Annotated in this window: 51 protein-coding genes and 5 pseudogenes; 34 read left to right on the forward strand and 22 right to left on the reverse strand. The window is 60.7% G+C overall.

Annotated elements, in window-relative coordinates:
• Positions 1–271 precede the first annotated feature (271 nt).
• The 3 genes from rpsT to mutM all read right to left on the reverse strand — a co-directional run bounded on the left by rpsT (position 272) and on the right by mutM (position 2,419).
• Entirely contained in the window at positions 272–550 is a 279-nt protein-coding gene (rpsT, locus tag BN1800_RS10545) for a 30S ribosomal protein S20 (RefSeq protein WP_027510846.1), read from the reverse strand.
• 193 nt (positions 551–743) lie between these two features.
• Complete coding sequence (locus BN1800_RS10550; RefSeq protein WP_027510847.1) at positions 744–1,517, reverse strand: enoyl-CoA hydratase; 774 nt, start codon at positions 1,515–1,517, stop codon at positions 744–746.
• A gap of 11 nt (positions 1,518–1,528) precedes the next feature.
• On the reverse strand, positions 1,529–2,419 hold the full coding sequence (gene mutM, locus BN1800_RS10555) for a bifunctional DNA-formamidopyrimidine glycosylase/DNA-(apurinic or apyrimidinic site) lyase (protein ID WP_086997092.1): 891 nt from the start codon (positions 2,417–2,419) through the stop codon (positions 1,529–1,531).
• Between the two features lie 150 nt (positions 2,420–2,569).
• Between mutM and ubiE the strand changes: the two genes are divergently transcribed.
• The 8 genes from ubiE (at position 2,570) to BN1800_RS10595 (ending at position 12,388) form a co-directional block, all read left to right on the forward strand.
• A complete protein-coding gene (gene ubiE / locus BN1800_RS10560; RefSeq protein ID WP_027510849.1) occupies positions 2,570–3,346 on the forward strand; it encodes a bifunctional demethylmenaquinone methyltransferase/2-methoxy-6-polyprenyl-1,4-benzoquinol methylase UbiE in 777 nt (258 codons plus the stop codon).
• 5 nt (positions 3,347–3,351) lie between these two features.
• Entirely contained in the window at positions 3,352–4,926 is a 1,575-nt protein-coding gene (gene ubiB, locus BN1800_RS10565; protein ID WP_027510850.1) for a 2-polyprenylphenol 6-hydroxylase, read from the forward strand.
• A gap of 95 nt (positions 4,927–5,021) precedes the next feature.
• Entirely contained in the window at positions 5,022–6,581 is a 1,560-nt protein-coding gene (locus BN1800_RS10570; protein ID WP_027510851.1) for an aromatic amino acid lyase, read from the forward strand.
• A 46-nt stretch (positions 6,582–6,627) separates the two neighbouring features.
• Positions 6,628–8,010 (forward strand): dihydroorotase, encoded by a 1,383-nt coding sequence (locus tag BN1800_RS10575; RefSeq protein ID WP_086997095.1) that lies wholly within the window; start codon positions 6,628–6,630, stop codon positions 8,008–8,010.
• A complete protein-coding gene (locus BN1800_RS10580) occupies positions 8,007–9,287 on the forward strand; it encodes a Zn-dependent hydrolase (protein WP_086997098.1) in 1,281 nt (426 codons plus the stop codon). Before BN1800_RS10575 ends, BN1800_RS10580 begins: the two co-directional genes overlap by 4 nt.
• Positions 9,268–10,365 (forward strand): thiohydantoin desulfurase, encoded by a 1,098-nt coding sequence (locus tag BN1800_RS10585; protein WP_086997100.1) that lies wholly within the window; start codon positions 9,268–9,270, stop codon positions 10,363–10,365. The genes BN1800_RS10580 and BN1800_RS10585 overlap by 20 nt, the downstream gene beginning before the upstream one ends.
• Positions 10,366–10,368: 3 nt before the next feature.
• On the forward strand, positions 10,369–10,698 hold the full coding sequence (locus BN1800_RS10590) for a TfoX/Sxy family protein (protein WP_086997103.1): 330 nt from the start codon (positions 10,369–10,371) through the stop codon (positions 10,696–10,698).
• Between the two features lie 28 nt (positions 10,699–10,726).
• Entirely contained in the window at positions 10,727–12,388 is a 1,662-nt protein-coding gene (locus tag BN1800_RS10595) for a thiourocanate hydratase (RefSeq protein ID WP_086997107.1), read from the forward strand.
• Between the two features lie 15 nt (positions 12,389–12,403).
• Here the strand turns inward: BN1800_RS10595 and BN1800_RS10600 are convergent, their stop codons facing one another.
• From BN1800_RS10600 to BN1800_RS10620, 5 genes and pseudogenes are all read right to left on the reverse strand, one after another.
• Positions 12,404–12,805, reverse strand: a complete 402-nt coding sequence (locus BN1800_RS10600) for a GFA family protein (RefSeq protein ID WP_086997110.1) — start codon at positions 12,803–12,805, stop codon at positions 12,404–12,406.
• Positions 12,805–13,293: an SRPBCC family protein gene (locus BN1800_RS10605; protein ID WP_037142269.1), complete on the reverse strand. Its 489-nt coding sequence runs from the start codon at positions 13,291–13,293 to the stop codon at positions 12,805–12,807. Before BN1800_RS10605 ends, BN1800_RS10600 begins: the two co-directional genes overlap by 1 nt.
• Positions 13,277–13,606, reverse strand: coding sequence for an ArsR/SmtB family transcription factor (locus BN1800_RS10610; protein ID WP_086997113.1), 330 nt, complete (start codon positions 13,604–13,606; stop codon positions 13,277–13,279). Before BN1800_RS10610 ends, BN1800_RS10605 begins: the two co-directional genes overlap by 17 nt.
• A 100-nt stretch (positions 13,607–13,706) precedes the next feature.
• A pseudogene (locus tag BN1800_RS42310) lies at positions 13,707–13,980 on the reverse strand (VOC family protein); the annotation flags it as partial.
• Positions 13,981–13,998: 18 nt separating this feature from the next.
• Entirely contained in the window at positions 13,999–15,237 is a 1,239-nt protein-coding gene (locus BN1800_RS10620; protein WP_086997233.1) for an MFS transporter, read from the reverse strand.
• 112 nt (positions 15,238–15,349) lie between these two features.
• Between BN1800_RS10620 and BN1800_RS10625 the strand changes: the two genes are divergently transcribed.
• A complete protein-coding gene (locus BN1800_RS10625) occupies positions 15,350–16,222 on the forward strand; it encodes a LysR family transcriptional regulator (protein WP_086997116.1) in 873 nt (290 codons plus the stop codon).
• 1 nt (position 16,223) lies between these two features.
• On the opposite strand, the gene BN1800_RS10630 is transcribed toward BN1800_RS10625, so the two are convergent.
• A complete protein-coding gene (locus BN1800_RS10630; protein ID WP_086997236.1) occupies positions 16,224–17,096 on the reverse strand; it encodes a LysR substrate-binding domain-containing protein in 873 nt (290 codons plus the stop codon).
• Here BN1800_RS10630 and BN1800_RS10635 point away from each other — a divergent pair.
• The 3 genes and pseudogenes from BN1800_RS10635 to coaBC all read left to right on the forward strand — a co-directional run.
• A pseudogene (locus tag BN1800_RS10635) lies at positions 17,037–17,462 on the forward strand (SDR family oxidoreductase); the annotation flags it as partial. The gene BN1800_RS10630 and the pseudogene BN1800_RS10635 overlap by 60 nt on opposite strands.
• Before the next feature lie 256 nt (positions 17,463–17,718).
• Entirely contained in the window at positions 17,719–18,636 is a 918-nt protein-coding gene (locus tag BN1800_RS10640; RefSeq protein ID WP_086997119.1) for a DMT family transporter, read from the forward strand.
• Between the two features lie 77 nt (positions 18,637–18,713).
• A complete protein-coding gene (coaBC, locus tag BN1800_RS10645; RefSeq protein ID WP_086997122.1) occupies positions 18,714–19,925 on the forward strand; it encodes a bifunctional phosphopantothenoylcysteine decarboxylase/phosphopantothenate--cysteine ligase CoaBC in 1,212 nt (403 codons plus the stop codon).
• Here coaBC and BN1800_RS10650 read toward each other — a convergent pair.
• Complete coding sequence (locus BN1800_RS10650) at positions 19,912–20,721, reverse strand: class II glutamine amidotransferase (RefSeq protein WP_086997125.1); 810 nt, start codon at positions 20,719–20,721, stop codon at positions 19,912–19,914. The two genes, coaBC and BN1800_RS10650, sit on opposite strands and share 14 nt — an antisense overlap.
• A 518-nt stretch (positions 20,722–21,239) precedes the next feature.
• Between BN1800_RS10650 and BN1800_RS10655 the strand changes: the two genes are divergently transcribed.
• The 6 genes from BN1800_RS10655 to otsA all read left to right on the forward strand — a co-directional run bounded on the left by BN1800_RS10655 (position 21,240) and on the right by otsA (position 27,457).
• A complete protein-coding gene (locus tag BN1800_RS10655) occupies positions 21,240–21,917 on the forward strand; it encodes a FadR/GntR family transcriptional regulator (RefSeq protein ID WP_086997239.1) in 678 nt (225 codons plus the stop codon).
• Positions 21,914–23,203 (forward strand): CynX/NimT family MFS transporter, encoded by a 1,290-nt coding sequence (locus tag BN1800_RS10660; RefSeq protein WP_086997126.1) that lies wholly within the window; start codon positions 21,914–21,916, stop codon positions 23,201–23,203. Before BN1800_RS10655 ends, BN1800_RS10660 begins: the two co-directional genes overlap by 4 nt.
• Before the next feature lie 98 nt (positions 23,204–23,301).
• A complete protein-coding gene (locus BN1800_RS10665) occupies positions 23,302–24,795 on the forward strand; it encodes a S10 family peptidase (protein WP_086997129.1) in 1,494 nt (497 codons plus the stop codon).
• A 7-nt stretch (positions 24,796–24,802) separates the two neighbouring features.
• Positions 24,803–25,204, forward strand: a complete 402-nt coding sequence (locus BN1800_RS10670; protein WP_086997131.1) for a GFA family protein — start codon at positions 24,803–24,805, stop codon at positions 25,202–25,204.
• Positions 25,205–25,241: 37 nt separating this feature from the next.
• Positions 25,242–26,039: a trehalose-phosphatase gene (otsB, locus tag BN1800_RS10675; RefSeq protein ID WP_086997134.1), complete on the forward strand. Its 798-nt coding sequence runs from the start codon at positions 25,242–25,244 to the stop codon at positions 26,037–26,039.
• 44 nt (positions 26,040–26,083) lie between these two features.
• The gene (gene otsA, locus BN1800_RS10680) at positions 26,084–27,457 is read left to right on the forward strand and encodes an alpha,alpha-trehalose-phosphate synthase (UDP-forming) (protein WP_027510872.1); all 1,374 of its coding nucleotides are present in this window, start codon (positions 26,084–26,086) and stop codon (positions 27,455–27,457) included.
• Here otsA and BN1800_RS10685 read toward each other — a convergent pair.
• The gene (locus tag BN1800_RS10685) at positions 27,438–28,358 is read right to left on the reverse strand and encodes a choline sulfate utilization transcriptional regulator (RefSeq protein WP_086997241.1); all 921 of its coding nucleotides are present in this window, start codon (positions 28,356–28,358) and stop codon (positions 27,438–27,440) included. The genes otsA and BN1800_RS10685 overlap by 20 nt on opposite strands.
• Positions 28,359–28,593: 235 nt before the next feature.
• Between BN1800_RS10685 and betC the strand changes: the two genes are divergently transcribed.
• The gene (gene betC / locus BN1800_RS10690) at positions 28,594–30,108 is read left to right on the forward strand and encodes a choline-sulfatase (RefSeq protein ID WP_086997137.1); all 1,515 of its coding nucleotides are present in this window, start codon (positions 28,594–28,596) and stop codon (positions 30,106–30,108) included.
• Positions 30,109–30,133: 25 nt separating this feature from the next.
• Here betC and BN1800_RS10695 read toward each other — a convergent pair whose 3' ends face one another.
• Complete coding sequence (locus BN1800_RS10695; protein ID WP_086997139.1) at positions 30,134–30,841, reverse strand: glutathione S-transferase family protein; 708 nt, start codon at positions 30,839–30,841, stop codon at positions 30,134–30,136.
• 112 nt (positions 30,842–30,953) lie between these two features.
• On the opposite strand from BN1800_RS10695, the gene BN1800_RS10700 reads away from it, so the two are divergent.
• Positions 30,954–31,850 (forward strand): LysR substrate-binding domain-containing protein, encoded by an 897-nt coding sequence (locus BN1800_RS10700; protein WP_086997143.1) that lies wholly within the window; start codon positions 30,954–30,956, stop codon positions 31,848–31,850.
• Positions 31,851–31,858: 8 nt separating this feature from the next.
• On the opposite strand, the gene BN1800_RS10705 is transcribed toward BN1800_RS10700, so the two are convergent.
• The gene (locus BN1800_RS10705) at positions 31,859–32,161 is read right to left on the reverse strand and encodes an ArsR/SmtB family transcription factor (RefSeq protein WP_086997146.1); all 303 of its coding nucleotides are present in this window, start codon (positions 32,159–32,161) and stop codon (positions 31,859–31,861) included.
• A 51-nt stretch (positions 32,162–32,212) separates the two neighbouring features.
• Here BN1800_RS10705 and BN1800_RS10710 point away from each other — a divergent pair, with 51 nt between their 5' ends.
• Positions 32,213–33,157: a threonine/serine dehydratase gene (locus tag BN1800_RS10710; RefSeq protein WP_086997148.1), complete on the forward strand. Its 945-nt coding sequence runs from the start codon at positions 32,213–32,215 to the stop codon at positions 33,155–33,157.
• On the opposite strand, the gene BN1800_RS10715 is transcribed toward BN1800_RS10710, so the two are convergent.
• Complete coding sequence (locus tag BN1800_RS10715; protein WP_086997151.1) at positions 33,158–33,685, reverse strand: Lrp/AsnC family transcriptional regulator; 528 nt, start codon at positions 33,683–33,685, stop codon at positions 33,158–33,160.
• 81 nt (positions 33,686–33,766) lie between these two features.
• On the opposite strand from BN1800_RS10715, the gene BN1800_RS10720 reads away from it, so the two are divergent.
• A complete protein-coding gene (locus BN1800_RS10720; RefSeq protein WP_086997154.1) occupies positions 33,767–34,153 on the forward strand; it encodes a RidA family protein in 387 nt (128 codons plus the stop codon).
• A 7-nt stretch (positions 34,154–34,160) separates the two neighbouring features.
• On the opposite strand, the gene BN1800_RS10725 is transcribed toward BN1800_RS10720, so the two are convergent.
• Entirely contained in the window at positions 34,161–35,744 is a 1,584-nt protein-coding gene (locus tag BN1800_RS10725) for a peptide chain release factor 3 (protein ID WP_086997157.1), read from the reverse strand.
• 90 nt (positions 35,745–35,834) lie between these two features.
• Between BN1800_RS10725 and dut the strand changes: the two genes are divergently transcribed.
• Positions 35,835–36,305: a dUTP diphosphatase gene (gene dut, locus BN1800_RS10730; RefSeq protein ID WP_027510882.1), complete on the forward strand. Its 471-nt coding sequence runs from the start codon at positions 35,835–35,837 to the stop codon at positions 36,303–36,305.
• Positions 36,302–37,201 carry a GNAT family N-acetyltransferase gene (locus BN1800_RS10735; protein ID WP_086997160.1) on the forward strand — a complete coding sequence of 300 codons (900 nt, stop codon included), beginning with the start codon at positions 36,302–36,304 and terminating at the stop codon, positions 37,199–37,201. Before dut ends, BN1800_RS10735 begins: the two co-directional genes overlap by 4 nt.
• A 25-nt stretch (positions 37,202–37,226) precedes the next feature.
• Here BN1800_RS10735 and BN1800_RS10740 read toward each other — a convergent pair whose 3' ends face one another.
• Positions 37,227–37,709, reverse strand: a complete 483-nt coding sequence (locus tag BN1800_RS10740; protein WP_086997244.1) for an Lrp/AsnC family transcriptional regulator — start codon at positions 37,707–37,709, stop codon at positions 37,227–37,229.
• 88 nt (positions 37,710–37,797) lie between these two features.
• Between BN1800_RS10740 and BN1800_RS10745 the strand changes: the two genes are divergently transcribed.
• On the forward strand, positions 37,798–38,694 hold the full coding sequence (locus BN1800_RS10745; protein WP_086997163.1) for a DMT family transporter: 897 nt from the start codon (positions 37,798–37,800) through the stop codon (positions 38,692–38,694).
• Here BN1800_RS10745 and BN1800_RS10750 read toward each other — a convergent pair.
• A complete protein-coding gene (locus BN1800_RS10750; protein WP_086997166.1) occupies positions 38,681–39,241 on the reverse strand; it encodes a cysteine hydrolase family protein in 561 nt (186 codons plus the stop codon). The two genes, BN1800_RS10745 and BN1800_RS10750, sit on opposite strands and share 14 nt — an antisense overlap.
• Positions 39,242–39,345: 104 nt before the next feature.
• On the opposite strand from BN1800_RS10750, the gene BN1800_RS10755 reads away from it, so the two are divergent.
• A complete protein-coding gene (locus BN1800_RS10755) occupies positions 39,346–39,963 on the forward strand; it encodes a LysE family translocator (RefSeq protein ID WP_086997169.1) in 618 nt (205 codons plus the stop codon).
• Positions 39,964–40,097: 134 nt separating this feature from the next.
• Positions 40,098–41,060: a cysteine synthase A gene (gene cysK / locus BN1800_RS10760; protein ID WP_086997172.1), complete on the forward strand. Its 963-nt coding sequence runs from the start codon at positions 40,098–40,100 to the stop codon at positions 41,058–41,060.
• A gap of 44 nt (positions 41,061–41,104) precedes the next feature.
• On the opposite strand, the pseudogene BN1800_RS10765 reads toward cysK, so the two are convergent.
• Positions 41,105–41,592 (reverse strand): annotated as a pseudogene (locus BN1800_RS10765) (magnesium chelatase subunit ChlI family protein); the annotation flags it as partial.
• Positions 41,593–41,766: 174 nt separating this feature from the next.
• On the reverse strand, positions 41,767–42,705 hold the full coding sequence (locus tag BN1800_RS10775; protein ID WP_179213777.1) for a helix-turn-helix domain-containing protein: 939 nt from the start codon (positions 42,703–42,705) through the stop codon (positions 41,767–41,769).
• 270 nt (positions 42,706–42,975) lie between these two features.
• Between BN1800_RS10775 and BN1800_RS10780 the strand changes: the two genes are divergently transcribed.
• From BN1800_RS10780 to BN1800_RS10800, 5 genes are all read left to right on the forward strand, one after another.
• Entirely contained in the window at positions 42,976–43,824 is an 849-nt protein-coding gene (locus tag BN1800_RS10780; RefSeq protein WP_086997177.1) for a VOC family protein, read from the forward strand.
• 14 nt (positions 43,825–43,838) lie between these two features.
• Complete coding sequence (locus tag BN1800_RS10785) at positions 43,839–44,057, forward strand: hypothetical protein (RefSeq protein ID WP_086997180.1); 219 nt, start codon at positions 43,839–43,841, stop codon at positions 44,055–44,057.
• A 3-nt stretch (positions 44,058–44,060) separates the two neighbouring features.
• Complete coding sequence (locus tag BN1800_RS10790) at positions 44,061–44,486, forward strand: putative quinol monooxygenase (RefSeq protein WP_086997183.1); 426 nt, start codon at positions 44,061–44,063, stop codon at positions 44,484–44,486.
• 866 nt (positions 44,487–45,352) lie between these two features.
• Positions 45,353–46,096 carry an SDR family NAD(P)-dependent oxidoreductase gene (locus BN1800_RS10795; RefSeq protein ID WP_086997186.1) on the forward strand — a complete coding sequence of 248 codons (744 nt, stop codon included), beginning with the start codon at positions 45,353–45,355 and terminating at the stop codon, positions 46,094–46,096.
• Positions 46,093–47,010 carry an RNA polymerase sigma factor gene (locus BN1800_RS10800; protein ID WP_086997189.1) on the forward strand — a complete coding sequence of 306 codons (918 nt, stop codon included), beginning with the start codon at positions 46,093–46,095 and terminating at the stop codon, positions 47,008–47,010. The genes BN1800_RS10795 and BN1800_RS10800 overlap by 4 nt, the downstream gene beginning before the upstream one ends.
• 246 nt (positions 47,011–47,256) lie before the next feature.
• On the opposite strand, the gene BN1800_RS10805 is transcribed toward BN1800_RS10800, so the two are convergent.
• Positions 47,257–47,769: a hypothetical protein gene (locus BN1800_RS10805; RefSeq protein ID WP_179213778.1), complete on the reverse strand. Its 513-nt coding sequence runs from the start codon at positions 47,767–47,769 to the stop codon at positions 47,257–47,259.
• Between the two features lie 550 nt (positions 47,770–48,319).
• Here BN1800_RS10805 and BN1800_RS10810 point away from each other — a divergent pair.
• A complete protein-coding gene (locus tag BN1800_RS10810) occupies positions 48,320–49,144 on the forward strand; it encodes an alpha/beta hydrolase (RefSeq protein ID WP_179213779.1) in 825 nt (274 codons plus the stop codon).
• 48 nt (positions 49,145–49,192) lie between these two features.
• Here BN1800_RS10810 and BN1800_RS10815 read toward each other — a convergent pair.
• Positions 49,193–49,498 (reverse strand): annotated as a pseudogene (locus BN1800_RS10815) (NAD-dependent formate dehydrogenase); the annotation flags it as partial.
• 6 nt (positions 49,499–49,504) lie between these two features.
• Positions 49,505–50,449 carry a complex I NDUFA9 subunit family protein gene (locus tag BN1800_RS10820; protein ID WP_086997249.1) on the reverse strand — a complete coding sequence of 315 codons (945 nt, stop codon included), beginning with the start codon at positions 50,447–50,449 and terminating at the stop codon, positions 49,505–49,507.
• A 584-nt stretch (positions 50,450–51,033) separates the two neighbouring features.
• Between BN1800_RS10820 and BN1800_RS42320 the strand changes: the two are divergent.
• Positions 51,034–51,230: pseudogene (locus tag BN1800_RS42320) on the forward strand (hypothetical protein); the annotation flags it as partial.

Here is a 51,230-nt window from a genome sequence, read left to right on the forward strand (position 1 = left end):
CAAGGAGATTCCTTAAGTGGGTATTTTGGACACGCATTGAAAGAAAAAAAATAAAAATCCGCTTGACTCACAACTAAGCCCGCCGGAAGGCAGGAGAGTCGCCCAAGCTGGAAACATCCTTGCGCAACTATTTGATTTTAAACATTTTTTCATGTCACCTCAGTGACACGAAACAGTCGCTAAATTAACCAATCCGGCGGAGATCGTTAGAATCGAAAAAGCCCGGCTTGATTACCGGGCTAATCATAACGATCAATTTGTTAACGAAAGATTATGCGGCCGAAGCTGCCGACAGCGCCTTCACGCGAGCAGCGAGGCGCGAAACCTTGCGGGATGCCGTGTTGGCGTGAAGCACGCCCTTGCTTGCAGCGCGCGCCAGTTCCGGCTGAGCTGCGAGGAAGGCTTCCTTTGCCTTTGCAGCATCACCTGCCGCGAGTGCCTCTTCGACTTGGCGAACGAAAGTGCGAACGCGCGAGCGACGAGCCTTGTTGACGTCGGTACGGCGGGCGATCTTGCGGGTCGCTTTTTTCGCCGAAGTTGTATTGGCCATGGATGCCTCTCTCAAGAATTCGAACAAACTCCGTCATTACCGCGGGCCTTGCGGCCACAATATCCAGCAATGCGGGAGCATAAACGGAAAACCTGATCGGCTTCCCGAACCGTGGGCGGGCATATAGCTCTAAAGCCGACCCGCGTCAACGCGCATTTTCAAGGAAACGCCGCCTTTCTCCGTGGAATGAAGATCAGCGGTGTTTAAAGGCCGGTTTGCGCTTCTCGATGAAGGCAGCCATGCCCTCCTTCTGATCTTCCGTTGCAAAAAGGCTGTGGAATAGACGGCGCTCGAAACGCAGGCCCTCCTCCAGCGTGGTTTCCAGCGCGCGATTGACCGCCTCTTTGGCCATCAGCACCGAGGGCTGCGACAGCGACGCGATCTTGGCCGCTGCCTCCAGCGCTTCGTCGAGAAGCCGTTCCGGTGCGACCACACGAGAAACAAGCCCTGCACGTTCCGCTTCCGCCGCGTCCATCATCCGGCCGGTCAGCACCATATCCATCGCCTTCGACTTGCCGACCATACGCGTCAAGCGCTGCGAGCCGCCCATGCCGGGGATGACGCCGAGCGTGATTTCAGGCTGACCGAATTTCGCGGTCTCCGATGCGATAATAAAGTCGCACATCATCGCCAGCTCGCAGCCGCCACCGAGCGCGAAGCCGCTGACGGCAGCGATGACCGGCTTGCGGGCCTTGGCAATCTCATCCCAACCGCTGATGTATTCGGCCTTATAGATATCTGCAAACTGCAGCGGCTGCATTTCCTTGATATCGGCGCCGGCTGCGAAAGCACGTTCCGAGCCCGTCAGAACGATTGCGCCGATCGCCTCGTCTGCGTGGAAGTCCGCATAGGCGTGCTTCAATTCCTTGAGTACCGTGGAGTTCAGCGCGTTCAGCGCCTGCGGCCGGTTCAGCGTAATCAGACCGACATTGCCGCGGGTTTCGACGATCAGCGTTTCATAGGCCATGTTTCTCTCCCCTATTTCTGGCAGTCCGGGCAATAGAAGGTGGAACGCCCTGCCTGCACGATGCGCGAGACCGTACCGCCGCAGCCGGGTGTGCGGCAAGGCAGACCTTCGCGGTCATAGACCGAGAAGGAATGCTGGAAATAGCCGAGCGAGCCGTCGGTCTGGATATGGTCGCGAAGTGACGAGCCGCCGGCCTTGATCGCATCGGCGACGACATCGCGGACCGATGCGACGAGAAGGTTTAGCTGCTCCTTCGGCTTTCCGGTTTTGCTGACCAGCGTTCCAGCAGCACGTGTCGGCATCAAATGCGCGCGCCAAAGCGCTTCGCAGACATATATATTGCCAAGCCCGGCGATGTTTCTCTGGTCGAGAAGCGCACCCTTCAGCGGTTGTGCCTTTCCGGCAAACCGCTCCGCAAGATAAGTGGCGCTCAGCTCGTTGCCGGTTGGCTCCGGCCCGAGGCCGAAGAGGAAAGGACTGTTCTGAAGCTCAGACCGATCGGCGATATCCATGAAGCCGAAGCGGCGCGGGTCATTATAGATGACGCGGCGCTCACCACCCTTGCCTTCCAGATGGAAGATCGCATGGTCATGCTTCTCGTCCTTCGACCGCTCGTGGCGAAAATCGCCGGGCGTTTCGCTGACTGGCCCCTGCTCGATGCGGAAGGAGCCGGACATACCGAGATGGGAGATGATGGTCTTGCCGCTGTCGAGATCGATCAGCAGATACTTGGCGCGGCGGCCAAGTCCGATAATGGTGCGGCCTGAAACCTGGTCTTCGAAATTTTCCGGAAAAGGAAAGCGCAGATCGCCGCGGCGAAGCTCCAGCCTCTCGATGCGTGCACCCTCCATGACGGGTGAAAGACCGCGCTTCACCGTTTCGACTTCTGGCAATTCCGGCATCTTAACCCATCTGTATTTAAACGTGTTTCAACTGCGGACGATGTGGGTTATAGCGCCAGTAAGCCGCGGGTATTACCCGCCCCCACAGATAGCGTCTTAAGCGACGTTTCGCTATGGTCGCGTACCGATTTCGAGTAACGGAGTAGTCCGATGCCAGAAAGCCGCACTTCCGCCGATGGCGGCATGGAAACGTCCTACGGCTTCCGCGAGGTGCCGAGCGGCGAGAAGCAGGGTCTCGTCAACGACGTCTTCCACAAGGTCGCCAGACGCTACGATATCATGAACGATGTGATGTCGATGGGTATGCACCGCGCCTGGAAGGATGCGATGGTTGCGGCGCTCAATCCGCGCAAGGAACCGGGCTACAAGGTGCTGGATGTAGCGGGCGGCACAGGCGACATCGCCTTCCGTATCGTCGAGGCGTCGAACCGCATGGCACACGCGACCGTGCTCGACATCAACGGCTCCATGCTGGGCGTCGGCTCAGAGCGGGCAGAGAAGAAGAAACTCTCCGACAATCTTACCTTCATTGAGGCCAATGCCGAGGACCTGCCCTTCGAGGCCGGCAGCTTCGATGCCTACACGATCGCCTTCGGCATCCGCAACGTGCCGCGCATAGACGTCGCGCTCGCGGAAGCCTTTCGCGTGCTGAAGCGCGGCGGCCGGCTGCTCGTGCTGGAATTTTCGGAAGTGGACATGCCTCTTCTGGACAAGGTCTACGAGGCCTGGTCTTTCAACGCCATTCCGAGGTTCGGCAAGGCGATTACCGGCGACGCCGAGCCCTATCAGTATCTCGTCGAATCCATCCGCAAGTTCCCGAACCAGGAAAACTTCGCGGAAATGATCCGAAAGGCCGGCTTTTCGCGCGTGACCTACACCAGCTATACCGGCGGGATCGCGGCCTTGCACTCGGGCTGGAAACTTTGATCTAAATGAGTGCTTTCGGAGCATATTTCCGGCTCGTGCGGGTCGGCTGGGTTCTAGTGCGCGAGGGCGTTGTTTCGGCCTTGCCCTCCGAGGAATTGCCGCCGTCTGTCAGCCTTGCGAAATCGTTTGTCGGCCTGTTTGCGCGCAGCCAGGCGAAAGCCAAGAAACGCAGCGATCGGCTGGCCCAGGCAGTCGAGCGGCTCGGACCTTCCTATGTGAAGATTGGGCAGTTCCTGGCGACCAGACCGGATGTCGTAGGCGTGGAGTTCGCTGACGACCTTTCGCAACTTCAGGACCGGATGGCCTTCTTCCCGATTGCGGCGGCAAAGGCGAGTATCGAAGGTTCGCTCGGCCGCCCGATCGAAGAGCTTTATGCGAGTTTCGACGATCCGATTGCCGCAGCCTCTATTGCGCAGGTGCATCCTGCAGAGGTAAATACCCCCAATGGCCGCAGGAAGGTCGCGGTCAAGGTCGTGCGTCCCGGTGTGCGGCAGCGCTTCGCCCATGACATCGAGGCGATGTATCTCGTCGCCGGTATGCAGGAACGCTTCATGCCTTCGAGCCGGCGGCTGAGGCCGGTCGAAGTGACGAAGACGCTCGAGCAGTCGACCAAAGTCGAGATGGATCTCCGGCTTGAAGCGGCGGCCCTTTCGGAGATTGCCGAAAACACGGGGCAGGATCCGGGCTTCCGCGTTCCGAAGGTGGATTGGGAGCGCACAGGCCGCGACGTCATCACCATGGAGTGGATCGACGGCGTGAAGATGTCCGATGTCGAGGGGCTCCGCAGCGCCGGGCACGATCTTAACACGCTTGCCGATAGGCTGATCCAATCGTTCCTGCGCCACACGCTGCGCGATGGCTTCTTCCATGCCGACATGCATCCCGGCAATCTCTTCGTCGATTCGGGCGGCATGATCGTCGCCGTCGACATGGGGATTGTCGGTCGGCTTGGAAAGAAGGAACGGCGCTTCCTCGCCGAAATTCTCTATGGCTTCATTACGCGTGACTATGTGCGTGTTGCGGAGGTCCATTTCGAGGCGGGCTATGTGCCAGGCCATCACAATGTCGAAAGCTTCGCGCAAGCAATCCGGGCGATCGGCGAGCCGATCCATGGCCAGCCGGCCGAAACGATCTCGATGGGCAAGCTGTTAACGCTGCTGTTCGAGGTGACGGAACTTTTCGACATGCAGACCCGGCCCGAGCTGGTCATGCTGCAGAAAACCATGGTGGTCGTCGAAGGCGTCTCGCGCATGCTGAACCCGCGTTTCAACATGTGGAAGGCATCGGAGCCAGTCGTCGGAGATTGGATTCGCAATAATCTCGGCCCGAAGCGGATCGTCACCGACCTCAAGGATGGGCTGAAGGCTGCCGTGAAGCTTGCGGAAGCCGTTCCGGAAATCGCCGCGCAGACCGAGAAATTCCATCACCAGCTGCTGCATATGAGCGAGCATGGACTGCGCTTCGATCCGCAGACAGCGGAAGCGATCGGCAAATCCGAGGCACGATACAGCCGATCCGGCCGCCTCGCGCTCTGGATTATCGCGTTGACGCTTCTCTATATTGCCTGGATGTTGAGCTGAGGTTCAGACACAAACAATCACATGCTGTGTTCGGCATTTGGGATATCCCACAATGCGCAGTGCTCGCTTAGTCTCGCATTCAAGGAGACCTGCAGATGAAGCATGAACGCCCTGGCATCGAACTTTCCGGCCAACCATTCGGCTTTGGCGACATGGTGAGGATAGGGTCCGGCAGGGTGGCGCTATCAGCTTCGCCGACGGGCATGGCACGGGTGGAGATCGCGCGTTCCGTCGTCGAAGAAGCGATCCAGGCTGGCATTCCCGTTTACGGTTCCACTACCGGCGTCGGCGCGATGAAGGACGTCGAATGGTCGGCGGAGGAACTCGATACCTTCAACCTCGGCCTCGTGCGCGCCCATCACTTCGGCACCGGCACGCCCTTTTCCAGCGCTGTCGTGCGGAACGCCATGGCGATCCGCGTCAATACCGCGCTGACGGGCCAGGTCGGGTGTACGCCGGAACTCATAGAAACCTATCTGCGGCTGCTCAGGGCTGACCTCATCCCGCTCGTGCGGCGCACGGGCTCGATCGGTTGTGCCGATATCGGCCTCATGGGACAGATCGGAGCGGTTCTGACCGGCGTCGGCGAAGCCGTCTATCGCGGCAAGCGCATGCAGGCGGCCGACGCCTTCCGGGCGGCGGGGCTCGAACCGGTCACCATGGCGCCGCGCGACAGCCTTGCTTCGCTCAGCATCAACGCGGTGAGTTTTGCATCTGCCGCCGAGGCGACGCGCAATGCGGCGGCTTCGATTCGCGTTCTGCTCGCAACCGGCATGATGGCGGCCGGCGCTCTTGGCGCGTCACGCGACCCCTGGCGGGCAGTACGCCATGTCGGCACCCCGCGGGAAGCGCTGATCGGCTCGTGGCTGTGCAATGCGTCAGAGGCTTGGGAATGGCCGGTGGCCACCCACGTGCAGGACCCGCTCAGCCTTCGCATGATCGCCCAGGTCTTCGGCGCGGTGATCGAGAACCTACTTTCGACCGGTCACAAGATCCTTGCTGCCACCGGCCGTTCGGACGACAATCCGGTCGTCGTCGAGGGCCGCGTAATGACGTCCGGCGGTTCGCTACCTCTCGATGTAACGATCCTGCTCGAATCGGCAGCACTCTGCATGGCGCATGCGGCACGCAATTCATTCAACCGCTGCGTCCTGCTCGGCAACGGACAGCGGCGCGACCTGCCCGTGAACCTCGTGCCGCCCGGCCGGATTGCGACCGGTTTCGGGCCGATCATCAAGCTCGCCGGCGAGATCTTTTCACGCGTGCTTTCCATGTCCAACCCAGTGTCCGCCCAGTCGCTGGTGGTTGCGGCGGGGCTTGAGGACGAAGCCGCTTTCCTGCCGCTGGTGATCGAGCGCTTCGAGCGGCAGATGCGGGCGCTGAAGCGTCTTGCCGCTCTCGAGGCTCTGCTGGCATCACAGGCGGCCGACATTCTCGGCGACCGGCCCGAGGGCGTTGCGGGCATGATTTACGATGTCGTCCGCAAGCACGCCGATTTCTACACCGTCGATCGCCCCCTTTCGGCGGAGGTCGAAGCGATCGAGGAAGAACTCGGGTCCGATGAGTTCGTCTCGAAGCTGATCGAGCCTGTGCCGATCGCCGCCTTCGACGATTTCTTCGCCCTCGGCTCGGTGGAGTACATCGACGGAGACTGACGCAGGAAGCGGTCGTCATCTAAGCTTTTAACCGGAGGAAAACAGCGTGGCTGATTTCGATCTCGTTTTGCAAGGTACCGTCGTGCTGCCGGAGCGCATCCTCGATGAGGGTTATGTTGCAGTCCGCAACGGCAAGATCGCCGAGGTCGGCGTCGGCGTGCCGCCCGCGGCCAAGGAGCGGCACTTGCTCGGCAAGGCGCTGATCCTGCCCGGTGCGATCGATGCGCAAGTGCATTCGTTGAGCCAGATGGATCAGGAGGACTTCATCTGGTCGACGCGTTCGGCGGCTGCTGGCGGCGTCACGACGATCGTTGACATGCCTTATGACGAAGCCAATCTCGTCTGCTCGGCGGAAGCGGTAAAGAAAAAGACCAACCATGCGAGCCCGCAGACGCGTGTCGATTTCGCTCTCTATGGCACGGTCAGACCTGAAGAAGGTGCGGCCCGAATACGCGAAATGGTGGATGCCGGGGTCGCCGCCTTCAAATTCTCGACTTTCGGGACCGATGCGAAGCGTTTCCCGCGCATTCCCCCTGCCCTCCTTGCCGAATGCTTTGCCGCAATCGCCCCGACCGGGCTGACGGCCGGTGTTCACAATGAAGACGATGAAGCCGTTCGAACTTACATGGAGAAGGTCAAGGCAAGCGGCGTGACCGACTGGCGTGCCCACGGTCTTTCACGCCCGCCGATCACCGAACTTCTCGCCATGCACACGATCTTCGAGACTGGCGCTCATACCGGCTGCCCGGCGCATGTCGTGCATTGTTCGCTCGGTCGCGGCTACGATATTGCCCGTGCCTATCGCCGCGGCGGCTTCGAGGCGACGGTCGAATGCTGCATTCATTACCTGACGCTTGACGAGGAAAACGACGTGAGGCGCCTCGGCGGCAAAGCCAAGATCAATCCGCCGATCCGGCCGCGCGCCGAGGTGGAAACGTTGTGGCGCAAGATAGCGGAAGGCAATGTCTGGCTGGTGTCGACCGACCATGTGAGCTGGTCAGAAAACCGCAAGACCAATCCGGACATGTTGGCGAATGCCTCGGGCGTGCCGGGGCTCGAGGTCATGGTGCCGCTTTTCGTCAAGGGAGCGTTGGAGCGGGGCATTCCACTCACATGGGCCGCGAAGCTGATGGCCGAAAATCCGGCGAAGCATTTCCGCCTCGACCACATCAAGGGCGCACTGACGCCCGGCAAGGACGCCGACATCGTCGTGCTGGAGCCGCGAGAGAGTGTCTACGACGCTGCCGTGAGCGGTAACAATCTCGTCGGCTGGAGCCCTTATAACGGTATCCGTTTGCCATGGACAATTTCGGCGGCATATCTGCGCGGCAGCCAGATAGCCGATGGCGCGAACGTGCTTGCAGAGCCTGGCACGGGACAATTCGTCCGTCCGCTGCCGCGCCAGATCATTTCCGGAGAAGCCGCATGAGCCGCAACCTGCGTGTCAACGCCGATCGCATCGCCGAGGATATCGACGCACTGGCAAAGATCACCGAGCCCGATCATCCATGGACACGCCGGGCCTTCTCGCCGCTGTTTCTCGATGGCCGCGCCTATATCGAAGCGCGCATGAAGGCGGCCGGGCTGGAGACACGGATCGATGCGGCCGGCAATCTGATCGGACGCCGGGTGGGGACGAAACCGGGTCTTGGCACGATCATGGTCGGTTCGCATTCCGATACTGTACCAGATGGCGGGCGCTTTGATGGCATTGCGGGCGTGATCTCGGCGTTGGAAGTCGCCCGGGCGCTGAACGATCGGGGAATCGTGCTAGAGCACGATCTGGAGGTCGTCGACTTCCTCGCGGAAGAAGTCAGCATCTTTGGCGTTTCGTGCGTCGGCAGCCGCGGCATGACCGGGCAGCTTCCGGAGGCATGGCTTTCGCGCACTAGCGGCGACCGCGACCTGGCTGAGGGGATTGCGCAAGTCGGCGGCCGTCCAAGCGTGCTGCTGCAGCAGAACCGGCCCGATATTGCCGGCTTCCTCGAACTGCATATCGAACAGGGGCCTGTGCTCGAGGACGAGAAGAAAGACGTCGGCATCGTGACGGCGATCGCTGGCATCACCCGGATTGAAATTACAGTCGAAGGCCGAGCGGACCATGCGGGTACGACGCCGATGGATGGCCGCGCGGATGCGCTGGTCGCCGCCTCGCGACTGGTGCTCGATATCCGCAACGCGGCAGGCGAGCGGGCGAAGACGCCGGGCCATTTCGCCGCGACCGTCGGCGAATTCCGGATAGAGCCGAATGCGGCCAATGTCGTGCCTTCCAAAGTCGTGCTGCTGATCGACGGGCGCGCGGAAATCCGCAGCGACATGGAAGCCTTCTGCGAATGGCTGGATGCGCATGTCGTCAAGCTTGCGACCACCCACGGTGTGACGATCGAACCACCGAAACGCGTTTCAGACAACCATCCGACACCTGCAGATGCCAGCTTGCTGCAGACGCTGGAGCGCGCCTGCAACGCAGTCGGCGCCAAACACCGGCGCATGGCATCCGGCGCAGGGCACGACACCGCCTGGATCGCCAAGGTGGCACCCGCGGCAATGATCTTCGTGCCTTGCAAAGAGGGCCGCAGCCACTCGGCCGACGAATGGGCGGAAAATGACGACATCGCGCTTGGCGCGGCGGTGCTTTTTGAAGCGGTGCGGGAGATGGACAAGGCGCTGAGCAAGGAGAAGGCTGATGGGACGCATACTCGTTGAAAAGGACGTCGAGGCGGCAGTCAAGGGTGGCTCCGTCTATGCAGCAGGCGGCGGCGGCTGGGCCGATCACGGCCGTATGCTGGGTTATGCCGCGGTCAGCATCGGCAAGCCGGAACTCGTTTCCATCGATGAACTTAGAGACGACGACTGGATCGCGACGGCAGCGGCGATCGGCGCGCCAGCCTCCACGACGCCTTGGGAAATGCAGGGCATCGATTACGTGAAAGCCGTCCAGCTTCTTCAGGACGAACTCGGCGAAAAGCTCTCCGGGCTCATCATCGGGCAGAACGGCAAATCCTCGACGCTGAACGGCTGGCTGCCCTCGGCCATTCTCGGCACGAAGGTTGTCGATGCGGTTGGCGATATCCGGGCGCATCCGACCGGCGACATGGGCTCGATCGGCATGGCGGGTTCGCCCGAGCAGATGATCCAGACGGCCGTTGGCGGAAACCGCGCGGAGAACCGCTACATCGAGCTTGTGGTGAAGGGTGCGACCGCGAAGATCTCTCCGATCCTGCGAGCCGCCGCTGACCAATCGGGCGGCTTCATCGCCAGCTGCCGCAATCCGCTGCAGGCATCCTATGTGCGCACGCATGCGGCACTCGGCGGCATCTCGATGGCGCTTGCGCTCGGCGAAGCGATCATTGCGGCGGAGAAGAATGGCGGATCGGCCGTCATCGATGCGATTTGCAAAACAACCGGCGGCAGCATCCTCGCTGAAGGCATCATTACGATGAAGGATGTCGTCTACACCAAAGAAGCCTTCGACATCGGCACGATCGTCGTCGGCTCCGGCGCCAAAGCCGTGACGGTGCATGTGATGAACGAATACATGGCCATCGACGATGCCGATGGTAAGCGCGTGGCGACGTTTCCCTCGGTCATCACGACGCTTTCGCCCGAAGGTGAGCCGCTCAGCGTCGGCCAGCTCAAGGGCGGCATGCAGGTTTTCATCCTGCATGTACCCATGGATATCATTCCACTTTCTGCAAGCGTCCTCGACCCAACCGTCTACCCGCCCGTGGAAGAAGTGATGGGTATTGAGATTGGGCGCTATGCCTTGGCAGCAAAGGCGTGACTTATGGCGCGGGATGCCGGTCTTGAGGAACTGATGAGAGAAGAGCTCAGCGGCCATCCGGGTCTCAGCGAAAAGGCCATGTTCGGCGGCTGGGGCTTTCTGTTGAACGGCAATCTTCTCTGTGGTGCGCGAGAGGATGGCATGCTGGTTCGGCTCGGCAAAGGCAATGACGGCTGGGCACTGGCTCTACCGGGAGCGGTGCAGATGCGGTCGGGCGAGCGCCTGATGCACGGCTGGGTGCGCGTCAATGCCGATGTGTATGGCGAGGATGCACTGCGAAAGCGTCTGCTTGATGCGGCACGCGCCTATGTGGAGATGCTGCCGGGGAAATAACAAGACAGGACTTGAGGAAGGACATTCCATGCCGAAGCCTAATCCACGTCATCCAAAATTTCCGATTCCCGGCGGGCTGGAACTGCGGGCCAAGGGTTGGCGGCAGGAAGCGTTGCTGCGTCTCCTCGAAAACGTGCTTGCCGTCGGCGAGGACCCGGACAATCTCGTCGTCTATGCGGCGCTTGGCAAGGCCGCGCGCAACTGGGCGGCGCATAAGGGCATCGTCAAGGCGCTGACGGAGATGGAGGAGGATCAGACCCTGCTGATCCAGTCCGGCAAGCCGATCGGCCTCGTGAAAACCCATGCCAAGGCACCGCTCGTCATCATGGCGAACTGCAATATCGTCGGCCAATGGGCGAAGGTCGAAGTGTTTTACGAACTGCAGCGCAAGGGATTGATCTGCTGGGGTGGGCTGACGGCGGGCGCCTGGCAATATATCGGCAGCCAGGGTGTTATCCAGGGCACCTACGAAATCTTCATGCGTATCGCCGAGCGACGCTTCGGCGGCGATCTCTCCGGCCGCTTCGTGCTCACCGCCGGCCTTGGCGGCATGGGCGGGGCTCAACCGCTCGCCGGCCGCATGGCAGGGGCCGCGATCCTCTGCGTCGATATCGATCCCGAGCGGGCGAAGAAGCGCCAGCAGATCGGTTACCTGCAGGAGATCACACCTGATCTCGATAGCGCACTGCAGATGATCGATACGGCCGTGAAGGAAAAGCGCGCGCTATCCGTCGGCCTCGTCGGCAATGCGGCCGAGATCTACCCGGAGATCGCCCGGCGCGGCATCGTGCCGGATATCGTGACGGACCAGACCTCGGCGCATGATCTCGTCTATGGCTACGTGCCGAAGGGCATGAGCCTTGCCCAGGTCAAGGAACTTCGCGATGACGGCCAGGGCCAGTTAATGGCCGCAAGCCGCGCCTCGATCGTTCAGCATGTAACGGCGATGCTGGAGTTCCAGAAGAAAGGTTCCGAAGTCTTCGACAACGGCAACTTGATCCGCACACAGGCGAAGGAAGGCGGCGTTGCCAACGCCTTCGACATTCCGATCTTCACCGAAGCCTATCTGCGGCCGCTGTTTGCCCGGGCGATTGGCCCATTCCGTTGGATGGCGCTTTCCGGCGAAGAAAGCGACATCGCCCGGATCGACGATCTGCTGCTCGAAATGTTCCCGGACAACAAGATTATCACCAACTGGATCCGGCTTGCCCGCGAGCATGTGCCCTTCGAGGGCCTGCCGGCGCGGATCGCCTGGCTCGGCCACGGCGAGCGCACCGCGCTTGCCCGCCGCGTCAACGAATTGGTCGCCAGTGGAGATCTGAAAGGCCCTGTCGCCTTCTCGCGCGATCATCTTGATGCCGGCGCTATGGCGCATCCGAACATCATGACCGAGCGCATGAAGGACGGCTCCGACGCGATCGCCGACTGGCCGCTGCTCGATGCCATGATGCTCTGCTCCTCGATGGCCGACCTCGTCGTCGTCCATTCCGGCGGTGGCGGCTATGCCGGCTACATGACCAGTTGCGGCGTGACTGTCGTCGCCGACGGCACGGCGGCTGCCGACGAACGCCTCGACCATGCGCTCACCAATGATACGGCGCTCGGCGTCATGCGCTATGCAGACGCCGGATACGAGGAAGCGCTGGACGAAGTGCAGAAGAAGGATGTGTCGTATATCCGGCTTGATTGAAATATCGGCGCTCCATCAAAGATGCCGCGTCTCCTCCGGGGGACCGTCATAGCGGTCGCGCAGGCCGTCGACGAAGGCAATGGGTGCGGCGATGAGCTCTTTAGCAGTCGCATCGTCCAGACAACTTACGGCGATCGCGTAGAAGGTGCCGAGATGTTCGTTTTCGCCCCAACTGTAGGAGCTGATGCCGCAATCCTTGCAGAACAGATGATGCAGTTTGCGGGAGGCAAACTGATATTCTCCGAGCTTTTCTTCCCCTGATAGAAGGCGAAAATCCTCCGGCTGGGCCACCGCCAGCCAGTTGCGCTTCTTCATGCAGATCGAGCAATTGCAGCGGAACGTGCCGGCCGACAGATCGAGCCTGGTTTCGTAGCGGATTGCGCCGCAATGGCAGCTGCCGTGATAGGTCTTCTTCATTACTTTCTCCTTTTGACTGCGGCTTCCGCGTAGGCAGCGGCCTTATCGAGCGCCTCGCGCCAACCTTCCGACTGTAATTTGAATTCGGTATCGCTCGGCAGCTCGCGCTTACGGAAGGTGAGGCGCGTACCCTCGCCCCGTTCTTCCAACTCGACCGTTACGCACATCTCGTGCTCCGGCTTTCCGGCGTCATTTTCCCAGGCAAAGGTGAAGACGAGGCGTTCCGGCGGACTGATCTCAACGTACCGGCCCCGGCTCCAGTATTCCTTGCCGTCCAGCCCGAGAATGCAATGACGCCAGGCGCCGCCTTCGCGCAGATCGACCGAAACCGAGGACGCCGAGCAATGGTGCGGACCCCACCATTTCATCAGGTGCTCCGGCTCGGTCCACAGGCTGAAGACAAGCTCGCGCGGCGCATCGATCTCGCGAGTGAGCACGATCTCACGGCTGCGACCGCCGGCGACGCGGATTTCATTTCTTGCCTTCATCCTCGTTCTTCCTTGGCTTGAGGGTGGCTGCGTAGGCTTCCAATCTATCGAGGCTTTCGCTCCAGAACCGGCGGTAGGTGTCGAGCCAGTCATCAACACCGCGAAGTGGCCCTGCCTCCAGTCTGCAGGGTCGCCACTGTGCTTGCCGTCCTTTTGATACGAGGCCGGCATTTTCCAGCACTTTAAGATGCTTCGATACGGCAACGAGGGACATATCGAATGGTTCGGCGAGTTCGGATACCGAAGCCTCGCCGAGCGCCAGCCGTGCGAGGATCGCGCGGCGGGTTGGATCGGCGAGAGCCGAAAACGTCATGCTTAGTCGATCGGCAGACACAATAAACTCATCAGTTAATTAACCTATGGATTAAATATAGGCGACGAAGGCGCCTGTCAAGCCTGTGCCTGACAGCGCTTCAAAGGATCAAGTTGGATACTTCGATGAGATTGCCATCCGGATCGAGGAAATAGACCGAGCCGACAGTACCGGTGGCGCCGGCGCGCTCGACCGGCCTACCTCGATTGGAACATCCGCCGCTTCGAGATGGGCGATGACCCTTCAAGCGCTATCTCGGCGATAAAGCAGTGCCCCTCAGAACCCGGCGCCGGATGCCTTGCCTTGGGCACGAACTCGCGTGCTACCTGGTGCAGGTTGATCTTCTGATTGCCGAATTTCAGTGCCTTGCTGCCTCGAGGTGCTGATGCGGATCATAACTTTCTCCTCGAAAAGATGCCTGCGGCGCAGGCCGCCGCAAAGGCGAGGGTCAGCATGCCGAGCGTGAAGGAGACGACAGCCGACCAGCCTTCGATGGCAAAGAACCAGCCGCCTGCCGAGCCCATGACGCTCGAACCGACGTAATAACCAAGCATATAGAGCGACGAGGCATGTCCCTTCGTGCCTATGGCAAGCTTGCCGACGAGGCCGCTTGCGATCGAATGGCTCATGAAGAAGCCACTGGTGAGCACGATAATGCCGAAAATGATGGTCGGAAGGGAGGCGGAAAGCGTCAGGGCGCTGCCCGCGGCGGTAATTGCGATGCCCGTCAGCAGGACAGCGAAGTGGCCGAAGCGATCGCCCAGCATGCCACCGATCGAAGAGGCGCCGATGCCAAAGAGATAGACGGCGAAGATCAGACCGAGTTCGGTCTGCGTCAGATCATAGGGTGCTGCAACAAGCAGGAAGCCGGCATAATTGTAAATTGTGACGAAGGATCCCATCGCGAAGAAGGCAATGGCGAAAATGAACGGCAGCGCCGGATTGCGGACATGCCCGAGCCAGGCCCTTAGGTGGAACTTCGGATCGAATCCAGAGCGGCGGGCGAAATTCCGCGAGGGCGGCAGCAGGGCGATGAAGCCAATGGCTGCGGCAAGGCCGATTGCGCCGACTAAAAGGAGCGCCGGCCGCCAGGTCAGATATTCCGCGAAGATGCCGGTCAGCACTCGGCCCGACATGCCGCCGAAGGCGGTGCCGCCGACATAGAGGCCCATCGTAGCGCCTAGGCCGCGCGGATCAATTTCCTCGGCGAGATAGGCCATGGCGACCGCCGGAACGCCACCGAGCACCAGACCCTCCAGCGCGCGAATGACGAGCAGTAGATGCCAGCTCGGCGCAAAGGCCGTAGCGATCGTCAGCAATGCGGCCCCGACGAGCGAAATCGACATCAGGCTGCGACGGCCAAGACCTTCCGAGACGGCCGCAGCGCATATAATGGCAACGGCAAGGAAACCCGTCGACAGCGAAAGTGCCAGCGAGCTTTCCGCGGGGCTGACGGAGAATTCATCCGAAAAAATCGGCAGCAGCGGCTGGACGCAATAGAGCAGCGAGAAGGTGGAGAAGCCCGAGAGGAAGAGTGCAAGACTGGCACGGCGATAGGAAGCCGTACCGCGCGTCAGGTATTCTTTCGCCGGTGATTTCGCCGGCACCTCAATTGGGGAAATGTCGCTCATTCTGGCTGCGGTCTTGTGCATGGCTCAAGCCTTTCGCCACTCATCTAGTCAGAAGGGCATAAGTTGTCCAATATATGGCACTGACGTTTCCGATATGTTTTGGAGATACCACATGGAGCTTCGGCATATTCGCTATTTTCTGGCGGTCGCGGAAGAAGGCAATTTTACGCGGGCGGCCGCAAGGATCGGCATCGGCCAGCCACCGCTCAGCCAGCAGATCCGCGATCTCGAAGCTGAGGTCGGTGCGGCCTTGTTTCATCGCGTGCCGCACGGGGCGGAATTGACGGTGGCGGGCGAGGCGTTTCTCGGCGAAGCCAAAGCGTCGCTTGCTTCTGCCGAGAAGGCGAAGCTTGCCGCGCAGCGTGCCAATCGCGGCGAGACGGGCAAGCTGGCGCTCGGCTTTACGGCATCCTCGGCGTTCAATCCGGTGGTCAGCGCGACGATCAGACGGTTTCGTGCGCAGTGGCGGGAGGTACGGCTGTCTCTGACGGAAATGAACACGCTGGCGCTGATGGAGAGGCTCAATCGCGGCGAGTTAGATGCGACCTTCATGCGCCCCAGCCTCGATGATCCGCCGGGCGTGCGCCTGAAGCGCCTTGATGACGAGCCGATGGTGGTCGCCCTGCCTGCAAACCATCCGCTGGCGAAGTACGAGCGTCTGCCTTTGGCGCTGCTGTCGAAAGAGCCGTTCATTCTCTTCCCGCGGCTGGTTGGCCTCAGCCTCTTCGACGATGTCGTGCTCGCCTGCAGGAAAGCGGGTTTCGAACTGACGGTGGCACAGGAGGCGCCACAAATTTCCTCCGTCGTCAATCTGGTTGCGGCAGAACTTGGAGTGTCGATCGTTCCGGCATCGATCGCGCAGATCAGGCTCGATGGCGTCACCTATCGCCCGATCGACGGGCCGCCTGCTGTCGCGCGGCTGGCGCTTGCCGTGCTGAAGACGCAGCGCTCGCCGGTAACGGATAACCTGATGAGCCTGCTTTGATTTAGCCTGCAGGATCCCAATAAGGCGGATCGCCGAAGGCTTTTTTCAGGTGATCGGCTATGGCGCGGAGTTTGGCGGAAGGGTTACGGCCTTCCGGATGCGCCATGTAGATGAACTCAGCTTCGGGCTTGTAGCCGACATCAATCTCGACAAGCTTGCCTTCGCGGATTGCCGGACCGGCAATGAAGGTCGGCAGCAGCGCGATCCCGAGACCGGCGATTGCCGCATCGCGAAGCATGTCGCCATTATTGATACCCATCGCCAGCTTCGCACGCACGACGATTGCACCCTCCGGGGTCTGGAAGCGCCAGTCCGCGATACCGCGATTAGTGTAGAACAGGCCTCGATGATCGTCGAGATCGGCCAATGTCGCCGGTGTCCCATGGCGGTCGAGATAGGCCGGGGAAGCCGTCAGAAGACGGCGGCTGCGCGAGAGCTTCCAGGCCACCAGGCGTGAATCGGCGATCGGCCCATGGCGGATGATGGCGTCGTAGCCTTCCGACGAGGCGTCCACGCGACGGTCATCAATGTCGAGCGTCAGCGCGATTTCGGGGTGCTCCGCCAAAAACGGATAAAGCGCCGGACCAAGATGGAGGCGACCGAGGGTGACAGGTGCTGCAATACGCAAGGGACCGGCGAGCGTACCTCGGCGTTCGGCCATGTCGGCTGCGGCCTCTTCTATCTCACGCAGGATTCGAAGCGCACGCTCCATAAAAGCCGTGCCGTCTTCCGTCAGCGTTAGCTTGCGTGTCGTGCGGTGAAGCAGCAAACCGCCAAGTGTCTTTTCCAGATCAGCCAGCCTTTCGCTGACAACGTCAACCTCACCGCCTCTTTCCTGGGCGCCAAGCACCAGATCGCGGAAATGGCGAAACACAGCGGCGGCTCGGTGATCTTCACCTCTACCTTCGTCGGCTACAGCTTCGCCTTCCCGGGCGTTGCCGCCTACGCCGCCAGCAAGTCCGGACTGATCGGCCTGACGCAGGCACTTGCTGCCGAGTTCGGCCCGCAGAATGTCCGCGTCAATGCCATCCTGCCCGGCGCAGTCGATACCGACATGTATCGCGAGATGAACGATACGCCGGACAAACAGGACTTCATCACCAATCTGCACGCCCTGAAGCGCGTCGCAACGCCGGAAGAGATAGCCCGCTCCGTCCTCTACCTTGCCTCCGACGACTCGAGCTTCGTAACAGGCACGGCTTCGCTGCTCGACGGCGGCGTTTCAATCACTCGCACGTAACCGCAGCGCGATTATCTGCCACCCAAACCACCAGGGTTATCGCGAACGCTTTTGAATGCACGTCGACCTATCAACAGCTGCATGAATCCTCGGCTATCACCAATGGATTCATGCAACTTTCCAATCCGAAATACCCCTTCCTGTTGGCCTCTTCCAGCGATCAAGGCTGGAAAACAGATGTCGCGGCTGAGACTTGCCCGCATATCACTCGAGCATCCTTTTTGCTTTTCGGGCACCCTCGACCCTCAGGTGAACCATGCTCATCGGTGTCCTTTGCGGCCTCGCCACATGCGCTTTGTGGGGACTGACTTTCGTCGTGCCCCGTGCCATTGCGCCATTCAACACGATGGACCTGACAATCGCGCGCTACGGGCTCTTTGCCGTGGCGAGCGTGGTTCTGATGGTCAATCCACGCTTCCGGCCGAGGAACATAAAGCCTCGGCTTGCAGTCACCGCACTGCTTCTCGGCGGTGTCGGCTATGTCGGCTATTTCGTCAGCGTCGCCTATGCCGTTCGGCTTGTAGGCGCTGCCATTCCGCCGCTCGTCATCGGGACCATGCCGGTGATTCTCGCAGTCATTGCGAATTTTCGCGACCGCTCCGTTGCCTGGCAGATGCTCGCCCTGCCGCTGCTCTTGATTGCAGCGGGCATCGGTTGGGTGAATGTCTCGATCTTTTCCGCCACGCCTTCCGGCGATGAGGCAGCGATCATCCTGGGTATCGGCTCAACGCTGATCGGTCTTGCATTGTGGGTCATTTACGGACTTGCGAGCACGGCGGCAATGCAGTCGCCGGAGGCGCCGGATATCCTGCAATGGACAGGCCTTCAGGGTATCGGCGCAGGTATCGGTAGCCTCGTGCTCATCCCATTCACTTCGATCGGCACGGACATCGTCTTCACAGGCGCCGAGCTTTTACGATTCATTCTCTGGTCGCTCATCATGGGGCTCGCCGGAGCGTGGTTGGCGACGCTGCTCTGGATGATCGCTTCGAAGCGGCTGCCGCTTGCGCTTGCCGCGCAGTTGATCGTTGCCGAAACGATCTTTGGACTGATCTTCGGCTTCCTCTTCGAGCAACGCCTGCCGACGCTCGCGGAAGCAGGCGGCTCCATTCTCCAACTCGCGGGCGTCGGACTTGCGATCGCGATCTTCACGCCGAATGGCCGGAGAGCTTAGGCGCGCCGTGATGATTGCATGTTATCCGCCAAAGGCTTAGGGTCGGCAGTGGTCAACAAGGCGACGGGTAGAAGGCCATGGCTCTCAGCGGCAAACGCATCCTGCTTATCATTTCAGGCGGCATCGCGGCCTATAAAAGCCTCGACCTGATCCGGCGCCTGCGCGAGCGCGGGACCTCGGTACGTCCGGTGATGACGAAGGGCGCGCAGGAATTCGTGACGCCGCTTGCCGTCGGTGCGCTTGCTGCAGACCACGTGTTCACCGATCTCTTTTCGCGGCAGGACGAGCAGGATGTCGGCCATATCCGGCTTGCCCGCGACTGCGACCTCATTGTCATCGCGCCGGCGACGGCCGATCTGATGGCCAAGATGGCAAACGGTTTCGCGGACGATCTGGCCTCGACCGTTTTGCTCGCGACGGACAGGCCGGTCCTTGCCGCGCCGGCGATGAACCCGAAGATGTGGTCGCACGCGGCGACGAAGCGGAATTTCGGCATCCTGAAAAGTGATGGAATCCATTTCGTCGGGCCGATGGCGGGCGAGATGGCAGAGGGCAAGGAGGTCGGCACCGGCCGCATGGCTGAACCGCTGGAGGTCGTAGCCGCCGCGGAAGCGCTGCTTGACGATGGACCGAAGCCGCTTGCAGGGCGCAGGGCGATCGTTACCTCGGGACCGACCCACGAGCCAATCGACCCGGTCCGCTACATCGCCAATCGCTCCTCCGGCAGGCAAGGGCACGCGATTGCCGCATCACTTGCGAGGCTCGGCGCGGATGTGACGCTCGTCTCCGGACCAGTGGCGATTGCCGATCCCGTCAGCGTCAGGACGATTCATGTCGAGCGCGCCGAAGAAATGCGCGATGCGGTGCTCGCGGCGCTGCCGGCCGATATTGCCGTCATGGTGGCGGCCGTGGCCGACTGGCGCGTGGCCTCTGCCGCCGATCAGAAGATCAAGAAGCATCCGGGCGAGTCCATCCCGACGCTGTCTCTCACCGAAAACCCGGACATCCTTAAGACCGTCGGCCACCACACGATGCGACCAAAGCTGGTGATCGGCTTTGCCGCCGAGACGCAGGATGTGGAAAGCAACGCCAAGGCCAAGCTCGAGCGCAAGGGCGCCGACCTGATCGTTGCCAACGACGTTTCTGCGGCGACGGGCATCATGGGCGGCACGCGCAACAGCGTGAAGCTGGTCAGCCGAAGCGGTGTCGAGAAATGGCCCGATCTCGCCAAGGAAGAGGTTGCGGAAAAGCTGGCGGCGCTGATTGCCGAGCGCTTCAGGCAGAAATAGCGATATCCGCCACGACGCCGCTGCGCTTTTCCGGCTTGAAGGCGGCGACCTCGATGCCGTTCTCGCCAATCGTAACTGCGCTACCGTCCGGTATTTCGGTCCAGGCATCGATGTCGTCGTTCAACGGCTCGGAAACAAGGCAATGTCCCTGGCGCATCGGTGAGGCATAAAGCGTCGGCGCCCTTCGATCGGTTGCATAACGAATTCCGTACAGCGACCGTCCGTCGGAAAACGCGGCAGTGAAACGCAGATGGGCTCTGCCCAGGATGTTTTCAGCAAGCCCTTCGACGAAGCTCACCATTTCCGCCATCGCAACGAGCGGCGCCTGGCGCAGACCGAATTGCAAAGCGAGCAGGAACATCAGCTCGGAATCAGTCGTGCCGCTGCGAACATTGAAGAGCTCGTCATCGAGCATCGCCTCCATGGCACGGCGCAGGCGCTCGAAGCCGCCGATCTGGCCGTTGTGCATGAAAGACCAATTCTCGTGCGTGAAGGGATGGCAATTATCGCGCCGTGTGCCGCCTCCTGTGGCTGCTCGAACATGGGCCAGGAAAAGCGACGAGCGGATTTGCCGTGCCAGGCTCTTCAGATTGCAGTCGGACCATGCGGGAAGGATGTCGCGATAGCGGCCCGGCTCCGGCCGGTCGCCATACCAGGCAATACCGAAGCCGTCGCCGTTCGTTGCGGTCTTGGCGCGGGTGGCGCAATGGGATTGTTCGATGAGTGAATGGGCGGGAGAGGACACCAGTTCCTCGAGATAGAGGGGGTCTCCACGATAGGCTGCCCAGCGACACATGCTTTTCTGACTCCGGAACCCGCCGTCTCAGCAACGGGACTGATTGGAAATGCCCGATCGATTGTCGAGCGCGATGGTGAATAAAAACTTAACGATTGCAAATTTTGCAAGGCGGCATGCGGGTTGGAAACACTGCAGGCGATCACATTCGGCGATCACGTTTCTTCGTTTGTGAACATTGCCTCTCGGCCGCGTCACGGCGGTCATCGCAAGAATTTCCCTTGCATCATCGAAATTTTTCCTTACCTTTTAATCATCAGCAACAGAACGAAAGGAAGGTGATCCAATGTCTAATGAGATTTCGGACCTCGTAACGGGCATGGGAGAGGTGACGAAAGCGAGGCAGCCCTCGCTCTAATCCCCGCCTTCCTGGGGCCGCCTTGACGGTCCAGGCCAGTTAACAGGCCAAACTCATGGAAAGGGTCGCTGAGGCGGCCCTTTTTATTTTGCAGATTTTCTTTGACAGGCGCCGAGGCACTGGCATATTCATAAAGTCATCTGATGACTTTGAATATGCCATGCAGCCGCTCAACAAAACAAACTTGGCCGAGACCGCGATTGAAGCAATCCGCGGCGAGATCCTCGCGAAGCGATGGAGCGTCGGCGACAAGCTGCCGAACGAGGCGGCACTTTCCGCCGCGCTGGCAGTCAGCAGGGGCACGATCCGTGAGGCCGTGCGCGTGCTTGTCTCTCAGGGCCTGCTCGAAACGCGGCAGGGCTCCGGAACCTACGTCCTTTCGACGATGGATGCGACTCGGCCGCTGACGATGGCCCGGCGCGCAAGCCTGCGCGACCAATTCGAAGCGCGTTGCGCCCTGGATGTCGAGGCGGCCCGCCTCGCTTCGCTGCGGCAGACGCCGGAAATCATCACTCGGCTGCGCGACCTTCTGGCCAAGCGCGGCAACTACGAAGGCGGCGACAAGGCGGCTTTTATCGAGCGCGATCTTACCTTTCATAAGGCGATCATCGCAGCCTCGGGCAACCGGGCGATGATCGAGATCTATGACTTCTTCTCGGCTTCGATCGCCGAAACCATCGAGGCAACGCTCGGGCAGGATATTCCCGAACCCGACATGCAGGCGCACGTTAGTATCATCGATGCCATCGAGACCGGACGCCCTGCGAAAGCTGATGCCGCCGTGCGCCGCTTCATGCAGCCGGTGATCGCCGCCCTTGAACGAATGATTCTTTCATGACCACCTCCAGTTCGGATACAGCCGAGGCTCTCGACGCCATCGACGAGCAGTTGATCGATGCCGAGGCGGACAGCATTCCCGCACCGGAAGCGCCTGCACAGTCGACAGCGGCAAGCCGCATCATTCTCGGCGTCAGTCTGTTGCTCATTGCCTTTAACCTTCGCCCGGTCTTTTCCAGCGCATCGGCGCTGCTGCCGGAAATTCGCTCAGGTCTCGGCCTTTCGGCTCTCGGCGCGAGCCTGCTGACCACGCTTCCCATCGTTTGCCTGGGTGTCTTTTCGCCGCTCGCGCCAAAGCTGGCACAGCGCATGGGTGCCGAGCGAACGCTCCTCGGCGTGCTGTTGCTGCTGGCGCTCGGCACGGCCATGCGCGGGCTATCCTCTGTTCCGCTTCTCTTTCTCGGAACAGCACTCGCTGGTGCTTGTATCGCCATCGGAAACGTCCTGCTTCCCGGCCTGGTCAAGCGCGACTTCGCCGACCGCACCGCGCTGATGACCGGCTGCTACACGATGGCGCTTTGCGCCGGCGCGGCGAGTGCTGCCGGTTTCACGCTGCCGATCGAGCACACGCTCGACGGATCGCTGGAGGGCGCTCTTGCCGCCTGGGCATTGCCCGCCTTCGTCGTCGCTCTGATCTGGCTTCCCCAGGTTCTCGGGATTCCGGCTCAGCCGCGCCGGAGCGGCTTCAGAGTCGAGGGGCTTTGGCGCGACCGGCTTGCCTGGCAGGTCACGCTTTTCATGGGCCTTCAATCAGCGCTGGCCTATTGCGTCTTCGGCTGGCTCGTGCCGATCCTTCGCGAGCGCGGACTCGACGGTGTGACTGCCGGCGCCATCGTTTCGGTATCAGTCGTGGTGCAGGCTGCTGCTTGCCTCGTGACGCCGCATATTGCCGTGCGCGGCAAGGACCAGCGGCTGATCAATGCGTCGCTTTGTATCATTGCCGTGGTAGCCCTGCTCGGCTTGCTCTTCGCGCCGCTTTCGACGGTCTGGCTTTGGGCGGCGCTGCAGGGAATAGGACAAGGCGGCCTGATTGCAGTCGCAATGACGACGATCGTGCTGCGCTCGCGCGATGCGCATGTCGCAGCTCACCTATCCGGCATGGCACAATGCGTCGGCTATCTGCTGGCCGCTGTCGGCCCGCTGATCGTCGGGCTCATTCGCAGCGCCACGGGAGGTTATGCCTGGTCCGCGATACTCTTCGTTCTGCTCGGACTTGGAGCCGCGATCAACGGCTGGAATGCCGGACGTGCACTGTACGTCAATGCGCGGACGATCCAGAAGACGTAAGCGCCCTCCTCACCTGCATATCACCATCTCTTGATACCGCTCTGGGATCGCAGATGTTACGCTGCCGCTGATCGTGTTCCATCGCCCAGGAGGAAAGAGTGTCCTTCCGATCTGCCATCCTGTTCGCCCTGCTGGCTCTTGCCGCACCTGCTATCTCGAATGCCCAGGAGCGGACCGGCGTGTTGAAGCTGTTGCCGTCCGATTCCGTGACCCAGCATGAGCGGAACATCGGTGGCCGCAGGCTGGCCTATACGGCGACGGCGGGCACGCTCGACCTCTTCGGTCAGGACGGCTCGCGGACAGGCGCGATATTCTACACCGCCTATACCGCCAAGGAGGGTGCAGCCGACCGGCCCATCACGTTCGCGTTCAATGGTGGTCCGGGTGCTGCCTCCGCATTCCTGCATCTTGGGCTCGTAGGGCCGCGCATATTGGATTTCGGCCCGCAGGCCCGGGACGGCGCAAACGCGAAGCTCGTCGATAACCCACAGAGCTGGCTCGATTTTACCGATCTCGTGCTGATCGATCCGATCGGCACGGGATGGAGCCGCACAGCGAGAGCCGACGACGCATCGAATTACTACAACGTCAGCGCCGATGCGCAGAGCATCGCAAAGGCGATCGCGCTTTATGTCGCGCATAACAATCGCTCAGGCTCACCAAAATATCTTCTCGGCGAAAGCTATGGCGGTTTCCGAGCGGCGAAGGTCGCTGCAGCCCTTCGGCAAAGCCAAGGCGTCATCGTCTCCGGCGCGATCATGCTCTCGCCGTTGCTAGAGGGCCAGTTGATGTTCAATGCAGACCGGTTTGCACTTGGGGCTGCTCTCGAGTTCCCGTCGCTCGCCGCCGCTGAAGCCGAACGCCGCAAGACCTTCGACGAGAGGACGCAGCAGGACGCGGAGAAGTTCGCGCTCGGCGAATATCTGACGACCCTGGCCGGCCCGGCGCCGGTGGGGGACGCTGCGAAAGCATTCTATGGCAAGGTCTCGGCGATGTCCGGCATTCCCGAAGACGTCGTCACCCGAAACCGCGGCTTCCTGGGCAACGCCTTTGCCAAGAATTCCGCCAGGTCGCTAGGCGAGGTGATGAGCCCCTACGATGCTTCGTTCGCAACGCTGGACCCTTATCCGGAGTCAGACTCCGATCGCGGTGACGATGCGGTCCTCGACGGCTTCACGCGCGCTTATGGGGGCGCTTTTGCCGATTACGCGCGCAACGAACTCGGCTTCAAAACCGAGATGACCTATGCGCTGCTCGAAAGCGACGTCAGCCGTCAGTGGGAATGGGGGGGTGGACGCGGCGGCGGATCGCGGCTGCAGGCGAGCATAACGGACGACATCCGCGAATTGCTGGGTTCCAATCCAAGCTTTCATTTGCTGATCGCACATGGTTACAGCGATATCGTCACGCCCTACGGCGTTAGCCGCTATGTCGTGGATCATCTGCCTGAAAGCCTCACCCGAGGCCGTGTAAGCCTGGACGTCTATCGCGGCGGCCATATGTTCTACACCAATGTGGAAGCGCGGGCCGCCTTCACCGCCGATGCCAAGGCCTTCTATGGCCAGCATCCGGCGACGCAGCTGGCGGATTGAGGAGCCGATGCACGTTACCGGTGGATGCCATTGCGGCGCGGTTGCCTATGAGGCCGAGATCGATCCGGAGCGCGTCAGCATCTGTCATTGCACGGATTGCCAGCGGCTGACAGGGACGGCTTATCGCGTCAGCGCGGTTGCGCGGCAGGAGGACTTCCGGCTTCTCTGCAGCACGCCGAAAATCTATGTCAAGCATGGCGAAAGTGGCGCGCGCAGCCGGCAATTCTTCTGCCCGGATTGCGGTTCGCATCTCTATCGCATGGGAGAGGACAACGCCTTCGTTGGCATCCGCGTCGGCACGATCGATCAGCGGGCCGAGCTGCGGCCGCGCAAGCAGATCTGGTGCCGCTCCGCTCTACCCTGGACCGCCAATATCGAAGGCCTGCCGCGTTTCGAAACGGAAAGCTAGGGTTGCCTGAAGCGGGGCCTGACATAGATAGAGCCTCATGTCATACCAGAAGCAGTCTCTCAGCGCCTCGAAACCGGATACGGCTTCAGGGAAAGATTCTATTCTCGCTATGCTCTCCGCCGAGCCGGAAAAATGGGCTCTCTTCCTTGATATTGACGGGACCTTGCTCGAGCTAGCCGAAACGCCGGACGACATAGTCGTTCCGCCGTCGCTGCCTGCAAATCTCGACACCTTGTCGACAAGGCTCGAGGGTGCACTAGCCCTCGTGACCGGCCGGCGGCTTGATTATGCCGACCAGCTTTTTTCGCCGTTTCACTTTCCGATCGCTGGGCTTCACGGCGCCGAGCGGCGGGACCCGGATGGACGCGTGCGCAAAGTCGAAGTAACAGCGGAATTCGAGCGGCTGAAGGAGGATCTCACCGCCGAGACTGCAGGTTGGGCCGGAGTTCTGATCGAGGATAAGGGAGCGGCAGTCGCCGCACATTATCGGCTTGCGCCAGAGAGGGAGCTCGAACTCGAACCATTGATGGAACAGGCGCTTAGCCGAGCGGGACCGAATTGGACGATCCAGCACGGCAAAATGGTTATCGAAATTCGTCCCGCCAGCGCCGACAAGGGCCATGCGGTCGAAGCCTTTCTCGCACAGCCGGTCTTTGCCGGCAGACGCGCCATTGCGATCGGAGATGACGTGACCGATGAAGCGATGTTTCGCACGGTCAACCGGCTTGGCGGCCATTCGATCCGCGTCGGGCCGCTTTCGCCTGCGAGTGAAGCGCGCGGCTCCATCCCCTCTGCCGAGGCTTTGCGCGGCATCATTGCGACATTGGCCTCCTGAAGATTTGAGCACTCGTAATATTTTCTTGTATGAAAGGAACTGGCATGGGCCGTCTCGTCATTGTCTCCAATCGCGTGCCCGTTCCCGACAAGGGCGGCATTGCGCCCGCCGGCGGGCTGGCAGTTGCGCTGAAGGCAGCCCTCGAAGAGCGCGGTGGCATATGGATGGGCTGGTCGGGAAAATCGAGCGGCGAGCATGAGCCGCCGCCGCTTGCACGGCTGCAGCAAGGCAATATCACCTATGCACTGACGGATCTGACCGATACCGATGTGGATGAATACTATCACGGCTTTGCCAACCGCGTTCTCTGGCCGATCTGTCACTACCGGCTGGATCTCGCGGAATACGGCCGCAAGGAGATGGCCGGCTATTTCCGCGTCAACCGTTTTTTCGCCCATCGACTGGCGCCGCTGATCGAACCCGACGACCTCATCTGGGTGCACGACTACCACCTGATCCCGCTCGCTGCAGAGCTGCGTCAAATGGGTCTGAAGAACCGCATCGGCTTTTTCCTTCATATTCCCTGGCCGCCTGCGGACGTAATCTTCACGATGCCGGTTCACGAGCAGATCATGCGTGGCCTCTCGCACTACGATGTCGTCGGCTTTCAGACGGATCACGACCTTGAGAATTTTGCCGGATGTCTCAGACGGGAAGGTATCGGCGACGAGCTTGGCGAAGGGCGCTACAGCTCCCACGGCCGGACTTTCAAGGGTGGCGCCTATGCGATCAGCATCGAGACTGCAGCCTTTGCCGAATTCGCCCAAAAGGCCGCGACCAACAGCATGGTCAAAAAAGCGCGTCTAAGCATAGAAGGCCGCAGCCTGATCATCGGCGTCGATCGTCTCGATTACTCTAAGGGAATCACGCAGCGTATCGACGCTTTCGAGCGCTTCATCCTGGCAAACCCAGCGCAGCAGGGGCGCGTCACCTATCTGCAGATCACGCCGAAATCCCGCTCCGAAGTGCCGGAATACGAAGCCATGCAGCGCACCGTGGCCGAGCAGGCCGGCAGGGTGAACGGCGCTCTCAGCGCCGTCGATTGGGTGCCGATACGCTATATCAACCGCTCCGTCGGCCGACACATCCTTGCGGGCCTTTACCGGCTCGGCAAAGTCGGCCTCGTGACGCCGCTCCGCGACGGGATGAACCTTGTAGCGAAGGAATATGTGGCCGCGCAGGACCCGAACGATCCGGGCGTGCTCGTACTTTCGCGTTTCGCCGGTGCCGCCCGTGAATTGAAAGGCTCCCTACTGGTCAACCCTTACGACATAGAGGGTACGGCAAACGCGCTGGCGCGCGCGCTCAGCATGCCTATGGAAGAGCGCAAAGAGCGCTGGCAGATGATGATGGACCATTTGCTGGAACACGATGTTTCGCGCTGGTGCCGGGATTTTCTCAAAGATCTTGCGCCTTGACCGGGTCCATGCCTGCCTCAGAGATCAGCCAGGCAGCAAGCCGATCGGTCTCTGCGCTCTGCGCTTTCGGCGGCAAAAGCCAGTAACCGCGGTCCTTGGCCTCCAGCATCGGTCCGGCCGCGACGAGCATACGTGACGAGAGCAGCGAATCGACCAGACCCATCCAGCCGATCGCCAGCCCCTGCTCACCGATCGCCGCCTGCACGACGAGCGAATAGGTGTTGAAACTGAGCTCGCCCTGCCCTACGGCCGCATCACGGCTGATGCCGAGTTCGGCGAGGTAACTCTTCCAATCGAACCACGGCGACGGCGCGCGCGAATCGAGATGCAGAAGACGCGCGCCGGCAATCTCGAACGGATCGAAGAAGGGGCCGTTCCGATCCAGAAAGCCTTGGGTGCAAATCGGGACGACCCTTTCCGGCAGAAGTAGCGTTGCGTTTCTGCCGAATTCCTGCCGCGTTCCGAAGACGACGGCAATGTCGCCATCCGACGGGCCCTGCTCCATGCGCTGCGTCGCGACGATCTGGATGTCCATTTCCGGATAAAGCAGGCGGAAGGTATGCATACGCGGAATCAACCAGAGCGACGAGAAAGCATAATCCGTTCTCAGCCTGATCGCGGGGCGTTCGGACTGGCTGCGGAAGCTGCGCACCAACGCGTCGACATCATCGACCGTGCGTGAGGCGACGTCGAAAAGCCGGCGTCCCTCCGGCGTCAACTCGACACCGCGATGCTGCCGCTGCAGGAGGCTGACGCCCATCTGCTCTTCGAGGCGGCGGACCTGATAGCTGACGGCAGGCTGGGTCAGGCCGAGAATGCCGGCCGCAGACGAGAGACTGCCCATTTTCCCCACCGCTGCAAATACGCGAACCCATCCAAGGTCGATTGGTCGCTCCGCCATAAAAAATCCTTTGATCATCCATTGAAAAAAGCCAGCTTCACAAAGGAAACCAAACTGATGTTCAATAAATTGCTCGAATAACAGAGGAACTGCAATGAAAAGAATTTTACGCATGAACCGGATCGCTGCAGGCTTCCTTCTCTCCACCGTCTCCAGCGTGATCGCTTGACGGAGAGCCTGCTGCAGACGCAGTAAAAAGTTCTCGCGGCCTCTAATATCCAAGGACAGACTACGCATGGCGCGCCCGAATATCCTTATCTTGATGGTCGATCAGTTCAACGGGACCTTGTTTCCGGACGGACCGGCCGAATTCCTCCATGCGCCGCATCTGAAGGCATTGGCGGAGCGCTCCGTGCGCTTCGCCAATACCTATACGGCAAGCCCGCTCTGCGCGCCGGCGCGGGCTTCCTTCATGTCCGGCCAACTCCCAAGCCGGACGCGCGTCTATGACAACGCCGCGGAATTCGCTTCCGACATCCCAACTTATGCGCACCACCTGCGGGCCGCCGGATATCAAACGGCGCTTTCCGGCAAAATGCATTTCGTCGGCCCGGATCAGCTTCACGGCTTCGAGGAACGGCTGACGACCGATATCTATCCTGCCGATTTCGGCTGGACGCCCGACTATACGAAACCCGGCGAACGGATCGACTGGTGGTATCACAACCTCGGTTCGGTCACCGGCGCCGGTGTCGCCGAAATCACGAACCAGATGGAATATGACGACGAGGTCGCCTATCACGCGACCCGCAAACTCTACGATCTTTCACGCCGTCAGGACGAGCGGCCGTGGTGTCTGACTGTCAGCTTTACACACCCGCACGACCCTTACGTTGCGCGGCAGAAATTCTGGGACCTCTATGAAGACTGCCCGGCGCTCGACCCGCAAATCGGACCAGTCCCCTTCGACGAGCTTGACCCGCATTCGCAGCGCCTGCTCGAGGCGTGCGATTACGAGGCCTTCGACATTACGCCCGAGCAGATACGCCGGGCGCGGCAGGGCTACTTCGCCAATATCTCCTATGTGGACGAGAAAATCGGCGAAATCCTCGACGTGCTTGAGCGCGGACGGATGGCGGAGAACACCGTCATCCTCTTCGTCTCCGATCATGGCGACATGCTCGGCGAACGGGGCCTCTGGTTCAAGATGTGCTTTTTCGACGGGTCTGCGCGCGTCCCGCTAATGATTGCCGCACCCGGCTGGAACGCAGCGCGAATCGATCAGCCGGTTTCGACGCTGGATGTAACGCCGACACTGGCGGGCCTTGCCGGTCTAGACATAAGCTCGCTCACGAAATGGACGGACGGCGAGGATCTGGCGCCGCTCGCTATGGGCACGGGCAGCCGCGGGCCTGTGCCGATGGAATATGCGGCGGAAGGCTCGATTGCGCCGCTCGTCTGCCTGCGCGCCGGGCGCTATAAGCTGTCGCTTTGCGAAAAAGACCCGCCGATGCTCTTCGACCTTGATGCCGATCCGCACGAACTTAAGAACCTCGCTGTCGACCCTGCCTATGCCGCGATGCTCACGGCATTGACCGAAGAGGCAAGCAAACGCTGGAATCTCACAAGCTACGACGCAGCGGTGCGCGAAAGCCAAGCACGCCGCTGGGTCGTCTATGCGGCGCTGCGCAATGGCGCCTATTATCCCTGGGATTACCAGCCGCTGCAGAAGGCATCCGAGCGCTATATGCGCAACCACATGGATCTCAACGTGCTGGAAGAGAATCAGCGATATCCGCGCGGAGAATGACCCGCACGGACATTTTTGCAACGTATCAGGCTGCCTGCTTCAGGTAGCCCAACGCTTCATCCAGCGAGACGTGACCGAGGAAGCGGCCGCTGCTTTCGACCTGTTGTTCGTGTTCTATCGCCAAGGCGAAGCGCACCGCCGGATTTTCCTGCAGCCTTTCATAAAGGCTGTTCAATGCCGGGAATTGCTTGCGATCCACGACATTATGGAAGTCGTTCCAGCGGGCGATGCCGGCGAAATAAGCGTCAGCAAGGCTGGGTCCTTTGTCAAGCAGCCACATGCGGCCGTCAAGGAGCTGCTCGAGTTCGCTATGCACCTTCTCGACCTTGGCAACGCCATAGGCGACCAGTGCCTTCTTTGCCTCCGGCTCCAGCTCGTGTTCGATCGAATACCAGAGGGGGCTGAAGGCGTTGAAAAAGCTGGTGTTGAGATAGGCAAGCATCTGGTTCAGCCTGTCGAACTCAGCGCTGCCCTGTGCAAAGCCAAGACCCTTGCCGATATGGTCGGAGGCGATGCAGTTGAGAATGGCCATGCTCTCGTTGATGACGCGGCCATCGCCAAGCATGAGCGAAGGTGTTTCGCCGATCGCGTTGATGCGTTTGTAGTCGTCACCCGATACCACCTTCGGCATCTCGACACGGCAAAGGCGATAGGGTTTGCCTAACCATTCGAGCGCGACGATGGAGCCGAAGGAGCAGCCTTCCGGCACGCCGTAAAACAAAATCGGAGACATTCATCATTCCTTTCAGTTTGAACTGATTTCACGATCGGAATATCGTTTTGTAGACGATCAGTGAAAAGCAGCCAAAAATGCACATCAAAGTCTATGAATTTGGAAGATCGAATTGACCTCCTTCAATCTCAATGACCTCAACCTCTTCGTTCATGCAGTCGAAAGCGGCAGCTTCACGGCCGCTGGACGGCGGCTTGGTGTTCCAAAATCAACGGTGAGCAAGCGGGTTGCGGAACTGGAGGCGAAGCTGGGCGCGCGACTGATCCAGCGCACCTCGCGCAGCTTTTCGCTCACAGATTTGGGACGCGATTTCTTCGAGCACGCCCAGGCATCCGTGATCGAAGCAGAGATGGCGGAGAGCATTGTTCGATCGCGTCTCAGCGAGCCGAGCGGCACGGTGCGTATCACGGCCTCGGTGCCGACTTCGCAGTTTACGCTCGCGGAGCATCTACCGGAACTCGCAATCCGATATCCGAAGCTCAAGGTTTCCCTGCATGTCACCGATCGCTTTGTCGACATCATACAAGAGGGCTTCGATATTGCAGTACGCAGCCATCAGCTGCCGCTTGCCGATTCAAGCCTCGTGCAGCGCAAACTGGCGGAACACGAATTCTTTCTTGTTGCCGCACCATCCTATGCGGACAGGCACGGGGTTCCGCAAAGGCCGGAAGAACTCGTGGCGCATGCTGCCGTCATGCCCAGCCTCTCCGACACGGTCTGGCGGCTTTTCTCCACCTCGGGGGAAGAGACGTTGGTCAAACCACACTCAGTGATGGCAGCCGACGAACCTTTCGTCTTGCTGAGAGCTGCAGCGGCGGGAATGGGAATCACCATTCTTCCGACGTCCGTCTGCCGAGAGCCTATCGAGCAAGGTCAATTGCTCCGTATCCTGCCCGAATGGACAGCGGGTAGGATCGCGACAACGGTGCTCGTGCCGCACCGGCGTGGCCAACTGCCATCGGTACGCGCCACCGTCGAATTCCTGAGTGAGCGGCTGGGGCGGCTATGAGCGCCCGGTTATAGGCTTGCGAAAAGCCCCTGCTTCAGCGCCGCGATGCGCTCCTCGTTGCGGCGATAGAATATCCATTGCTTGATACGCTTGGCATGCACCAATTCCGCCTGCACGAGGATACGCATATGTTCGCTGAGGGTGGCGGCATTTATCCCGAGTTTGCGGGCGATCAGCAGCGCGCACACGCCATCCTCGACCAGGTCGCCATCAACCTGCGGCTCGAAATGAAGCCGTGGCTGCTTCAGCCATTCGAGAGTAATGAGGCGCTTTTCATTCGCCAGAGCTTTGAGAACATCAACATCTTGCATTTCGTCATTTTGCCAAGTAACAAAATATTGTCAATCCACGGGAGAGCCTGCATGCCGATCGAAACCGCCCTTTCTCTCGAACGCATTGCCGAAACCGAAGGGCTGATCCGCCCCTATATCCGCCGCACACCCGTCATGCGCGTCGACATGCACGATTTCGGCGGAGCGCCGCTCAAGGTCGATCTCAAGCTCGAATGCCTGCAGCATTCCGGCTCCTTCAAGGCACGCGGCGCCTTTTCCCACCTCCTGACGCGGCAGGTGCCTGCAACCGGCGTCGTGGCAGCCTCGGGCGGCAACCACGGCGCGGCCGTTGCCTATGCCGCATCGCAGCTTGGCGTCCCGGCCACCATCTTCGTGCCGAGCGTCTCCTCGCCTGCCAAGTTGGAGAAAATCCGCGCCTACGGTGCCAATCTGGTTACCGGCGGCGAGCGTTACGCCGATGCGCTAGCGGCGAGCGAGACCCATGTGCGGGCGAGCGGCGCGCTTGCCATACATGCCTACGACCAGGTCGAGACGCTCCTCGGCCAGGGAACGCTTGGCAAGGAGATCGAAGAGGACGTGCCGGACATCACCACATTGCTGGTCGCGGTCGGCGGCGGGGGATTGATCGGCGGCATCGCCGCGTGGTTTCGCGGCCGGGTGAAGATCGTGGCCGTCGAATCCGACGGCGCGCCGACCCTCTACGAAGCCTTCAAGGCCGGCAAACCGGTGGACGCTCCGGCAGGCGGCATCGCGGCAGATTCGCTCGCCCCGAAACGGGTTGGCGAACTGATGTTTCCCCTCGCGCAGCAATTCGTGCAGCCGCCGGTGCTGGTAACGGATGACGATATCCGCGCTGCCCAGAAAACCCTATGGGAAGGGGCAAGGGTCGTTGCCGAGCCGGGAGGTGCTGCGGCATTCGCAGCCGTGCTTTCCGGCAAATATGTTCCGGCGCGGGATGAGCGCGTCTGCGCATTGGTCTGCGGTGCCAATACTGCAGCGGTGAAGTTCGACTGACTATTCCGGCGCCAACGGCACAGAGGGCCACTCGGCCGTCACTTGCGCCTGTACCGGCCGGTCGAGATAGGTGGAGAGCGCGACATAGCTGCGCGTGCCGCGAACGCCCGGCACGGAATGAATCTGCCCGAGGAGAAATTCCAGCGCCTGCGGATTTTCCAACCGCACCTTGAGGATCATGCTGGTATCCCCGGCGACCGAGTGCATTTCTTCCACTTCCGGAAACCGGCTGATCTGCATCAGCTGTTCGCTCTTGCCCCAGCCAGCCGCCTCCACATGCACGAAGGCCAACAACGGCTTGCCGACTGCTGTACCATCAAGCCGGGCGACCACATCCCGGATGACGCCGGACCGCTTCAGCCGCTTGACCCGTTCGTGCACCGACGGCGGCGAGAGCCCCACCTTCTCCCCAAGCGCGGCGTAGCTCTGGCCCGCATCGGCGGCGAGCGCCGCTAATATCTTTCGGTCGAACGGATCGATTGAAGCGCTCTCACGCCGCTTTTGCCGAATGCCTTCTGTATTTTCCATCCACACGTCTCCTCTGCTTTTCAGCCGAACTTTATTCGGCAAGATAGCGGCAAGGCCATATAGAGTTCCAGAGGAGCAGAAATGGAAATGATCGTTCGCAATCCACGCGACGGCATCTATGCCGCAACGCCTGATTACGTGCATGCCATGGAGGTGCGTCAGCCTGAACGTCTTGTCTTCGTCAGCGGAACGATGGGCCTTGACCCCGCTGGCAGAGCCGGCGCCGACCTAAACTCCCAACTCCACCTGATCTGGTCGAACCTCAGGCGAATTCTGGCAGAGACTCAGATGACCACGAAGAACATCGTGCGAGTGACCAGCTACCTGCGCGACGTATCCTTCACCGAGGCAAACCAGAATGCACGGGTGGCGGCGCTCGGAGAGCATCGGGCGCCGACAACAGCCATCGTCGTCGAAACGCTGCAAGACGACTGGCTGGTCGAAATCGAGATCATTGCCGCAGCGTGAATGGAAATCACGCCGCATTGGCGATGTGATATTCCTTGATCGCGACCATCTTGATCGCTGGATAGCGCTCCGCCTCGTAGCGCAGCGAGAAGCTGTCCTGCGCCAAGAACACCGGATCGCCGTCGAGATCGCGGGCGATATCGCCGCGTTTGACCGTCAGGAACTTTTCGAGTTCAGCCGACTGATCGGCCGAAATCCAGCGGCAGACCGAAAAGCGCGACATTTCAAAGGAAACCGGTAGGCCGTATTCCGCCTGCAGGCGCTCCTTCAGCACGTCGAGCTGTAGCGCGCCGACAACACCAACGATCGCCGGCGAACCGTCTTCCGGAGAAAAGAGCTGGACGACGCCCTCTTCGGCCATCTGCTGCAGGGCTTCCTTGAGCTTCTTTGCCTTCATCGCATCTTCAAGACGGACACGGCGAAGGATTTCCGGCGAGAAGTTCGGTACGCCCTGGAACACCAGCGCTTCGCCTTCCGTCAGCGTATCGCCAATGCGCAGCGTGCCGTGGTTCGGAATGCCCACGACGTCGCCAGCAAAGGCGGTATCCGCAAGCTGCCTCTGCGAGGCGAAGAAGAACTGCGGCGCGGTTAATCCCAGCTGCTTGCCGGTGCGTGACAAGCGCGCCTTCATGCCGCGTTCCAGCTTGCCGGAGCAGATGCGGGCAAAGGCGATGCGGTCGCGATGGTTTGGGTCCATGTTGGCCTGGATCTTGAAGACGAAGGCCGTCATCTTGTCCTCGGACGCATGCACCGTCCTTAAATCGGCAACCTGATCGCGCGGCGGCGGCGCGAAGTCTCCAAGCGCGTTGATGAGATCGCGGACGCCGTAATTGCGAAGCGCCGAGCCGAAGAAGACCGGCGTCATGTGACCCTCCAGGAATGCCTTGCGGTCGAACGGCCGGCAGGCCTCCATCGCGAGCTCCGTTTCGTCGATAAACACTTGGCGTTCGTTTTCCGGCAACCGATCAGCGACGTTCCGCGGACCGTTGACCGGCGTTGCTTCCACTTCCGTGTCTGAACCGCGCACAGTGTTGGTCGCCAGATGATATGAGCCGCAGAACGTTTTGGAGCGGCCGATGGGCCAGGTGATCGGCGCGGTATCCAACGCCAGTTTCTCCTCCACCTCATCTAGGATCTCGAACGGATCGCGGCTTTCGCGGTCCATCTTATTGATGAAGGTGATGATCGGGATGTCGCGCATACGGCAGACTTCGAAGAGCTTCAGCGTACGCGGCTCAATGCCTTTGGCGGCGTCGATGACCATGACGGCCGCGTCCACCGCCGTCAGCGTGCGATAGGTGTCGTCCGCGAAGTCTTCGTGGCCGGGCGTGTCGAGGATGTTGAAGACGTTGTCGCCATATTCGAAGGTCATGACGGAGGTGACCACCGAGATGCCGCGCTCGCGCTCGATCTTCATCCAATCCGACCGGGTCTGGATGCGGTCCTTCTTCGCCTTGACCTCACCGGCGAGCTGGATTGCGCCGCCGAAAAGCAGCAGCTTTTCGGTGAGCGTGGTTTTGCCCGCATCGGGGTGCGCGATAATAGCGAATGTGCGGCGGCGGGAAACCGCCTCGGCGAGGCTTTCGGCCATGGTGTGAATCCTGTGGAATTGCCGCGTATCTAGCGATTAAAGCCGACCATTGCAATTGACCTTGGGCGTCCTGGCGCAAAGTAATGGCTCATGACCATTCACAACGACATCCGCCCGCAGCTCAACCTTGTCCGTTTGCCGAACGGCGAAGGTCTCGACCTGCCCTCCTATGAAACGAGCGGCGCCGCCGGCATGGATCTTCGGGCGGCTGTTGCCGGCAACGAACCGATGACGCTTGCGCCCGGCAAGCGCGCACTGGTGCCGACCGGCTTCATTTTCGAGATTCCGGATGGCTACGAAGCGCAGATCCGCCCCCGCTCCGGCCTCGCCTTCAAACACGGCATCACCTGCCTCAACACGCCAGGCACGATCGACAGCGACTATCGCGGCGAAGTGAAGGTGCTGCTCGTCAATCTCGGCGATGAGACTTTCGAGATCACGCGCGGTATGCGCATCGCGCAGATGGTGATCGCCCCGGTCACGCAGGTGCGGGTTGCGGAGGTCACCCAAAGCAGCGCAACTGCGCGCGGCGCCGGCGGCTTCGGCTCGACCGGCATATGAGCAAGTCTTTCGACAGTGCCGGGCTGACCTTTCGTCAGGACTATTTCGATGATCTGGCGGCATGGGCCGCGCTCGTCTCTCTCCTCGACGATACATTCGGCATTGACATCGGGCCGCTGCAACAGCTCGGCGGCCCGGATCCGACAAGCATGCCTTTCGGCTGGTTTGCCGCCGACGGCACCCTTGCCGCCAACCTGTCCGCCTTTGCCATGCCGCTCGTCATCAATGGCCGGCAGATCAACGCGGCCGCCTTTCAATCCGGCGCCGTCCGCCCGCCGTGGCGCGGGCGCGGGCTTTACCGCGACGTGACACGGAAAGCGCTTGAATGGTGCAAGAGCCAGCAGTTCGAAGCTATCGTGCTCTACACTGACAAGCCCTCGCTCTACCAACCTTACGGCTTCCGCAGCCTGCCGATGCAACGCTACTCCGGGGCAGCACCAAAGCTACATCCCGCGACAGAGCCTGCCCGGCCGCTCGATCCGAGAAACGGGACAGAACTTACCCCGTTGCAACAAGCGCTGACGACGCGTGCGCCGGTTTCGGATGTGCTGGCTGTTTCGGGCAATGCAGCGATGTTTCTCATCAATACGCAACTCGATCCCGACGTTCGTTTGAGCTGGCTCGATGCCGAGCAAGCCGTCGTCGCGTGGAAACCCGGAGAGGCTGGCCGCTTCAGCCTGCTTGACGTCGTCGCTGCGGAAATTCCGCCGCTTGCCGTCATCCTCGGCGGGCTCGGCGTGACACCTGAACATGTCGACGTCTTCTTTTCGCCGGACAAGCTTGAGTGGCGCGGAGAGGCGCTCAGCTTCGACAACGGTACGGCCTTCATGATCCGGAGCACGGCTGATCTCGCGCCTGCGTCTCCCGCGATGCTCTCGCCGATGGCGGACTTCTAAACGGTCCAGCTCACGGGCCATCGACTCAGCGGGTCGAAAGCGGCGGCAGGCGGCGTTTGACGGGGGAAGCCTTGATCATCGAGGTGTTGGTCTCGGCCTTCTCGGCCACCTTGTCCAAAATACCATCGAGTTCTCCCATCGAGCGGACGACGAGGCGGGCGATGAAGCAATCGTCGCCGGTCACCTTGTCGCATTCGATGAATTCCGGCGTCTCCTGAATTATGCGTTCGACAACGTGCAACTGTCCCGGCAGCGGTCGGACACGAACGATCGCCTGCAGCGGATAGCCGAGGGCGGCCGGATCGATATCGATCGTGAAAGCCTTGACGATGCCGCGCTCCTCCAGTCTGCGCAGCCGTTCCGCAGCGCTGGGCGACGAAAGGTTGGCGGCCTGCGCCAACTCCTTCAGCGAAATGCGTGCATTCTGCGCCAGCGCATCGAGGAGACGCTGGTCGATGATATCCAAGCGAGACACCTCATTAGCCACCAAAGCGATTTTACCTTTCATTATTAGGAGAAGACCGATTATCGCGCATTGCAGATTATAGAAGTTGGCATCCAAACACAATAATCTCCAACACACAAAGGAGATCGCAATGCAGAACGATATAGGAAAAGGCACGGTTGAGATGACGGCCGCAATGGTAATCTCGGGGACGATCGGCTGGTTCGTCGTCATGTCCGGCCAGCCTGTGAGCGGGGTCGTTTTCTGGCGTTGCCTGTTTGGTGCTGCGAGCCTTCTTGTCGTCTGCGGTGCCCTCGGATTCCTGAAGCCCCGCATTCTCTCGCCGAGAACTTTCGGCATCGCCGTTCTCGGCGGGGTCGCCATCGTGCTGAACTGGCTGCTGCTTTTCGCCTCCTATTCGCACGCATCGATCTCGATCGCGACCACCATCTACAATACCCAGCCCTTCATGCTGTTGGCGCTTGGCGCCGTATTCCTCGGCGAAAAGATCACGGCAGCGAAACTCTTTTGGCTGGCCCTCGCCTTTGCCGGCATGATGGCGATTGTCGAGGCAAAACCTGAGGCCGGGGGCATTTCAGCAAGCTACGGGCTGGGTATCGCGCTGGCACTTGGAGCCGCGTTCTTCTATGCGCTGGCGGCACTTGCTGCAAAGTGGCTGAAAGGTACACCGCCGCATCTGATCGCGCTCATTCAGGTTTCGACCGGCATTCTCATGCTGGCGCCCGTGACCGACTTTTCGGACCTGCCGACGACCGCCGGATCGTGGTCCATTCTGGTGGCGATGGGCGTCGTTCACACCGGCTTGATGTATGTACTGCTCTACGGCGCGATCCAGAAGCTGCCGACACATCTCACCGGCGCGCTTTCCTTCATTTATCCGATCGTTGCGATCGCGGTGGACGGCCTGGCTTTTGGCCATGCATTGCAGCCGCTGCAGATCCTCGGTGCGGCAATCATCCTTGTTGCGGCCGCCGGCATGAATCTCGGCTGGACGCCAGGGCGTTGGCTGCGGCCTATCCGAAACTGATCGCAGCCGCCTTCGCAAGCCGGATTTCGTGGCTGCCGGCATCGAACTCATCGAGCACGGCGTTGTGATGGGCGATGATCTGCTCGAAGCGGAGTTCGCCTATGTCCGCGGTCATGTGCCCATCGGAAATTAGCGTCACGTCGTAGCCGAGCGAAACGGCGCGGCGTGCGGTGGTATCAACGCAGAACGGGGTCATGCAGCCGCCGACCACCAGCCTGGTGATGCCGCTCTCCTTGAGGCGCTGCTCAAGTTCGGTTTCGAAAAACGAGTCGCAGCTGCGCTTGTGAACGACGATCTCGCGATCTTGAGGCGCAATCTCGTCACGCAACTGCCAGCCTTCGCTGCCTGCCGCAAGACGGTGGGACGCATGCCCGTCATGCTGGACGATGACGACCGGTGCATTCACCGCGCGAGCCTTCTGGAGAACCTCTGCGAGACGCGCCACCGTCTCGTCCAGCGCCCTGTCAATCAAGGGCTGGCGTGTGGGGCTTCCGAGGCCTTTCAAGATGGCATTCTGAACATCGATGAGCAGCAACGCGGTTGTCATTTGTTTTCTCCTTTTCGGCGCCCGTTTATCTGATTCGATCGTGTGACTTCATCTTGAAAGCAGCCCATAGCATCAGTAAAAGAAGCTGCCTGAGGAGAGCAAAGATGACCGTTGCAGCCCTGCTTGCCTATAGCGGCGCCCTTTTCATCGCCGCGATCATTCCCGGACCCGGCATCACCGCGATCGTCGCCCGCGCGCTCGGCTCGAATTTTCGCGAGACCTTTTTCATGGGTCTCGGCCTTGTTCTCGGCGACATCACCTATCTGACGGCGGTGATCCTCGGGCTCTCATTCGTGGCGCAGACCTTCACCGGGATTTTCCTCGTCATCAAGTTCGCCGGCGTCCTTTACCTCTGCTACATTGCCTACAAGCTCTGGACCGCAGGTCTTTTGCCGCAGGATATTGCCGCACGCAAATCGAGCAGCGTCGGAATGTCCTTCCTGTCCGGCCTGCTGGTAACGCTCGGCAATCCGAAGACGATGCTCTTTTACGTCGCCCTCGTGCCGACGCTGATCGACATCAACCATATCGGCCTTCATGAATACGGCATACTTCTGATCGCAACCTTCGTCGTGCTGCTGGTGGTTTTGATCCCCTATATGCTGCTTGCGGCGCGCGCCCGCACGATGCTGAAACAACCGCGTGCGCTGCAAGCGCTCAACCGGGTTGCGGCAAGCATCCTGGCCGGAACGGCAGCCTTTATCGCCGCGCGCGCTGCCTGAAAAAATCATTCGACAAAGCATCGTTTTCAAACGATTTTTTCTCTTGGACAGCGGTTCCGTGGATCAAGGCCCTCTGGCCTGCTTCGGCCTTTGACCCTATTCTCTCGCCCAACAATCATTAAGGGAGCGCACTCATGTCGAGAAAACCGGGCCGCGGCCGCATCTACTCGTCGATCACGGAAACCATCGGCGATACGCCGATCGTCCGCCTCGACAAGCTCGCCAAGGAAAAGGGCGTGACGGCCAATCTGCTCGCCAAGCTCGAATTCTTCAATCCGATTGCTTCCGTTAAGGACCGTATCGGCGTCGCCATGATCGAGAGCCTTGAAGCGCAAGGCAAGATTGCGCCCGGCAAGACGACGCTCATCGAGCCGACCTCCGGCAATACCGGCATCGCGCTCGCCTTTGCCGCCGCCGCCAAAGGCTACAAGCTGATTCTCACCATGCCGGAGACCATGTCGGTCGAGCGCCGCAAGATGCTGGCGCTGCTCGGCGCCGAACTCGTGCTGACCGAGGGGCAGAGGGGCATGAAGGGCGCAATCGCCAAGGCGGAGGAACTTGCGGCGACGCTTCCCGACGCCATCATTCCGCAGCAGTTCGAGAACCCGGCCAACCCGGAAATCCACCGCAAGACGACGGCCGAGGAAATCTGGAACGATACGGAGGGTGCCGTCGACATCCTCGTTTCCGGCATCGGCACCGGCGGCACGATCACCGGCGCCGGCCAGGTTCTGAAGTCGAAGAAACCAGGCATCAGGGTAATCGCCGTGGAGCCGGAGGAATCTCCCGTTCTTTCCGGCGGCCAGCCGGGACCGCACAAGATCCAGGGTATCGGCGCAGGCTTTGCGCCGGCCATCCTCGATACGAAAATCTATGATGAAGTCGTCACCATCAACAGCGCGCAGGCGATGGAAACCGCGCGCCTGGTCGCCAGGCTTGAAGGCGTTCCAGTCGGCATTTCCTCGGGCGCGGCGCTGGCGGCAGCAATCAAGGTCGGCAGCCGCGAGGAAAATGCCGGCAAGAACATCGTCGTCATCATCCCGTCCTTCGCCGAGCGCTATCTTTCGACCGCCCTTTTCGAGGGGCTCGGAAACTGAGTTTTCCAGCGGAATTCGGGTACGCTTCGGCGCCCCTTTTTCCGTCAGGCCGCCGCCGTCAACCGTTCGCCCGCAAGACGATGGGAAATTGCCTCCGCCAGATGAATGCGCCCGACGTCGCCTTGCCATCCAGATCGGCAAGCGTCCGCGCCACCTTCAGCACGCGGTGGTAGCCACGCGCTGAAAACCGCATTTTCTCGGCAGCGTCGCGCAACAGTTGGAGGCCGCTAGCATCCGGCTCGGCGTATTTTTCGATCAACGCGGTCGAGCATCGGGCATTCGTGGCGATGCCGCCGAGGCCCGCTGCGATGAAGCGATCCTTCTGAATTTTCCGGGCACGGGCGACCACGGCAGCACTGGTTTCCGCGGGCATCGGCCAGATGCGATCGGTCGCGGACACCGCCGGAACGTCAATGCGGATATCGATGCGGTCCATCAGGGGAAAAAGCGGCGGCAGAATGGAAGGCAGCCGCGCGGCAAGCATCGACTTACCTGAGCCGGGCGGACCAACCATCAGCGCGATATGCCGACCTGTCCGCATTGCGCCGCCAGTAGGAGAGATCGGCGTCGGGTTGGATGAGTGACCGCTTTGGGGCCGGTTGCTGCCGGGCAGCTCATGGCCATAATCCAATGAGAGCGGACATCGCAGTGGATACCCGTCGCGCTTCTGGCGTCTTTTCGCCGGTTCCTCTCGCACCCACTTAGATCACTGTGCGCGCCGGCGATATTCTCCGGGGGTGACACCGAGACAACGGCGGAACACCGTCGTCAAATGGGACTGGCTTGAAAAACCGCAAGCGAGCGCGACATCGACGAGCGGCTCATCCCCCCGGCGCAACAAGGCTCGAGCCCGTTCGATCCGCCGTACCAGCACATAAGAATGGGGCGACATGCCAACCGTCTCTTGGAAGCGATGGGCAAAATGATAGGTGCTCATCCCTGCGACGGCGGCGAGCGATGACAGTCGCAGGTCATGGTCGATGCCATCTTCGATGTAATCGACGACGCGTGCGACACACCGGGCCGGAAGCTTGCCGAATGGTCCGTGCCCGTTTCGCTCGCCGTGACTCGATAACCGCAGAAGGAATGTTTCGGCGACGATCAATGCCCAACTGTCGAGGAGGAGATTGGTAGGCTCGATCGAGGAGGCCGTATGCCGTATGCGCTCCAGGCTATGGTGCAGGTGGGCATCTAGCACGTCGGCAGGCATCCGGATATGATCGTGGGTGAGCTCCTTTCCGAACAGCGAAACGCAAACCATGCCCATCAGGTCGAATGGAATGTGGAATTGCATGAAGCTCACCGGCTGCTCGAAGCGCCATTGTGCGCCTTCGAACGGCAACATGGACACCAAGCCTGACGGCGCCGCATCGCGCCAGGCCGTCGCTGTGCTCGTTCGGAGCGAGGCACTGACGAAGTTCGGATCACCCTCTTGCGGGGAATCCTCGACGGTCGAGAACCAATAGCTCAACTTGAGCGACGTCGCCGTTTCGGCGCCGATCGTGCGTACCGGTGCGATCAGATGATCTGTCCAGTATCGCGGCACGCCAGATGTGTAAACCGCCCTGCAGGAAGCAAGGCCGGCGCCCTCGCCATCCCGCGCTTCACTGTGGCCGAACCCCTTCCAGGCCACTTCGAATTTCAACCGCCCGCCCTCCAGGCCGCCTCGACGCTTTTGGTGACGCAAATTTTTGCGAACCATGGAAGCGCCTAGCGCGGCAAAATAGCAAGATTCTGAAATACGCGCCAGCCGCGGGCTCTTATCTGACATCGGCGTTCGCTTCGTGTGGCGCGCGGGGATAACGAAACCGCCGGGATGCACGGCAATTTTTTGAGGCAAGATGCAACGTGATGCTGCGCCAAGAAGCACCAGGTCAGGCCGCCGAGCGCTCGCGCAAGTTCAGGGAGACAAAAGATGGTAGAAAATCATGGGCAGATTTCAGGCGGCCTCAATCGCCGGGACGCGTTGAAAAGCACGGGCGCGGTGCTGGCCGCATCGATGACCGGGATGGCGACGCCGACCGCGGCGCAGGGGCGGCAGACGGCTTTCTCGGCCATCCCCGAGCTACCGATTGGCCCCCGATTGCGAGGCGTCCAACATTTCGGCCTCACGGTCCAGGACATGGAACGGGCCTTCACCTTCTATACCGAGGTTCTCGGCGGCACCGAGGTGATGCGGGACGGCGATTTTCAGGGTGAGCGTATTCACAATACGCTGCTGACCGGTCAGGAAATCGAAGCGCGCGCACGCGGTGTCAATCCGCGCACGATGGGAATTCCCGACCTTCGCGGCGGCGCGCAGCGGCTCGACGTGCGCTTCATCCAATTCGACAATGTCGTGATCGAGCTTCTGCAATATCGCGACGCCGACCAGGCAATGGGTGGTCCGCGAGCATTCGCCGAGCCGCTCGATCATATGAGCCCTGCCTTTCCGCGGATGATGCACATCTGCTTTCACATTCGCGACGATGTCGATTTCAACCAGTTCATCGCCGACCTCGAAGCGGAATCGGCGCGGCGCGGCATGACGCATGTCCGCGCGAACCGCGTCGTGACCGTGACGAGCGAGGCGGAACGCAGCGCAGCCCCGCTCGACGCCAATTCCAACCCGATCACGGAGGGCAAGTCGGATGGGTGGCGGCTGATCTACTGCACCGGCTCGGAAGGCGAGCAGCTCGAGTTCGTGCAGGCGCTGGGTCCGGTCAAGCAAACCTTCGACGGTGCGCTGGAAGCGCGGCGTAAAATGGTGGCCGCATCGCGCTGAGCGGAGTGCAGGCAATGAACGACGTTGCCGCCACCGCGACGTTACCCGCCAACCCCTTCCTCACCGGCGTGTATACACCGATGAAGGCCGAACTCACGATCGAGGAAATGGCGGCGAGCGGCGAGATTCCTTCGGCACTCGAGGGCGCTATCTGCGCCTCGGTCCGAACCCCATGGCGCAGCTCCAGCGTGAGACCTAAGTGCGACGAGCGAGCAAGCGAAGGAAGGAGATAAGTAATGCCACGGAGATTCCTGTACCACATCACGCCGGCGGCGCTGATCGCGGCCGCTTTTGCAGCGAACTCGGCGATCGCCCGTGACGCCGGCGGCCTGCGCTACGCCGATATGCCCGCCGACGCTTATGCCGTCGTCGCGCAGGTTCGCGCCAAGCCCGGCAAGGAGGATGCGCTGCGCGCCATCACGCTATCGCTCGTGCCGCAGGTCCGCGCCGAACCGAATAACTTGCTCTACTTCCTTCAGGAGAGCCGCGAGGCGCCCGGACATTTCATCTTCTATGAGATCTTCGCCAGCCAAGCCGATTTCGAAGCGCATAACCAGACGCCGCACGTGCAGTCTTGGTTCGCGCGCCTGCCCGAGCTTGCCGATGGCGGGGTCACCGTGATCCGTATGGGTATCCTCAACAACGCGGCGACCGGCCGCTGATTGCCCAGCCGAAAGATCGCGTCGGCTACCACGCTGCGGACGGTGCCGTTCCCAAAGTTAGCGGGATCGACGTAAAGGTCACTTCGGCGGAAACGGGCGACCGCCCCTTCGTGCTCGTTACCGATAAGCGCCGTGCCGCAACGGTTAACTGCGGCAACGACTAAGTGATCCGCTATTTTCCATCTTCGAACCGAGCGAGGTCGGGCGGAGGGTGCGCGTTTCTCTCGCCGGTCTCTGAAGCGCCCACCCTGCGCCCTGGCGCCGACGAGGCCCGATCCTCACAATCGGCACGCAGGAGAGCACGGTTGTGCGCACCGACGCGAACGGCAGCTTTTAGGACCGGCTTTTAGAACGCTCGATGACCATTATGGGGGCGCGTTCCGGACGTCACCACTCGAATAGCAGACTGACCGCTTCCAGAAAAGAAAGTGGGTGGCGTGAACGGCCGGTATGACGGCGCTCTGCTGACGGGCAGTTCGACGGCTGAACCGGGGCTGAGTGCGGGCGGTCGGCTTTTGGTGCCCGAGAAGCGATAGCAAGGCTGGAGCGAATGCGTGAGATTCGACCCAAAGTTGCCGTGGGGTCTTGGCAGCGGCTAGCGCGAAGTTACCCTCCTGTTATCAAGATCACTGAAGCGGCGCAGAGAGGTTTCGCTTTTTCCGTCCCGAACGTCCGCATGGTTGAGGAATTGGCATTTCACATTTGCAACTGGAGCCTGCACAGACCGAAATCTGTCTGAGTTGAGTCGCGCCCAATCAAGCATTTCATTGTCCGCCCAAGCGCGAAAATGATGACTCTTTTCAGCTCATTCGAACGTCCTTGTCGCGACTGCCTTTGCGCGGTTTGAATCGAATGAGGAAAAGAACATGGATTTGGATGGAAAACGAATAGTTGTCGTCGGTGGTAGCCGCGGGTTGGGCTTCGGAATGGCCGAGGCGTTTGTAGCGCGCGCAGCTAAAGTGACCGTCGTCGCTCGCGACGTGACGACTTTGCAAGCGCTGGGCGAGCAACTAGCCGTCGCGACTGTGTCTGCTGACGCGACCAATGCTGACGCCGCGAAGAGGATCATGTCAGAGACACGACCTGATGTCGTCATCATGAATGCCGGCGCGGAACCGCCCATGGAACGTATCGACCGTGTTGACTGGGAGGCGTTCACGACCAACTGGAACGTCGATGTGAAGGCCGCCCTGCATTGGGTCCAGGCCGCTCTGACGTTACCGATGGCGTCGGGCGGGCTGGTCGTTCTCGTTTCCAGCGGAGCCGCGGTGCAGGGCTCGCCGCTATCTGGAGGCTATGCAGGAGCAAAACGGGCACAGTGGTTCATTGCAAAATATGCTGAGGGCTTGTCGACCCAGCTCGGCCTGGGCTTGCGTTTCCGGGTCATTGTTCCCCGGCAGATGTTCGCAGGAACCGGCGTGGGCAACGCCGGAATTTCCGGCTATGCTGCGGCGGCGGGCCGGACATTCGCCGAACAGGCCGCTACCTGGCCGGACATGACAGCGCGTGGCTTTGGCGATATGGTAGCCGAACTGATCGGCAAGACGGCGCTGGAAGAGGCTATGATCTACGCCGTGCGTGGAGATACGGGCGTGACGGTCATCGAATGATGGATGAAGCTCCCCTCGAAGCAGAAGCGAAGAACACACTGTACGCGGCGCTGGCCAAGGAGGCGGATGCGGTTCGCCCGGAACTGCATCGCTATGCCGCCCGATTGGTCGGCTCGGTGATCGACGGCGAGGACTTGATACAGGACGCGTTAGTCAGTGCGTTCGCGATGGTCGGCTCGATCTCGTCCGGCACGCCGCTGCGACCCTGGCTGTTTCGCATTGTTCACAATCGCGCCATTGATGCGCTGCGCCAGCGAAGTACCCGTCGGTCGGAGCCGCTGGAGACGGCCTTTGATCTAGCTGATGTCAGTGCTGTTGATCCAGAGGATGCACTGATTCGGCAGGACACGGTGCGGATCGCCTTGGCTCACTTTGCTAAATTGCCGGTGCCGCAGCGTAGCGCGGTGATCCTGAAGGATGTGCTGGGAGAGTCCATCGCAGACATCGCCGCGCTATTGGGCCTGAGTATCGATGCTGTCAAAGCCCATCTTTCACGTGGTCGGGCAGGATTGCGATCCATCTCCGAGTCAGAGTCCGAAGTTCCGCTGCCCCCAAGTGCCGAGGTTCTGAATTTCGCAGCGCTCTTCAACGCGAGGGATTGGACGGCCTTGCGCAAGCTGCTTGCCGAGGATGTTCGGCTTCGTCAGGCACGACGGCCGCAGGTCTCCGGTGCGGCGAACGTTGGCCGATTCTTTTCCTATTATGCGGACTATCCGCGGGTTTGGATCGAACCGGCTTGTCTGGAGGGCAGGGAAATACTGCTGGCCTCGGCTGCGCCGTCCGGTGCTCCTGCTTACTTCATGGTGCTTGAATGGAGGGACCAAAAGATAATACTGATCCGCGACCATCGATATGCGACCTACGTCATGGAGGGCGCGGCTGTGACGCGGGCCGCATCGCAACACGAACATTAGGCCTGGCGCTCTCACGGCTCGTGTTGGCGTACAGATGTCGTCGCGTCAAACAAATGCGATGGCCGCTTTCGGTCCGAGGCAACAACTGCCTCTACGACCGACAAGCGGGCGCGTTGCCGCCCGGCCGTTGCCTACCTTATTGCGGTCATTAGCCTTCCGCTCCGACAAGGAAAGCTTCTGTACCGAAGCTACCGCTCGAAATGAACATTCAAGGCCACACCGGGGCTTCCCCGGTCCGGACTGCGTTCAGGATGGCCAAATCGGCGTCACCCGCTCAATGCGATATCTCTTCTCGAACTCACAGAGCACCATTTCGAGCGTTGCCTCAAAAGCACCCTGGTCGAACATCATCGATTTATTTGCCTCGTGAAGGTAGCGCCAGTCGGTGAATGCATCTTGGTGCTGATACAGAATGTGACGAATGCTGTGGTCGATGAAGAAACCGTTGGGATGATACGGGGCCACTGACCTTCTGAACTCCGCGTCGAGTTTCTCTTGGCTTTCGGGCTTTAGGCTATCAAACAGTTTTATTAGGTTGTGCGATTTGACAACTTTTGGATCGTCGTAGTCGAAAACGAACCACGCTTTCAATGCCAACTCCATGGAAAGCGCCAAAAGCATCGGTTCAACACCGACGTGTTCGCTTTCGCGGAGGTCTGCATGCTTTCCGAATTCTGGGCCTGGAAAGCTCTGAGTTTTTCGAAAAATCGCCTTTGCGGCTTCCCCGATTCTAATGGCCGTCGATAGGCGTGCACTCATTAGAGGTCCATTTGATTGATGTAGACTGGTTTTGGAACTTGAGCTGAGACATTGCAAGAACGCTATCGCTTGGGCCAGGTGGCACGGAGTTACAACTTAACGACAACAAGGTGGAGCTGAGTTCACCGCCGGGGCCCGTTTTCCCCCTCTTTGGCGCACGAATCCCATCTCGCTGCGCCCCTTATTTTCTGAGGTGAGCCAAGGACTATCCCGGCGCATCAATGCTTTGGCGAAAGCCTGAGCTCCTTTCGCCTTCGCGCAAGAAGGCCATGGCGGCAAGTTAACAGGCGCGATTGACGCGAGCCGGAGGGTTAACCCGCTCACAAGCTGCAATCTGTGAAAACCCTGTTTCGGTCCGACGCACCCGACTATTTCCGCCACTGAAACGTCAAATAATCTCTGCATCGCCAGGCTCTGGGTGCTACCGTATATTTGTGCCCTTCCATTCAGGGGTCAAGTCCGCCGCGCGGTTCCGCCTCATTCGGGAACGGGATGGCTTTGCCGGAAGAGGTTCTGGACATTCGACGGACCTACGTTTGGACATGTTGTCGTGAGCGTCACCAAACTCGTGCTGATCTTGCCGCTGATGGCGGCCTTCGCGTATGTGTTGCTTGTCGGCCTGATGTATCTTTCACAGCGCGCCCTCCTCTATCCGGGCGCCAGCCCTACACTTGCTCCAGAGCACGCGCGCTGGGGCGAGAGCATCTTTATCAGGACGCCCGACGGAGAGACCCTTCACGGACTCTACCGCCGGGGCGAGTCCGGCAAGCCGTCAGTGCTCTTCTTTCTCGGAAATGCGGATCGGGCCAGCAACTACGGCTTCCTCGCCCAGGCGTTGGCGGCGCGGGGCATTGGCCTGCTGGCGATTTCCTATCGCGGCTATCCGGGATCGACCGGCTCGCCGAGCGAGGACGGGCTTCTGACCGACGGCATCGCCGCGTTCGATTGGCTTTTTATACGCACTGAAGGCCAGATCGTTGTGCTGGGCCAGTCTCTGGGCAGCGGCGTCGCCATCAACACGGCGGCACAAAGGCCGGCTGCGGCCGTCATCCTGGTGTCCGCCTACCTGTCGGTCCTGTCGCTCGCACAGACGTACTACCCGTTCGTTCCGGTTGCGCTTCTTGTCAAGGATCCCTTCCGCTCGGACCTCAGAATAGCGAAGCTGAGGCAACCGAAGCTGTTCATCCACGGCCGGCGCGACGATATCATCCCGCTGTCTTCGGGCGAAGCGCTATATTGCATCGCTCCCGAGCCAAAGCAGATGCGGATCTATGACGGCTCTGGTCACAATGATATTTGGTACGACGACACGATTGGCCAGGTCATCCGCTTCGTGGAGGCGCTGAAAAGAGACATCACCAGAGCCGCCCCATGATTGCTTTAGCTGCCATTTCGGCGTTGTGTCTAGCTCAGCCCGCCGAGATCATTTGTTCTTGAAGCGGGCCGCTTCTTCGGACCCGCCCGTTACATCACCGGCACCATAGGAATGTGCGCCGGCGTCGGCGAGCCGTCCTCCGTCGACGATCAGGTATTCCTCGAGAATGGGCCGCCCTTCGAACCAGCATTCGAGAATCTCCCGCGTTCCGGCCGCGCACCGCGCGTGCGCGGACAACGAGGTTCCGGAAATGTGCGGCGTCATCCCGTGATGGGGCATGGTCCGCCGCGGATGTTCTTGCGGCGACGGTTGCGGAAACTAGACATCCCCCGCATAACCGGCCAGTCGCGAGGCTCCGGCTCAAGCCTCGTGCTCAATCATATGGACGAGTTCCTCGATGCCGCGGGATTGGATGCCCAGTTCTTCAAGGCCCGGAAGATCGTTTGCCGCGACATTGTCACGCCGCATGAGATCGACTTGGTTGCGCGTTAGGGACACGGCGGGAAGAAACTCCGCAGCAGTCGCCACTATGCTCCATACTGCGAATGGCACGGGCACAAGCCTGCTTCGCGCGTTGAGTTGAGTGGCGATCTCCTGGACGAGTTCCCGATACGAATAAATGCGCGGACCGGCGCACTCGAAGATCGAAGCATCCGTGGAATACTGTCCTGAGGCCAAGCGGCTCACGGCTTCCGCCACGTCCTCGACATAAACCGGCTGCAACCGAGTGCCGCCTTCTCCAAACAGCGGATAGATCGGGAGGATGCGCACCAGCCTCGCGATCGTTGTGATGAACGCGTCGTCGGGTCCCGCCATTACAGAGGGACGGACGATCACCGCGCCTGGAAACGCCGCCTTCACCACCTCCTCGCCGCGGCCCCGGGCCCGGATGTAATTCGAACGGGATTTCGGATCCGATCCAATGCCCGAAATCTGGACGAACATCTCGACGCCTGCATCCCGTGAAGCGGTCGCCAGATCGGCCGCGGCTTCTACATGGACACGCTCGAAGGTGTGCTCACCGCGCTCGACATAAAGGCTGACCGCATTCACAACCGCGCGAGATCCAGCCACGGCAGCGGCGATCGAGGATGAATCGAGTATGTCCGCCTCGATCTCCTGAGATGGCCTCTTACCGGACACATTGTCCAACTTATATTTGTGCGGATGGCGCGAGACGGAACGCACATCAACAGCCTTGTCCAGAAGCCTGGTTACGATCCGCCGCCCGAGGAAGCCCGTTCCGCCGAACACTGTCACAATGTTTTTGCCGGCTAAATCATTTCGACCAGGTTGGTTAGTCATCTTGCTCTCTGAGACCATCACCTAGCGACGCATCGTCGCATTCTCCGCGTTTACCAGAATACCCGCCTCAGCTCTTGATCCCGCTCGTGGGATGAGAGTTTCTGGTTCCACGAGTCCTCGCTGGCTGCCGAACCATACGGAAGCATCCCATTCTACGGCCGATCGCAGGCAGGCATTCGAGGTAGAGGCGAGGAAACGTTTCCAATTGGCATCCGTTCCGCGAACGGTCCCCAATCGCAATCAAAGGGATCGATGCAGGTCGGCTCAGGGTCATGGCGTCACGTGGATGACCGTGCGACAAACGGACCCTTCGGGTTGAGAGGTGACCTTCGCGGCATCCCCAAGGTCCGGATGCGGCGCATTGCCGCCCGGCAGCATTGGCTCGGTCGGTGGTGTCTCTAACCGCATTTCTGCTAAAGCTGCAAAGCAAATCGCCCGCGATGTCACCAACTGCCGAAGTGCGAAGGGCGCAACGGGCTGATGGGCCTCTCGCTCATCAGGCCTCTTGTCTTGAAGGAGGAGCGCTAGGATGAGCACCGACCTGGATACCGTGCGGTCCTATGATACGGTCGCGGCGGAGTACGCTGCCGAGGCCGCGGCGATGCCCGAATGGGTCGCGACAGAGATCGANCTATGATACGGTCGCGGCGGAGTACGCTGCCGAGGCCGCGGCGATGCCCGAATGGGTCGCGACAGAGATCGATGCATTCGTGACCGAGCTGGGCGGCTCGGGCAGGGTGCTGGAGATCGGAAGCGGTGGCGGGCGAGATGCACTTGAGCT

It is taken from the genome of Rhizobium sullae (assembly GCF_900169785.1).
Classification (GTDB): domain Bacteria; phylum Pseudomonadota; class Alphaproteobacteria; order Rhizobiales; family Rhizobiaceae; genus Rhizobium; species Rhizobium sullae.

Coding starts and splice junctions, on each gene's coding strand:
- rpsT (WP_027510846.1), bottom strand. CDS start 550: ATGGCCAATACAACTTCGGCGAAAAAAGCGACCCGCAAGATCGCCCGC.
- BN1800_RS10550 (WP_027510847.1), bottom strand. CDS start 1,517: ATGGCCTATGAAACGCTGATCGTCGAAACCCGCGGCAATGTCGGTCTG.
- mutM (WP_086997092.1), bottom strand. CDS start 2,419: ATGCCGGAATTGCCAGAAGTCGAAACGGTGAAGCGCGGTCTTTCACCC.
- ubiE (WP_027510849.1), top strand. CDS start 2,570: ATGCCAGAAAGCCGCACTTCCGCCGATGGCGGCATGGAAACGTCCTAC.
- ubiB (WP_027510850.1), top strand. CDS start 3,352: ATGAGTGCTTTCGGAGCATATTTCCGGCTCGTGCGGGTCGGCTGGGTT.
- BN1800_RS10570 (WP_027510851.1), top strand. CDS start 5,022: ATGAAGCATGAACGCCCTGGCATCGAACTTTCCGGCCAACCATTCGGC.
- BN1800_RS10580 (WP_086997098.1), top strand. CDS start 8,007: ATGAGCCGCAACCTGCGTGTCAACGCCGATCGCATCGCCGAGGATATC.
- BN1800_RS10585 (WP_086997100.1), top strand. CDS start 9,268: ATGGGACGCATACTCGTTGAAAAGGACGTCGAGGCGGCAGTCAAGGGT.
- BN1800_RS10590 (WP_086997103.1), top strand. CDS start 10,369: ATGGCGCGGGATGCCGGTCTTGAGGAACTGATGAGAGAAGAGCTCAGC.
- BN1800_RS10595 (WP_086997107.1), top strand. CDS start 10,727: ATGCCGAAGCCTAATCCACGTCATCCAAAATTTCCGATTCCCGGCGGG.
- BN1800_RS10600 (WP_086997110.1), bottom strand. CDS start 12,805: ATGAAGAAGACCTATCACGGCAGCTGCCATTGCGGCGCAATCCGCTAC.
- BN1800_RS10605 (WP_037142269.1), bottom strand. CDS start 13,293: ATGAAGGCAAGAAATGAAATCCGCGTCGCCGGCGGTCGCAGCCGTGAG.
- BN1800_RS10610 (WP_086997113.1), bottom strand. CDS start 13,606: ATGACGTTTTCGGCTCTCGCCGATCCAACCCGCCGCGCGATCCTCGCA.
- BN1800_RS10620 (WP_086997233.1), bottom strand. CDS start 15,237: ATGAGCGACATTTCCCCAATTGAGGTGCCGGCGAAATCACCGGCGAAA.
- BN1800_RS10625 (WP_086997116.1), top strand. CDS start 15,350: ATGGAGCTTCGGCATATTCGCTATTTTCTGGCGGTCGCGGAAGAAGGC.
- BN1800_RS10640 (WP_086997119.1), top strand. CDS start 17,719: ATGCTCATCGGTGTCCTTTGCGGCCTCGCCACATGCGCTTTGTGGGGA.
- coaBC (WP_086997122.1), top strand. CDS start 18,714: ATGGCTCTCAGCGGCAAACGCATCCTGCTTATCATTTCAGGCGGCATC.
- BN1800_RS10650 (WP_086997125.1), bottom strand. CDS start 20,721: ATGTGTCGCTGGGCAGCCTATCGTGGAGACCCCCTCTATCTCGAGGAA.
- BN1800_RS10655 (WP_086997239.1), top strand. CDS start 21,240: ATGCAGCCGCTCAACAAAACAAACTTGGCCGAGACCGCGATTGAAGCA.
- BN1800_RS10660 (WP_086997126.1), top strand. CDS start 21,914: ATGACCACCTCCAGTTCGGATACAGCCGAGGCTCTCGACGCCATCGAC.
- BN1800_RS10670 (WP_086997131.1), top strand. CDS start 24,803: ATGCACGTTACCGGTGGATGCCATTGCGGCGCGGTTGCCTATGAGGCC.
- otsB (WP_086997134.1), top strand. CDS start 25,242: ATGTCATACCAGAAGCAGTCTCTCAGCGCCTCGAAACCGGATACGGCT.
- otsA (WP_027510872.1), top strand. CDS start 26,084: ATGGGCCGTCTCGTCATTGTCTCCAATCGCGTGCCCGTTCCCGACAAG.
- BN1800_RS10685 (WP_086997241.1), bottom strand. CDS start 28,358: ATGGCGGAGCGACCAATCGACCTTGGATGGGTTCGCGTATTTGCAGCG.
- betC (WP_086997137.1), top strand. CDS start 28,594: ATGGCGCGCCCGAATATCCTTATCTTGATGGTCGATCAGTTCAACGGG.
- BN1800_RS10695 (WP_086997139.1), bottom strand. CDS start 30,841: ATGTCTCCGATTTTGTTTTACGGCGTGCCGGAAGGCTGCTCCTTCGGC.
- BN1800_RS10705 (WP_086997146.1), bottom strand. CDS start 32,161: ATGCAAGATGTTGATGTTCTCAAAGCTCTGGCGAATGAAAAGCGCCTC.
- BN1800_RS10710 (WP_086997148.1), top strand. CDS start 32,213: ATGCCGATCGAAACCGCCCTTTCTCTCGAACGCATTGCCGAAACCGAA.
- BN1800_RS10715 (WP_086997151.1), bottom strand. CDS start 33,685: ATGGAAAATACAGAAGGCATTCGGCAAAAGCGGCGTGAGAGCGCTTCA.
- BN1800_RS10720 (WP_086997154.1), top strand. CDS start 33,767: ATGGAAATGATCGTTCGCAATCCACGCGACGGCATCTATGCCGCAACG.
- BN1800_RS10725 (WP_086997157.1), bottom strand. CDS start 35,744: ATGGCCGAAAGCCTCGCCGAGGCGGTTTCCCGCCGCCGCACATTCGCT.
- dut (WP_027510882.1), top strand. CDS start 35,835: ATGACCATTCACAACGACATCCGCCCGCAGCTCAACCTTGTCCGTTTG.
- BN1800_RS10735 (WP_086997160.1), top strand. CDS start 36,302: ATGAGCAAGTCTTTCGACAGTGCCGGGCTGACCTTTCGTCAGGACTAT.
- BN1800_RS10740 (WP_086997244.1), bottom strand. CDS start 37,709: ATGAAAGGTAAAATCGCTTTGGTGGCTAATGAGGTGTCTCGCTTGGAT.
- BN1800_RS10745 (WP_086997163.1), top strand. CDS start 37,798: ATGCAGAACGATATAGGAAAAGGCACGGTTGAGATGACGGCCGCAATG.
- BN1800_RS10750 (WP_086997166.1), bottom strand. CDS start 39,241: ATGACAACCGCGTTGCTGCTCATCGATGTTCAGAATGCCATCTTGAAA.
- BN1800_RS10755 (WP_086997169.1), top strand. CDS start 39,346: ATGACCGTTGCAGCCCTGCTTGCCTATAGCGGCGCCCTTTTCATCGCC.
- cysK (WP_086997172.1), top strand. CDS start 40,098: ATGTCGAGAAAACCGGGCCGCGGCCGCATCTACTCGTCGATCACGGAA.
- BN1800_RS10780 (WP_086997177.1), top strand. CDS start 42,976: ATGGTAGAAAATCATGGGCAGATTTCAGGCGGCCTCAATCGCCGGGAC.
- BN1800_RS10785 (WP_086997180.1), top strand. CDS start 43,839: ATGAACGACGTTGCCGCCACCGCGACGTTACCCGCCAACCCCTTCCTC.
- BN1800_RS10790 (WP_086997183.1), top strand. CDS start 44,061: ATGCCACGGAGATTCCTGTACCACATCACGCCGGCGGCGCTGATCGCG.
- BN1800_RS10795 (WP_086997186.1), top strand. CDS start 45,353: ATGGATTTGGATGGAAAACGAATAGTTGTCGTCGGTGGTAGCCGCGGG.
- BN1800_RS10800 (WP_086997189.1), top strand. CDS start 46,093: ATGATGGATGAAGCTCCCCTCGAAGCAGAAGCGAAGAACACACTGTAC.
- BN1800_RS10805 (WP_179213778.1), bottom strand. CDS start 47,769: ATGAGTGCACGCCTATCGACGGCCATTAGAATCGGGGAAGCCGCAAAG.
- BN1800_RS10820 (WP_086997249.1), bottom strand. CDS start 50,449: ATGACTAACCAACCTGGTCGAAATGATTTAGCCGGCAAAAACATTGTG.